This is a genomic window from Chryseobacterium amylolyticum (assembly GCF_051011775.1).
Lineage (GTDB): Bacteria > Bacteroidota > Bacteroidia > Flavobacteriales > Weeksellaceae > Chryseobacterium.
Map to the genome: position 1 here is coordinate 576,717 of NZ_JBPCHX010000002.1, position 57,671 is coordinate 634,387.

Below are 57,671 nucleotides of genomic sequence, written 5' to 3' on the forward strand. Positions count from 1 at the left end.
GGTTATTAGTTTTTTAATATGCATATGGATGTATTTTGTTATGCAAAGATATGATATTTTTATATTACTATGTTATACAATATAGTTATTTATATTTATGCTTTGATGTCTAAAAAAGAATATTAATTATTGTATTTTTCTGGTATTGAATTTAACACCTGTTGAAATAATCATTAAGTGGTATTGATTATTTTCTCCAATTAAAAACTGATAGCCGTCTTCAGATCCCGGGTTATCAAAAAAAGAGGTCGGGGATTCCGGGTAGATTTTTGTTTTCTCTCCGTCTTTATCAAGGATATACAGAAAATGATTTTCCAGGATGACTGTGAAAACCTGTGACAAATCAGCTTCAAGAGCAAATTTTCCGGTGTATTGTTTGAGAACTTCATCAGAAACTTCAATTGCTTTCCTGTTTATTTTTTGAGGAATACGATAGGGCTGGCCATTCAAAAGATTAATGATATCTTCAGTCACTTTCTGGAAAGGGATATCTGTGAAATTTGAAGTAAAAATAAAGGTGATTCCTGATTTTAAATCCTGATAGTAATAGGCTCTGTAACCCGGTCTTCCTCCTGCCTGGATCAATTGGCTGTCTTTTCCGAACATGGTAAGGACGAGGTCTTTTCTGAGATTCTTTCCGGAAATGAGCTGCTGACTAAAGCTGTATAAATCGTCAATCGTCGAAAAATAATTTCCGGTTTCAAACCGGTTGATGCTGCTATGGGAAACAGGAATAATTTTACCGTTTTCAGCTGAAAATCCATAAGCAAAATCAGACAATGATCGGGAAGAATTAAACTCACCTGTGTTTTTCAGCTGGTATTTTTTGATGATCTCTTCCTGGATAAAATGCCAGTATCCTTTATCAGACAATTGGTCAATAAGATAATGCAAGATAAAATATCCCACATTGGAATATAAGGTCTGGGTTCCGGGTTCGAACTGTAAAGACTCCTGCTTTGCCAGTTCTATAGTCTTTTCAAGGCTGAGGTGATCATATTTTTCGTAATCTTTAATTTCCCTTGGAAGGCCGGACTGATGAAATAATAGATTTTCAATAGAAATTTTTCCTCCGTTTGGAAAATCAGAAATGTATTGATTAAGGTGGTCTGACAGTTTAAGTTTTCCTTGCTCAACCAGTTTCAGTATCCCATATTTGACAAATATTTTTGAAACTGAAGCAATAATGAATTTACTGTTCTTATTGACCAGTAAAGCCTTGTCTTCACCAGAAATAGTATAGGTCTTGTCAAGAAGAACTTTATTGTCTTTGGCAATTTTTACATTTCCGTTAAAATTTTTCAGATCCGTGAGTGCTGTAAAGTATTGATCAAGCTCCTTGCTGTATTGCTGCGCAGAAAGTTTTACTGAAAATATAAGAATGAAGAAAAAGTTTAAAAGCTTCATAACCTGTTATTTGTGATATTTGCAAATATACATTTTAATCGCTGATATTTTTTTAAGGTTATTTCCCTACACTTTTTCAATTATTTTTCAATGGAGATCAATAGCATCATAGGCCTGCGGAGCTCTTCCTTCATTTCCGGAATTTCTTTGATCATTTCCCGGCTGGGCTCAGGTTCTGTGACTTCTCTGATGGTGAAGCCATGTTTTAATAAAGTATTTAAATATGACGTTAAAGTGCGGTGGTATTTGATAACATTTTCTCCCAGAAAAGTGGTATTTCTTTTTCCTTCCAGAAAGTAGCGGTCCACAGGCCAGCTGATTTTTTCTCCGTTTTTATCATATATCCAGTCCTGGCCTCCTTCTGCTGTAAAAACAGGATGTTCTACTGAGAAAACAAATGACCCGCCGGGAGTAAGCCATTGGTAAATATTATGGATCAAAGCATCAAATGACTCTACATAATGCAAAGTAAGTGAACTGAGTATCACATCAAATTTTTCAGCAGGATAATCAACATCTTCAAGGGCTTTTCTTTCATATTGAATCCCTTCCAGATTGTTGATTTCTTTTGCTTTGGATAACATTCTTTCCGAAAGATCAATTCCAATCACGGATTTTGCTCCGTTTTCCATAGCATAACGGCAATGCCACCCGAAACCGCATCCAAGGTCCAGCACATTCTTCCCATGGAAGTCAGGAAGCATATTTTTTAAAGTATGCCATTCTCCGGCTCCTTCCAGCCCGATTTGAGAGCGGAGCATCTTTTCATACTGGTCAAAAAATGACGGGTTGTCGTATTTATTTTCTTTCATAGTGGCAGAGAATTTATCATGACATTATTTCTTACTGAAAATAAGAGCTGAGTAAATTTACAACAATTATATCGGAATTCTGAGAGAGTCTGACTGAAAAGCAAAAGCTGAATGCTCTGCATCCAGCTTTATATTATTGTTCCCGATCAGAAATTTTTTAGTTTGTTTCCGTATACTTTTTGAAATTATCAAGAATTGCCTGCCAGCCTCCTTTCTGCATTTCTTCAGGATTTTGGTTTTCAGGATCGAAAGCTACATTCAGCTGGGTTTGTCCGTTATTTTCTTTAAAATCAACATGAACCTCTCTTCCGTCAGGCATAGTATATGTAAAGTTTTTACCCTCATTTATTTCATTATAAACAGCTTCAAAGTCGAAACCGAAACTTCCGTCTTTTGCTTCCATTCTGGCTGCATATTTCCCTCCGACTTTCATATCATTGGAAGCGGAAGGACATTGCCATGAAGGATCTGCGAAATTCCACCGGGTGATATGCTCAGGATTGGTGTAGTAATTCCATACTTTTTGTGCATCTGCATTGATGGTGGCAGAAACTGTGATTTTGCGGGTCATGTTTATTGAGTTAATGTTAATAGTAATTCATCAAGTTTTTCAAGCGTCGCGATCATGCCCTGTTCCATTCCCATTTCGATAATGGTTTCCAGATCAGTTAAGGATTCATAGCTTACAACGGTTTCTACAAGGGTATTTTCATTCTTATCTGTGAAAGTTACTGTCCATTCTGCCTGAGGGAGGTGGGTGTTGATCTCTCCTTTTTCATTACAGAAGGCATCGCTTGAAGTATAGGAGTCAATCGGATTGATCTTATGGTAGCTTACCCAGCCCCAGTACTCTGTCCCGTTAGGCTCCACCATGGCATAATGCCAATGTCCTCCTTCACGGAATTCCATTGATTTTGTCTTGGTGGTCAGAGGTTTCGGAGCAAACCAGCGGTCAAGAAGCTCACTTTTTGTATAACAGTCCCAGACCATTTGTCTGTTGGCCATAAATTCACGTCTGATAGTAAGGGTGTTCTTTTCTTTGTCTGCAAGAAAATCGAACTGAAGATGATGTTTCATAATAGTATTTTTATAGTTTGTTTTGGTTTTACTTTGTCGAGTTTTATTTCTGCTGGCTTTTCAATGTAGCCAGTAAAGTGTCAAGCTGTTCGAAGCGGTTTTCCCAGATCTTTCTGAACTGTTCCAGCCAATGATCTATTTCTTTCATTTTATCAATTTCTAACAGGTAATAAATTTCTCTTCCCTGGTGATTTTGAGTTACCAGTTCGCACTCCGTCAGGATTTTCAGGTGTTTTGAAACCGCCTGTCTTGTGGTATCAAAATGCTCTGCTATGGCATTCGGTGTCATGGCCTGTACTGCGATCAGTGCAATAATGGCCCGGCGTGTAGGATCAGCTATAGCCTGGAAAATATCTCTTCTCATCAATAACAATTTTTAAATGAAACCATATGGTTGCAAATATATGTGCAACTTTTCGGTTTCGCAAGTTTTTTCTGGAAAATTTACTTATCAGAAATTAAAAATGATGAAATAAACTGTGTAATTATTTTATAATCAGCGTTTTGGTTGTCGGTGAAAAATTATTTTTTGTTTTGTCTAAGGGCTCTAATTAATTTTTCATTCCGTTTATCTGCTCTTTCATTTTGTAAAGAAAGTGCAGCCCAAATGGCAGCAGGGAGCCAGCCGATCAGGGTGATCTGTAAAATCAGACAGATAATTCCTGTGAAAATTTTTCCACGGACAATAAAGGATAAGAAGGGAAGTAAGATAGCCAGTAACATGATTTTGACTTTTAATTGAACCGATTTTTTTAACGCGATTGAGGCTCAAAATGAGCTTTAAAAGTAAGAGGATCTTCTGTTTTGTCCTCAGCTTCTTCAAGGTATTCAAGATATTCTTCCTGATGTTTTCCCATATAAACAAGCACAATGGAAAGGTTGATAAACAGGTTTTTGTCTTTAGAACCCAGATTTAATGCCGTCTTTAAATACTCCAAAGCTTTTTCATTCTCCCCCATATCAGAATAAACAGCGCCTATATTTATTAAAGCAGAAGTATTTTCAGGCTCAATAAGCAGAATTTCTTCCAGCTCTCTGACCAGCAGATCGTTTATGGTATCCCAATGATCTTCATTTTCCCATCTTTTAGCCTGAAGTTTTTTTACGTTTTCTAGTCTTAGTGTTATGCTGCTCATTATTTAAAATTAAAGGATGCATGTTTTGTTATGCTGTACAAATTTAGCTTTATTAAATATAGATGTCATTAAGAGGTAAGAATAATTACCCTTTAATCCCGTCCAATATTGCGGCTTTCAGTATTTCAGTATTGATATCTTTCAACGCTTTGAATTTAATGCAATACCCTGTTATACTGGCTTTACCTATTTTTTCTCCGTAAGTTTCAGGTAAATAGGTTTTATCATTGATATTCATAATGTATATTGAAATCCCGGTAGTATTGGCACTCAACCCAATCTGATAGAAATCTCTGGTTTTTCCTCCGGCGTATTGCATGGTATACGATCCGTAGCCGATATTGGGATTGGACACAGTTTTATTTTCACTGTCTTTACCATCAAGAAACCACAGCCGGCATTCCGGCATAAGTTCGAGGATAATGCGGTGAAGCTCCCGCATATCATTGCATTTCTTTTCAGAATGACTGTTGATATAATCTTTGATTTGTTCCTGAATGTCCATATTAAATTTAACGTTGCTAAAAACGACTAATTTATCAATTTTTAAGGTAGGGTAATATGATTATCAACAAAAAAAGAACAGCAATTGCTGTTCTGTTGTACTTTATCATTTTTGATTTACTGAATCAGTTCTTCCATTGTTTTTTCTGTTTTCATCAGCTCACCCTGAGGGATCTGATGATGAAGATAAGTGAAAAGCAAATTGGTTACCCAATTGTTTTCAATCTGATGAACAGAGTAAGAGCAGATCAGGCCAAAATCATCAGAAATATAAGCCGGAAGGTCAGAGGAACCTGTAGTTTTGAAGACAGATACAAAAATTTCCTTTCGGATATCACTGATTCTGTCTTCAGTCTCCTCATCAGTAACCTTCTCTTCAACGGTGCGATATGCTTTCATCCATGCATCAGAAAATTCTGCAGAATCTCTGTTATCAAGAATCTCATCTATCTTTTCGGGAGTAATACCGGTAAGAGCCGTTTTCAAAGCATCATTAAAAATGGCTTCCAGCTTATTGATTTTTTCTGTCATAATTTGAATTTATATTCTATCCGAATGCTCTTTTCAATAAACTTTCTACTTTTGGCTCGCTGCCTCTGAAGGCTTTATATAATTCCATTGGATCTTTGGTTCCTCCTGAAGAAAGCAATACTTTATATTTCGCTGCAATTTCAGGATTGAAGATTCCGTTTTCTTTGAAATACTGGAAAGCATCAGCATCCAGAACTTCCGCCCATTTGTAGGAATAATATCCTGCAGAATATCCTCCCTGGAAAATGTGTGAAAAACTTGGGCTCATGGCGGTTTCTGAATTGGAAGGATAAAGACTTGTCGCTTTTGTATATTTATCTTCAAACTCTTTTACACTTTCATTTTCCAATTCTCCGGCTTTTGTATGGTAATTCATATCCAGAAGTCCGAAACCTAGCTGTCTTAAAGTTTGGTAACCTTCCATAAAGTTTTTGGACTGCTCGATTTTTTCAATTTTTTCGTCCGGAAGTACTTCTCCTGTTTTATAGTGTTTTGCAAATGTTTTCAGGAACTCAGGCTCATAGCAGAAATTTTCCAGAAACTGAGACGGAAGTTCCACAAAATCCCATTTTACTGAAGTTCCTGATAGGGTAGGATATTGGGTATCTGCCATCATCCCGTGAAGTGCGTGGCCGAATTCATGAAATAAGGTAGTCACTTCCTGGAAGGTCAGTAAGCTAGGCGTGTCTTTTGTCGGTTTACTGAAGTTGCAGACAATTGAGATATGCGGTCGCGAGTTCTCACCGTTTTGTTTATACTGATTTTTATAGCTCGTCATCCATGCACCGGCTCTTTTCCCTTTTCTCGGAAAATAATCCACATATAACAAGGATTTATAGGTCCCGTTCTCTTTTACTTCATATACTTTTACATCTTCATGATATTTCGGAATGTCGTTTCTTTCTTCGAAAGTCAGGCCGAATAATTTACCTGCCAGCCCGAATACAGCATCCTGTACCTGATTTAACGGGAAATAAGGTTTCAGTTCCTCATCATTCAGATCAAATTTTGCCTTACGAAGTTTTTCAGCATAGTAGGCGTGGTCATAGCTTTGCATATCCTCTATTCCGTCAGCTTTTGCCAAAGATCTCAATTCTTCAATTTCTTTGTCAGCATAAGGTTTTGCTTTGGTCAGAAGTTCATTTAAAAAATCGAAAACTTTCACCGGAGACTTAGCCATCCTTTCTTCCAGAACGAAATCAGCATAGTTTTTATATCCTAAAAGTTCAGCTTTCTGTTGTTTTAAATTCAGAAGTTCTTTAATCAGATTCTGATTGTCAAATTCTCCACCGTCGAAAGATTTTTTACCATTGGCCAAAGCCAGTTCCTTTCTCAGTTCACGGTTTTGTGCATAGGTCATGAAGGGAATATAACTTGGGTACTGTAAAGTTACCACCCAGCCTTCAAGATTTCTTTCCTTAGCTTCCTCTGCATATTGATCGGTAATGGCCTCCGGGATGCCTGCAAGATCTTCTTTATGGGTGATATGTTTAAAATAAGCATTCGTAGATGCCAGTACATTCTGTCCAAATTGTAAAGACTTTAAAGAAAGATCCATGCTGATTTTCTTTAATTTTTCTTTGTCTTCCTCATTCAGTAAAGCTCCGCTTCTTACAAAACCTTTGTAGGTCTCATTCAAAAGCATTTCCTGCTCTTCATTGAGATTATATTTTTCCTTTTCATCGTATACCTTTTTGATTTTGTTGAAAAGGGCTTCATTTTGAGATATTTTTGAAGAATATTCCGTTAAGATCGGCGAAACTTCCTGGGCGATCTGTTGAATTTCGTCATTCGTTTCCGCTGAATTCAAGTTGAAAAAAATATTTGAAACCACATCCAGCTGTTCTCCGGAATAAGCTAATGCTTCAATAACATTTTCAAAAGTGGGTGCCTCAGGATTGTTGACTATAGCATCAATTTCTGCTTCAGATTTTTGGATCAATTCTTTAAATGCCGGAAGATAATCTTCATTTTTAATGTCACTGAACGGAGCCGAATGATATGGAGTGTTAAATTTTTCTGTTAAAATATTCATTTTTCGATTTTTATTATAAGGTAAATTTAATGATTCACCGGGAATCACAGCTGAACTGCTCAAAAATAATGCCTTACTGGTGTGGTATGACAAAAATACCTTATCTTTAATTAATCTTGTCATATGGAAAGAAGGAGTGATGTGGGAATATTTAATTTTGGGAACAGATGTAAAATCATCAGTAATAATATAACCTTAAATATATAGACTATGAAAACACTCTTAAAAATTATTGGTATCATCATCGTGCTGGTACTTATATATGCTGTAATTGCCGTGCTGGCTTTCAGTAAAGATTATCACTATGAAAAATCTGTTGTCATTAATGCTCCAAAGGAAAAAGTATGGCAACATACCAACTCTTTACAAGCATACAATACCTGGGATCCTTTTTCTAAAGAAATCAAAAACTTTTCTGTCACTTATTCAGGTCCAGGTAATCAGCCTGGCAGTTCTTATCACTGGAAGGGTGATGGCAGTGAAGGAGAACAGTCTATCACAGAAATTATCCCGAATGAAAAACTGGGAACCCGGCTTCATTTCATACAACCTTTTGAAGGGACTGCTAAAAGTAATATCATACTGACTCCTGAAGGCAGCGGCACCAAAGTAACATGGATGATTGATAACGAGCTGACTCCAATGATGAAGATCATGAAACCGCTGATGAACGGTAACATGGACAAAATGTTCAGCCAGGGACTCGGAGATCTAAAAAAGCTTGCAGAAAAATAAAATGAAAGCCTTGTAAAATTTACAGGGCTTTTTTATAATTCTTTTTACTGATTCCGGTGATTGAGAAGAAGTTTTATTTTATGGAAGGTCATTGAAAATTATTTTAAAAATATTATCTTTATATAAAGAATCGATTGTATGGAGAAGATTGTATTTGAAAAAAGTGACATCAGAGACTTTGTGAAAATGACTATCGCAGAGAAAATAGAAAAGCTTAAAAACTTTATCGAATTTACCCTGGAAGCAAGCCGTGACATCAAAAAAACTCCTAAATATGACAGTATGAGAGAAGAAATGCAGGAGGAGATCTACCAGATGCAACGACAGCTGGGTGCTTTGAATGATCTTAAAAGAAATATGGCAAAAGTACTGAATACGGCTACACAAAGAGTTCAGCTTGGCTCGTTGGTGATCACCAACAAAGCCCGGTTCTATATTTCCGTGTCATTGGGTGAGTTTTTTTTTGAAGGCGACAGATTCTACGCCATTTCTCCGGAAAGCCCGATGGCCAAAAGAATGATGGGGATGAAACCAGGCGATGAGTTTACCCTCAATAAAATCCATCAGAAGATTGTAGAGGTACTTTAAACAAGATTAAGCAGTATTTCTTTTCAACGTATAGTTATTCATCATTATAAGGATTAACTTCAGATTTATGTTTGAAGTTTTATTTTTATTTAGTACCTTGCTATGCAAAATACTATACTATGGAATTTGAAAAATTAAGAACGGGCAGAATGAATCAGTGGATCATTATTCATCTTCGTTATCTCGTGGGATCCGCTTTTTTTCCATCAGGTTTAATAAAGCTTATGGGAGAAAGATTTACCAGAATTTCAACCGATAACCCGGTCGGATATTTTTTTGAGGCCTTATATCAGTCCGGTTTTTATTGGAATTTTTTAGGACTGGCACAGGTGACAGCCGGAATTTTACTGATGACACAACGCTTTGCAACACTTGGAGCATTGATGTTTCTGGCTATATTGAGTAATATCTGGGTGATTACCCTCAGCCTTTCCTTTACAGGGACCTGGATAATCACCTCCTTAATGATGATTGCTGTACTGATATTGGTTATTTGGGATCAACATAAACTGCTCCCTCTGTTTAATTACAATAAAGCAAGTATGGTGAAGGAATATCCTGATCCGGATAACAGATGGGTCATTGCCGGGGTAGTATATTCCATAAGTTTTATTGCATTGTTTATGCTGAATCCTGCAAAAGGCGAGGTCTATGAAAAATGGCTGAGTATTCCGATTGCTTTGATCATTGCAGCAACATTTATCATAAGCAATTATCAGGCGTATAAAAATCGTAAACTGGCTGTAAATCCTTAACGTTTTAAATGAGATAGATTGAATTCCATGTTGTAAATTTGCAGGTATGAATAAAGCAACCATTTTAAAAGAAATTATACAGGAGAGGAGAAGTATTTTCCCGAAAGATTATACTGATGCGGAAATTCCTCAGGAAGTGCTGGAGGAAATTTTACACGCGGCAACACTAGCTCCGAACCATAAACGTACAAAGCCATGGCGTTTTAAAATATTCAAAGGAGAAGAAAAAGCTAAACTGGCATCAGAAATGCAGGCCATCTATAAAGCCACCCAGCCTGAACAGCTATTTCTGGAAAAAAAATACAATGACATCGGTTTCAAAATCAATAAAGCTGACGTAGTGGTTTCCATTATTGTCAATTTCAGCGGCATGGTTCCTGAATGGGAAGAAATAGCAGCTACTTCAATGGCTGTTCAGAACATGTATCTTACCTGTACCGCCAACAATATCGGGTGCTACTGGAGTTCTCCCAAAATTGTAGATCATTTGAAAGATTCCCTGACTATTGAAGAAAACCAGAAATGTCTGGGGCTTTTCTATATGGGGAAGGTATAATATTTTTAATGTAACAATCTGAAAATTTACCAATGTAACAATGGTTAAAAAAACAAATCAAATATTGTTACACTGTTAGATTGATAAATTGTTATATTTATTAATTGTTCAAATAGAATTTTTTACTATCTTTGCACTCTTAAATATTTAACTGGGACGAGTTCCCATAAAATTCAAACATTATGTCAGTAAAAATCAGATTACAAAGACACGGTAAAAAAGGAAAGCCTTTTTTCCACATCGTGGTTGCAGATTCTAGAGCTAGAAGAGATGGTAGATTCATCGAGAAACTAGGAACTTACAACCCAATTACTAATCCGGCAACTATCGAATTGAACGTTGATTCTGCTGTAAAGTGGTTAAACAACGGTGCTCAGCCTACTGATACTGCTAGAGCTATTCTATCTTACAAAGGTGCTCTTTACAAAAAACACTTACAAGGTGGTGTAGCTAAAGGTGCTTTTGATGAAGCTGAAGCTGAAAAAAGATTCAATGCTTGGGTAGAAGCTAAAGATGCTAAAGTTCAAGGTAAAGTAGATGGTTTAGCTACTGCTAAAGCTGATGCTAAGAAAGCTGCTTTAGAAGCTGAAGTAAAAGTAAACGAAGCTAGAGTAGCTGCTGCTGCACAAGCTGAAGCTGATGCTAAAGCTGCTGAAGAAGCTGCAAACGCACCTGCTGAAGAAGTTGCTGAAGCTACAGAAGGAGAAGCTCCTGCTGCTGAAACTGAAGAAAACACTGAAGCTTAAGAACAAACCCTGTTATGCGTAAAGAAGATTGCTATTTTTTAGGAAAAATCACACGCAGACATGGACTTGCGGGGAACGTAATCCTTAAACTGGATACCGATCAACCCGAGCTTTACAATAAATTGGGATCAATATTCGTTGAAATCAACGGATTATTGGTTCCATTTTTTATTGAAAAATCATCATGGAGCAAGCTTGATGCTTTGAATATTGCATTCAAGAACTCTTCTGAGGCACTGGTAGATCAGGTTTTAGGTAAAAGCGTCTACCTTCCTCTTTCCACACTACCCAAACTTTCAGGAAAACAATTCTACTACCACGAAATCATTGGATTTGAAATTTTTGATCAGGATGATCACAACTGTGGAGTAATCAGATCTGTAAACGATCAGACAGCACAGGTATATTTCATTACAAATCTGGATGGGAAAGAAGTGGTTATTCCTATGATCAAAGACTGGATTCTTGAAGTTGACAGAGAAGAAAGAACCATTAAAATGGAACTTCCCGAAGGTCTTATCGATGTTTTTCTGATTCCTTCTAAGAAAGACGAATAGTTTTGCAATAAGCAACAGCTATTACTATTCTTTCTCATTTTCCACATTACTCATTACTCAATTTTAAGGCTGGTAAAAGATAGTTCTGTACTATTTTTTCAGATTGCTGATGGGCATATGGTTTGTTGTAAGCTTGTGCTGTAATCACGATAACAACTGGAATCTGAGTAAACATAATGATTTTATTTCCTCCGTTTCCGCTGGATTGAAATGCTTCATAGCTACGATCTCCAACCGTGTAAACTTTTCTCCAGAATAAATATCCGTATCCTTCAAAATCAGAATGATCTGTAAAATAATTGGTGAACGACTTCTTCACCCAATCTTTATCTAAAATAGTTTTTCCATTCCAGACCCCGTTATTTTTATACAGCTGCCCGAATTTTGCAAAATCAAGAGCTCTCATCCGTAATCCTCCTGCCAGAGAAGGCTTTTGCTGGGGAGTGAACTGCCATTGATAACGGGTGATTCCAAGAGGCTGAAACAGTTTTTTGTCCGCATAGTTTTCCAATCCTTCAGGAACTGTTTTATCCAGAATATCTCCGGTTACTACCACGCCTGCAGTGAAATAACTCCATTTTTTTCCTGTTTCATTCCCGGACATTGGCAGATCCAATGCAAATTTTACCCAGTTTTGTGTTGGATACATATTTTCCTCATTGCCGGGAGATTCGGAATCATCGTCATTTCCTTCAAAACCGGAGCTCATCGTCAGTAAGCTTTTTATAGTGACATTGCCTTTTTGAACAGAATAATTTTTAAATTGTTTTACATCATAAAATTCCTTTAAATACTGATTTTCGCTCTTTAAATACCCTTCTCTGATCGCAATTCCCGTCAAAGCTGAAGAAAAAGATTTGCCTACGGATCTTGTATCCTGCAGAGAATCTCTTGCTGAACCGTTAAAATATTCTTCCAGAAGCAGTTTTCCGTCTTTTACCATTACAATTCCGGTCAGTTCTTTAAATCTTTTTTCTGCAATTTTCCTGTTCAATGTTCTGATAACTTCGGTATTGATTTTTTCTTTGGAAATCTTCCAGCCACTGTTGGGCAGGATGGGCTGAACAGCAATCTGTTTTTCAGGAATATTTTGGGAAGGAACAGTAAGGCTAATCTGCCCTTCTGCAATAACAGATCCTGTTTTGATGGTGGCAGCCTTCAGATAAGGACGGATTTCAAGTTTTAAAATGTGATTTCCTGCAGCCAGCGCATCAATTCCGTCATGAGCCATGTAAAAACGCATCCATAAATATCTTCCCCATGAGTCTTCATTCCTGCTGCTGATAAGAGGGATCCGCAATGCAGTTTTGAATTTTTTATTTTCCGGGGTACCGGCTCCTGTGCTGAGATTTTCTGTGTAGATCAGTTTTCCGTCAACATAGAATGAAAACTGGTAATTTCCGTTTTTCAACAACTCATCTGCAGTCCATTTAGGTTCAAGCTGATGAAGATAATTAACAAGCGAATTGTCGAAAAAAGCGTAAATACCCAGGTCACCATTTTCCTGAAATACGGAGGAAGTAAGAATATCCGGATCTTTCAGGTTTTCCAGGGAGACGGTTTTGTTGAGAAAAACAATTTTCCCGGAATATTTTTTCTGGAGGAGATTCTCAATTTTTTCAGGATTGACAATATTGCTGTTTTGCCCTTGGTAAAGACAAAATATAAAATTAAAGATCAATAACAGAAATGGTTTCATCTCAAAGAAGTATTTAAACAAAAATAAAAAACTTCTACAGGGTAAAATAGAATGAAATTAACATTACTGTTTAAAAACCCAATCTTTAATTGAAAAGCTTTCTGAATTCTCCCGGTGACTGATTTGTTTTTTGTTTAAAAAGTTTACTGAAAGACTGCGGATGTTCAAATCCCAGCTCGTAAGCAATTTCACTTACAGAAAGATTCGTTGTACTCAGACGTTCTTTAGCCAGGTCAATTAATTTATTCTGAATATGCTGCTGTGTGTTTTGCCGGGTATGCAGACGAAGCAAAGTTCCCAAATAGTTGGGAGAAATATTCATTTGTTCAGCAATACATTTTACCGATGGAATCCCGTTTTCAAGAAGGTTGCCGTTTTCAAAGTATCGGGAAAGAATATCTTCAAACTTATACAGCAGTTCATGGCTTGATTTCTTTCGGGTAAAAAACTGCCTTTCATAAAAGCGGTCTGAATAAATCAGTAACAATTCAATCTGGGCAATAATCAGATCCTGCGTGAATTTATCGATATTGGCCATATATTCCCTTTCGATATTTTTAAGGATATCAACAATCACTTTCTCCTCTTTATCAGAAAGAAAAAGAGCTTCCTTCACCTGATAACTGAAAAAATCATAGGATTTTATTTTCTTGGTCAATGAGGTATTCCACAGAAAATCAGGATGAATTAACAGTAAAAAACCAGTCGGTTCCACTTCAACATCAGGATCAATCTCCAGGCTTAAGTACTGTTGGGGGGAAACAAAGCACAATACACCCGAATCAAAATCGTATTGCTGCTGTCCATAATTGAATTTCGGGCTGACATTTTTTTTCAGGCCGATAGAATAAAAATCCTGGATCCATCTCAACTCTTTATTATCCACAGCATAGCGGACCTTGCTGTAATCTATCAGGCTGATCAGCGGGTGTTCAGGATTCGGAAGACTGCAGAAAGCATGAAAATCTGAAATGGTATTAAAACGAACGGGCTGTTTCATAATAGCTAATGTAGTTGTTTTTGTAAAAAGTTTAATGAAAGACTTCGGCTCTGTTTTGATTAAGCAGAGCCGAAAAATATCATAGTAAAGTTAAATGGCGGTTGAAACTGTCAGATTTTCCCATTTCTCAGCATCTTTTTTTAAAATATCAATCTTATTGTTCAGAAACTCCATGGTTCCTACCCCTAATAATAAATGTACTGGGGGATTTTTCTCTTTGCTGATCCGGATCAGAACATCAGCGGCTTTCACCGGATCATTCGGCTGGTTTCCATTGATTTCATTAAGGTGTGCCTGTTCGGAGCTTCTTGCTGCTTCATAGGCCTGGATAGGATTTGAAGGGGTTCTCACAGAATCTTTATTTAAGAAATCTGTACGGAAATAGCCGGGATAAACAACGGTAGCATGAACTCCGAAGTCTTTTACCTCTTCCGCCAGCGCTTCCGTAAATCCGGCAACGGCAAATTTTGTAGAGCAGTAAATTCCCCAGCCCGGAAAATTTCCTGAATATCCGCCGACCGATGAAATGTTGAAGATGTTTCCTGATCTTTGCTCACGGAGGTAAGGCATCGCGTTTCTGATCACGTTTAATGTTCCGAAAACATTCACTGCATAATTTTCTCTGGCTTCTTCGTCGGTAAGCTCCTCAAGAGTTCCGATCTGTCCGTAGCCTGCATTGTTAACCACTACATCAAGTCTTCCAAAATGAGAAACTGTTTTTTCAATAGCAGATTTGATATCGTTGTTGTCTGTAATATTGACGCTGAGAGGAAGGAAGTTTTCTGAAGTTTCTCCGATTGAAGAGACCAGGGATTCAACGGTACGGCTGGTTGCAGCAACCTGAAACCCTTCGGATAATAATTTCTTTACCAACTCGAATCCTAAACCTTTTGAAGCTCCTGTCACGAACCATACTTTTTTTGTTTCCATTTTAAATATTTTTTTGTTTAAATGATGGTACAAAGATGGAAAGTCAGAAAGAGGAAAATGTAGCCGAATCGGGGAATGATGTATCCAAATCGTGAATGATGATTTGATCCGGCAGGATCTTATGGTTTTTCAGAAGATTCCTGTATTTCAAAGGGGTGATTCCGAGGTTTTCTTTAAAGCACCGGATAAAATGACTCTGGTCCGAAAAACCACATTCCAGCGCAATATCCGTTAAAGAAGAAGGAGAATGGAGAAGCTTGACCGATTTATTGACCTTTAATTTCCGGAGATACTCTCCAAGATTGCAATGGAAATATTTATGAAAATCTCTGCTTAAATGAACAGGATGGATATTCAGGGTTTCTGAAATTCCGGTAAGGGTAAGCTTTTCAGCAGCGTTCTCATGTAAAATCTCATTGATCTGATTTACCCAGACAGGTTTTCTTTCTTTGCTTTCTTTTTCTTGGGTCAGTTCGCTGAAAAGATGTAATAGAAGCTGATTGGCGGAGGATTCAAAAGAAGTATCATTTATTTTGGTTTCTTTGAATAACTGCCAGACCAATAGCTTTAAGCCCGGGTTTTTTATAGTAAAGCTGCCTTCGGCTTTATTTTTCTTAATGTCAAACCGGTCAAACCAATCCTGGGTGATCTCTATGTGAAAGCCTCTTGTAAAGATATCCGGTTTACTATTAAAGTGTGGATCTTCCCATTGGTGATACAGTAAAGTTCCCGCAGAACAGCAATAAGTTTCTTTTCTGTTCCCTTCCGTCATATTGCCCTGAAGCAGGAAGGTAAAGTAAGCGTTCTCATGATAATGCCAGTCTACATAGGGATGGGTATATTCCGTATCAGTAATTGTCCATCCATCTGAACTGACCATTTGATTGGTTTCCCCAAAATATTCGCCGTTCCGAAGAGTATTCATGATATATTCTGTTTTAACCGGTCAATCTGTTCATACATTTTATTAAAAAATATTTTCCTTTCCCGGTTTCCGGATTCATTCAGAGATTTTGAGTTTTTGATCTGATGCTCAAAATAGCTCAGTGAATCTTCACAGGTTATTTTGTCATTGGTCATCATATATCCGAACATACTGAAAGGGACAAAAAAAGAACACTGTTCTTCATTTTTGAATAAAATACTGTTGTTTAAAATGACCAAATCATTCACATAAATCTGAAAGTTAGCTTTTTCCAGCGTTTTAATTTCCAGGCTTTCTAATAATTTTTTCAGATCATCCAGGATAAGATCTGCTTCATTTTTCTTCAGTAATCCCATTTCATTATAAAACAAAATCTGCCTCAGGGCGCTCATAATGGTAGTGTCATTCCAGATTTCCGTTACGTTTTGTTTCTCGTAAAGATCTTTCAGCATCTCGTTTTTTACAGAATGATATTCCATGGTAAATTCATGGAACGGATTTAAAAACTTATCCTGATTCAGCAGATTCATCCAGACATAAAACTTGAAACGGGAGAGGATGGAATCTGAAATGGTATAGAAAAAAGGGATGTCTTTTGCAGAGTAAAATACTTTGGAATCAGCGATATTCTGAAAAACATTCAGAATCTTTAAAGAGTTTTCAAAGTAATTCAAAAGGTCTTCTGTGGTTTTTACAGGCTGTGTTCTTTTGACAACCAACTGGTTTTCTGTTCCCAAAAACTGATCCAGTGAGATCTGATAATATCCGGCAAGCTCCAATGCTTCCTCAAAGCTGAATTTTGCTTTCAGTGAAGTTCTTCTGTGGGCTGCATCATAGCTGATATTAAGAATGTTGGCAATCTCATCATTTAAAGATTTCTCACCGATTTTTCTTCGGATTTCCTTCAATAGAGCTTCCTGATGCATAGTTTTGTGATTTTCACAAATGTAGCATTTTTTGTGGAGAAAGTTTTGATTTTCTATTTTAAAGGCTGGAAGATGGAAGTTGGGAGAAGGGAAGTATTTGAAAGCCGAAAAAATAAATAGCCGTTTACAACATCAATAGGATTTATATCATTATTACTGTTTATCATGTAAAATAACTTCCAGCCTCTTTCTTCCCGCTTCCAGCCCGCTTATATTAGTTAACACTTCATTTCGTCATCTGCATATTTGTGATTTTCGCAAACTGGACATTTTTTTTTAATTTTTTTTCACATTCGGAACTGTACCTTCTGCCGATAATTTTGAACTGTAATTTTAAAATAACGAATTATGAAAACACGAATTTTAGTAACAGCAGTTCTTTTAGTCCATGGTCTGACATACGCATCAGACAGTCTGAAGGTTGATTCTTTGAAGCCAAGATTAATTGCAGCTTCACCCTCAAAGAATGTCCGGAATGTCAACGGGATTTTATTTAAATATTTTGATGAGGAAGATCATTTTAAACCTAAGAAAGTAAACGGATTGGGAATGGGATTCAATTGTATGGGGATTTTTCTTCCACCGCTGATGCTTGTCACCCTCCAGCCGGGTAATTGGAATCTTAATGGTGGTTATGTAATTGTTCCCCGTGAGAAAATGAATACGATTAACGGGTTGCAATTATCCCTGATCAATATGGAACCTACAGTAACCAATGGCCTGGAAATCAATGTTTCCAGTAATGTAAATACTTACGCTGTTACGAACGGGGTGTCTGTTTCTCCGTTTTTTAATCTGCATCATGAGATGAAAGGTGTTTCTGTAGCGCCACTGGCAAATATTGGTCAGAAATGCCGGGGAATTCAGATCGGGTTGTATAATCAATGTAAGGATTTCAGAGGAATACAGATTGGCGGATGGAATGAGAACGGGAAAAGAAAGCTTCCTCTCATCAACTGGAATTTTAAAAAGCAGAAAGTAAATAAGACCCTGCAGGAGAGTAACCAAAATCAGTTTAACCCTTAAATAGCCAACCATGAAAAGTTATAAACTGATCTTATTTTTACTGATGTTATCAGCACGCATTTTTTCACAAAATACAATGAATGATACCTTAAAAACAAATATTGAAGAACCTTTCGATTATAAAAAATATTATGACTGTGATTTTGGAGAAGGGAATGTTTTGATTGTCATTAAAAAGGGAAAAGAATTTACAGACCTGACAGATTTAAGAAAATCCGGGAAAGGTTTTGCCATTAAAATGGAAGCAATCTATAGTATGGAATTTGCGGATGGGCAGAGATATGAATCAAGTGTGGTGAAAAGTATTACCCAGGACAGTATTTCAATCACTAATTTTTTCAATGAGAATGCTGCTAAGCTCGCAGGGCAGTCCTTTAAGTTGATTACTTATCCTCTGTCATCTTTGAAATATGTCCGTTTTATTGATGACAGAATGCTGTCCTTGTATAGCAAAAAAAATATCCGGAAGAACTTCAATCTGATGGTGAAGAAAATGGACCGCGCTAAAATGTGCCCTGCAGTGATTCAATTCAGCGATAGAAACAATGAAATGAAAGTCTGTCATTTCTATCTGACCTCTCAGGGCTATGATCTTCTCTATGAGAACAACGGAAGAGTATATTATATGGAAGGTAAAATAGAATGGAAATAATTTTTGAAGAGCGTGCATTTTCAGCCTGAACTCTCTTTTTTTATTTATCGAAAATAATTTAATGGAAATATTGATGAATACGTTGAAAAAAGCGAAAGCAATGGCACTTGCACTGAAGAAAAAATAATATTTTTGTAATATAGCTCGGATGAATGATGAAAATAAAATGTTTAATACTGTTTTTTATTATTGGAAATCTGTTTTTTCATGCACAAACCAATAATTTAGAAAAAAATACTCCTGAAAAGCGGTCTTATAAAGAATTGGAAAAAGAATTCTATAGCAGCCATGTAGGGGATCTGAACGGTAAAAGTATTGCAGAAAGTTATCTTAAAAAAGCAAAATCTGAAAAAAACATTACTCAGATTGCTGAAGGATACGTTATGCTTCATTTTGATGAGACCCTGCCCAATGCATTAAAATATCTTGACAGCTTACAGTATATCACCAAAAATTCCAAAGAAAATACGTATCCGGCCAGAATCTATCTTCTTAAAGGGAATCTGTATTTCAGAACAGATAATCTTCAGGCTGCCCTGAACAATTATATTTTAGGACTGAAATATGCCAAAGAAAAAGGAAATAAAAGGCAGATTGCTATGGCACATATCAGTATTGCCTATCTTAATAATTATATTGGAAAACATGCGGAGACAGCCAAGGTTTTAAGACATTATGCGTATGATGCCGATTATATGAATCAGAATGAGAAGAATGCCCTTAAGTTGAATCTGGCGGACGCATATATAGAAATCAATAAGATGGATTCTGCCTATATCCTTATAAAAGAAGGCTTGCTGGATTCTAAAAAGAATAAGGATGTCTACCGCTATCACCAGAACCTTGGAATGTTAGGATATTATCATCTGCATTCAAAAAAATACCAGAAAGCGATCGACGGTTTATTGGAGTGTGAAAAATATTTCTTTACAAACAATAACGGTTCTGAAAGAAACCATCATTATACCTTTTTATATTTAGGGAAATCCTATGCTGGCCTCAACAAAAAAGAGAAAGCGGTAGAGTATTTCCGGAAGATTGATTCTATGGTTCTTAAAACCAATTACATTTATCCCGAGCTGAGAGATGTATATACTTACCTGATCGATTATTATAAAGAAAACAATGATAAAGAAAAGCAGCTGTATTATGTAGATCGGTTTTTAAATGTAGATCATGTTCTGGATACCCAGTTCAGGTATATTTCCAGAGAACTCCCCAGAAGATATGATACTCCGGAACTGCAGCAGGAGAAAGAAAGCATTACCAATGAGCTTACAAAAAGAAAAAGTTTATTTTATATTGTACTGAGTCTTCTGTTGATATCACACCTGTTGTTTATCAATGTTTATTTTAAATATAAAAAATCCGAAAAGAACTATAAAAAGATTGCCCAGGACCTTATTCAGTCTGTTAATGAAAACAAGGTAGGAAAAAACAGGATGCCGGAAGCCAAAGAAATTCTTCCTGAAGCCACTAAGTTACAAAATACAGAACATGCTGAGGACAAAACACCAAGAACGATTTCCGAAGATATTGCCCAGACCATTTTAAAAGAACTTGAAATATTTGAAAACAAAGATCAGTTTTTGAATAAGGGAATTACGCTTGGAAGTCTTGCCAAAAAAATAAAAACAAACTCAAAATATCTGTCGGAAATTATCAATACCTACAAAGGAAAAAACTTTGCCACTTATCTTAATGATCTCCGTATTGATTATGCCATCAACAGATTGGCCAATGATAAAAAATTCAGGTCTTATAAGATTCCATTTATCGCCGAAGAACTAGGATATAATAACGAGCAGGCCTTCACTTTAGCATTCAAAAAACGAACCGGTACCCCTCTTTCTATCTATCTGAAAGAAATTGAAAACATGGCGGAATAATTATTTAATTTGCTGATTTTTATTTGTTTGTATTTATAAATTCATGATTTTAAATATATAGATTTATGAATCTATATATCATTCACTTGTATCATTCTTCCTCTTTTCTGCATCTTTGCTTCAGGTAAAAACACAACGTTTTATTTTGTATGTGCACATTACAAAATATCAGTTCCGGAATGCCGGTTAATTAAAGAATCAGGTCAGGAACTGTATAACAAAAATTATTAACGAACTGGTAAAAGTGAGAAAAGATAACCAGTAAAAAAACAATAGGAAAAGAATGAGGTAATTGTTCAGAATTCAGAGATGTAAAAGAGTGGTGATCATTTGAAAAATCATTAAAGTAATTAAAAACAAAATCCGCAGAATCCATCCAAAAGTGTTTAAAAGTGTAGTATAGTTTAATTTGGATTCGCTGACCTGTAGTTGATCATGAAATTATTGCTTAAAAACTAATAACCATTTCAATAAATAAAAACTAATTCCATGAAAACTCAGAATAAATTAAAATTTATTCTTTCTAAAAGTGATAATGTAGAGTGGTTCACTCCGGTCAGATGCGGATTTATCTTGAAGTTCAGGACAATATTGAGTGGAAATGTATCCTTACAATGAAAAAGATTGAGCAGCAGAAAAAGGTAAATTTCCTGAACTGAAAGTTTAAATGCTTGTTAAATGATTTTTAAAGACGGCGCAATCATTAAGTTGCGCTGTTTTTTTGTAACTTTGCAGACATTAATTTTTATATAAAAAATTTATCATCAACAAATGAAAAAGCAAACGATCAAAGAAATCCTGAAGGATTACAAGAAAGTATTACATCATGACATTACAGTTTACGGATGGGTAAGATCATTCCGTGCTAATCGCTTTATTGCGCTTAATGATGGTTCTACGATTAATAATTTGCAGATAGTTGTTGATTTCGAAAATTTTGATGAAGCGATCATCAAGAATATCAGTACGGCTTCATCCCTGAAAGTAGTAGGTGAAGTGGTGGAAAGCCAGGGAGCAGGACAGTCTGTGGAAATTATCGCTAAAAAGATTATTATTTTAGGGGATAACTTTACGGAAGAACTTCAGAGTACAATTCTTCAGCCTAAGAAGCACAGTCTGGAGAAACTTCGTGAGCAGGCACACTTAAGATTCCGAACAAACCTTTTCGGAGCAGTGTTCAGAGTGCGTCACGCAGTAAGCTTTGCTGTTCACTCGTTCTTCAACCAGAACCAGTTTTTCTATATTAACACACCGGTTATTACAGGTGCTGATGCGGAAGGAGCAGGAGAAATGTTTGGGGTAACCAACTTTGATCTGAACAATATGCCGAGAACTGAAGAAGGAGAAATAGATTTTGCACAGGATTTCTTCGGCAGAAAAACAAACCTTACCGTTTCAGGACAGCTTGAAGGAGAAACTGCAGCTATGGGATTGGGAAGAATTTATACCTTCGGACCTACTTTCCGTGCAGAAAATTCCAACACCACAAGACACCTTGCTGAATTCTGGATGATTGAGCCGGAAGTAGCTTTCAACAACCTTGAAGATAATATCGACCTTGCGGAAGATTTTTTAAAATATGTGATCCAGTATGTATTGGATAACTGTAAAGATGATCTTGAATTCTTAGACAAGCGTTTTGAAGAAGAACAAAAGTCAAAACCTGAAAAAGAAAGAGCAAAAGAAGGTCTTATTGAAAAACTTCAGAACGTAGTGGCAAAACGTTTCAAGCGTGTAAGCTATACAGAAGCTATTGAAATCTTACTGAACTCTAAAGAGAATAAAAAAGGAAAATTTGCTTACCCGGTTGAAAAATGGGGAACTGATCTTCAGTCTGAGCATGAAAGATACCTTGTTGAAAAACATTTTGAAAGCCCGGTAGTATTATTTGACTATCCGAAAGAAATTAAAGCTTTCTACATGAAACTGAACGATGACAATAAAACCGTTGCAGCTATGGACGTTCTTTTCCCTGGTATCGGTGAAATCATCGGTGGATCAGAGAGAGAGGCAAGATTAGATGTTTTAAAACAGAAAATGGCAGATATGCATGTAGATGAGCACGAGCTTTGGTGGTATCTTGATACCAGAAAATTCGGTTCTGTACCGCATGCCGGATTTGGTTTAGGACTGGAAAGATTGGTTCTTTTCGTAACAGGAATGACAAATATCAGAGATGTAATTCCTTTCCCTAGAACGCCGAAAAGTGCTGAATTCTAGAACCATAAAAAAAGCCTTAATCACAAGTTAAGGCTTTTTTTATTCTTTAATAGTTTATTATGTTAAGACAAGTAATGCAAAAATCATGCTAAATGTGTTTTTTATCAAATAAATTTATTAAATTCGTAGAATATGTTATGTTAAAACGTAAATAAGAATATGCTTAAACAACACTTACAACTCAAATTAGGACAAAAGCTGGCCCCTCAGCAGATCCAGTTGATGAAGCTTATTCAGCTTCATACTCTTGAATTTGAAGAGGAGTTGGAAAGAGAGTTAGAAGAAAACCCAGCTTTGGAAATTGCGAAAGAAGATTCTAAGGAAGATGATTATTCTTCCCTTGAAGACGCTTATCAGGATGAGGGTACAGAAAGCATTGAAACAGATTTCGACGTCAATGAATATATCTATGATGACGAACCAAGCTATAAAACCGCATCCAGCAACTACTCTCCGGATGATGAAGAATTTGATAACGAGAGTCTTTTAACGGAAGGCCAGTCCTTATATGATTATCTTACAGAGCAGATTCATCTGGTGAATATCAGTGATGAAGATCTGAAGATTGCAGAATATCTTATCGGGAATTTAGATACGGACGGATATCTGAGAAGAGAGATCAAGTCTATTGTTGATGATCTGGCTTTCTCACAGGGAATTTACACGACTAAAGAAAGAGTGGAGGATATCCTGGAAAATTATGTTCAGAAACTTGATCCGCCAGGAGTGGGAGCAAGAGGACTGCAGGAATGTCTTTTATTACAGATTGAAAAGAAAGTCAGTTCAGATAAGGCAGTTTCTTTGGCTGCCAACATCCTGAGACATCAGTTTGAAGCTTTGACAAACAAGCATTATAACAAAATCATCCAGAAATACGATATTGAAGAAGATGATCTGAAAGATGCTTTGGATGAAATATCAAAACTATCCCCTAAAGTAGGAGGAAACTTTGATACACAGACGATTACCATCAATCAGGAAATTATCCCGGATTTTGTTATCCAGGTAAAAGACGGCCAGGTAATTCCTATGCTGAACAGTAAAAATGCACCTACTTTAAGAGTTTCTGAAGAATACAAGGACATCCTTACAACGTATTCCCATGATAAAAACTCATCGGAACACAAACAGGCCGCTTTATTTATCAAACAGAAACTGGATGCTGCAAAATGGTATATTGATGCCATTAATCAGCGTCAGAATACATTGCTGCAAACGATTACAGCCATTGTGAAATTCCAGAAAGATTATTTCATCACAGGAGATGAAAAATCTCTGAAACCAATGATCTTAAAAGATGTTGCTGATATTACAGGATTTGATATTTCTACGATTTCAAGGGTAGTAAAAAGTAAATATGCAGATACGCCTAACGGTATTGTATATCTTAAAGATCTGTTCTCAGACAGTTTAACGAATGATGATGGGGAAGAAGTTTCCACCAAAGAGATCAAAACCCACCTTCAGGAAGTTATTGATAAAGAAAATAAGAGAAAGCCGCTTACAGATGATGCATTAGTGGTCATTCTGAAAGAACAGGGGTATAATATAGCAAGAAGAACGATTGCAAAATATCGTGAACAGCTTAATATTCCGGTAGCAAGGTTAAGAAAAGAACTTTAATATAAAAAACAAAAAAGCATTTCATCTGAAATGCTTTTTTGTTGTCTGTTATAATGAAGATGATGCAAGTTTTTGTTTTTCAACTTTCCTTTGCCTCTTCGCCTTTCTGCTGAGATCAGTTCTGTTTTATATTTTCAAGTCCTAGTTCCCTCATCGAAATCTCCCGCATTTCCACCTTTCTTATTTTTCCGGAAATAGTCATGGGGAATTCATCTACAAATTTCCAGTATTTGGGTACTTTATAATGGGCTATTCTGCCTTTGCAGTATTCCTGGAGCTCTTCTGCAGTGATGGTAAATCCTTTTCTCACTTTCACCCAGGCCATTACTTCTTCCCCGAATTTTTCACTGGGAACACCAATAATCTGGACATCAAGAATGTTGGTATAAGTATATAAAAAATCTTCAATTTCTTTTGGGGAAATATTTTCTCCGCCACGAATGATGAGGTCTTTTATCCTTCCTGAAATAGTAATATAACCGTCTTTATCCATTACGGCCATATCTCCGGTATGCATCCAGCGGGCGTCGTCCAGTACTTTTTTAGTATTTTCAGGATCATTCCAGTATTTCAGCATGACAGAGTAACCTCTTGTGCAAAGCTCACCATGTTCACCACGCTTTAATATTCTGCCGTTTTCATCGATAATTTTTATTTCAAGGTGATCCTGAACTGTTCCTACAGTACTGACCTGCTTCTCCAGCGGTGTTCCTATTAAAGTCTGGGTAGATACAGGCGATGTTTCCGTCATTCCGTAGCAGATGCTCATTTCTTTAATATTCATCAGATTTTCCACCTTTTTCATAATTTCAGGAGGACATACGGAACCTGCCATAACACCGGTTCTTAAACTTGAAAAATCATAACTGTCAAAATCTTTTACAGCCAATTCTGCAATAAACATAGTTGGCACACCATACAGAGAAGTACATTTCTCATCCGAAACAGCTTTTAAAGTAATTTCCGGATCAAAACTGTCATTGGGGATTACCATACAGGCTCCGTGGGCAGTACAGCATATATTTCCGATCACCATGCCGAAGCAATGGTAAAAAGGAACGGGAATACAGACACGGTCCTTCTCCGTGTATTTTAATCTGATACCGATAAAATAGCCGTTGTTGAGAATATTATGATGGGAAAGTGTAACGCCTTTCGGGAAACCGGTAGTTCCGGAGGTATACTGAATATTGACAGGATCATCAAACTGTACGTGCTCTTCAAAACTGTGAAGCACTTCATCAGAAATTTCCTGTCCGTTATTGACAAAATGTTCCCAGTTTTCATCAAAGAATATTTCGTGTTCCAGGGTTGGGCATACTTCTTTTGCGTACTCAACCATTTCTTTATAATGGCTGGTTTTAAAACTTAAAGAAGAGAAAATAAAACGAACTTCGGACTGGTTAAGCACATAAGTTAATTCATGAGTCCGGTAGGCCGGATTGATATTCACTAAAATAGTTCCTATTCTTGCAGTGGCATACTGCAAAAGTACCCATTCATAGCGGTTGGAAGACCAGATCCCGATTCTGTCGCCTGCCTTTGCTCCTAAAAACAATAAAGCTTTTGCAACAGCTGTTGTCTGATTGTAAAATTCCTGGTAAGTAGCTCTGTAATTCTGATGAACGCAGACTAAAGCTTCCTGATGGGGATGTTTTTCGACAGTACTTTTAAGATTGGCTCCGATGGTCTGTCCTAATAATGGAACCTCAGATGTTCCATACACATAAGATAAGGGCATAGTTTAAGATTTGGTGGAATAAAATTAATAATTATATCCCGAACTATGCCTATGGATATTAATTTTCCTGAGAATCTATTTCTTTAAGCTGTTTTAGATTTTTATCAAGCTTTTTGATAATGGTACCATAAACCAGTCTGTAATAAAGCCAGATCATAGAGACTGCGAGCAATGTGCTTACGGCAATTCCAACAATAATAATGGTAAGGTTGGAGCCGCTGGGCTGTATATTCTGGGAATCCAATATATAAAATATAAAAGCGACCAGTACAAACGTGAATATTAACAGCAATACAATACTGATCAGAATAAAGGCATTGACAGTTGTTTTGAATTTAATGATCCGGGTAATAAGTCCTTTCAGATTTTCCTCAATCTTTATTTTCCGGTAATTCTGATAAAATTTCAGCACGAAATAGGCTGTGATCAGTAAGCTTAAGATTTTTATAGCCAGATAAACATGACCAAAGTTATTTTCTGCTTCAGGAGCTTCCTGTGCCCCTAATCTTTCCAGCATTTTACGGAAACTGTCCGATTCCTCTTCAGGGAAAAAGTAAAACAGTCCCAGTACTGAAAAGAAAAGTAATTCTACGACGCTGATCCAGAAAATGTATTTCACGTAGTTGCGTGACTTTCTGTTCAACATCTGAAGAATCTCAGTGTTGTCATATTTATGCTGTACAGGTTGTTCCTGCCATGTTTTCTTAAAGCTGTCTAAATCAAATTCAGGCATATTTTTCCATCTGTTCTTTAAGGGTTTTCTTTAATCTGTTCATTTTCACGCGTGCATTGACTTCAGTGATTCCGAGGTTCTCTGCAATATCCTTGTAAGGCAGATCGTCAAGATACATCATGACAATGGCTCTTTCTACATTAGGAAGAGTCTTGATTACAGTATACAAAAGTGATACCTGCTGCTGTTTTTCATCATCATCTTCCACAAAATCCCTGTGGTTGATGTCCAGCTCATTCGTAGGTAGGCTTTTGCTTTTTTTTCTAAAGAGGGTAATGGCTGTATTGAGCGCTACACGGTACATCCATGTGGAAATTTTAGAATTCCCTTTAAAAGAATCGTAACTTCTCCAGAGCTGTAACACAATTTCCTGGAAAAGATCCTCTTCATCTTCCAGAGAATTGGTATACAGGCGCGATACTTTGATAATCAGTCCCTGATTATCCTTGATAAGCTGCGCAAATTCTTTTTCTCTGGAATCCATAGATATATAATGGCACGAAGATAATAATAAACTGGTAATTAGGGAAAATTATCATGTAAAATAGTAAAAAGGTAAAAAAAACGGAAAAAAATATTGATCAATCAATATCGTTTGCACGGAACTAAGATCTTTAGGTGTTTTACCATTTGCTTTTTTACCACAAAATTTGTGTACCTTTGCCTCTGCGAGAAAATCGGCCTGTTGATTTCCCGTTTTACGGGAGGTAGGAAAGTCCGGACACCACAGAGCAGCAAAGCGGATAACATCCGTCACCCGTGAGGGTAGGACAAGTGCAACAGAAAGCAGGTACAGTTCGGCTGTAGTGAAACCAGGTAAACTCTTTGCGGTGCAATGGTAAGTATATCGGTTCTTTTCAGTAATGAAAATAGGGGCGGCTCGTCCTGAAAACCGAGGGGTAATCAGCTCAAGTGTTGCAGCAATGTAACACGCAGATAAATAACAGGCGCTTCTCAGGAAGTACAGAATCCGGCTTATAGATTTTCTCGTGATTTTTTTAAAGCTGGAAGTCAGAGGCTGAAAGAGTGAAGTTTTTTAAACGTATGATTTTAAATCTTCATTTTCATGCTTCCATCTTCCAACCTAATTTATTCGTTTTCCAATTGTTTTTTAGAATCCTGCAATGCCTGTCTGTCCTTATCAGAAAGCGTAGGATATTTAAGATTCATCTTTTCAAGGGTATCAATAATGATTTGAATGGCAGCAACTCTTGCAAACCATTTGTTGTCAGCAGGAAGCACATACCATGGAGCATGTTCTTTTGCGGTTTCGTTAATAGCTGTTTCATAGGCTTCCATATACTGATCAAATAATGCTCTTTCCGGAAGATCTCCTGCAGAGAATTTCCAGTTTTTTTCCTGCTCGTCAATTCTGTCTAAAAGCCTTTTTTTCTGTTCGTCTTTGGATACGTTCAAAAAGATTTTTACCACAGTTGTTCCGTTTTGCGAAAGGTGTTTTTCAAAATTCCGGATGCTTTCATATCTGTTTTCCCAGAATTTGCTGTCAAAATCTTTTACAGAAGACCATGTTTTTTCACTCAGGTTATATTCAGGATGTACTTTGCATACAAGAACGCTTTCATAATGTGAGCGGTTAAATATTCCGATCATGCCTTTCTGCGGCAGTGCCAGGTAATGCCTCCATAGAAAATCATGGGAATATTCTTTCGGGCTTGGTGTTTTAAAGCTCGTGACATTGCATCCCTGCGGATTCACTCCTCCGAAAACATGCTCTATCATACTGTCTTTTCCTGCTGCATCCATAGCCTGTAGCACGACCAGCAGAGACTGGCTTCCGTCAGCATATAATTTTTCCTGCAGCTCACGGAGCTTTTCTTTCTCCTGAATCAGCATCTGTTCTCCTTCTTCTTTAGTGAGTTTCCCTTTATAGGACGTTGAAGTTTTTTTTATTGAAAATTTTCCGTTTACTTTAAAGTCATCTGAGAAATTGGTGTCCATATATTTTTAAGATTAAAAGATTATGTTATTAAAATTCAATAGAGGTGGGCTTTAGCCCAGCCATTTAAGTAATCCCGGGATTTCAGCCAAAACCTAAACAATTGATCAATGCTAATACATTTACTGCCGACTATTCCTATCATCTGTGATCTAATCCAACATAAATGTAATAAAAAAACCGCCTCAATAGAGACGGTTCCTTTATTTTTTGAGTAGAGCTTACTTTGCAGCAGCCTTTTTAGCTAGTTTTGCAGCTTTTTTCTCAGCTTTAGCAGCTTCTTTCTGCTCAGCAGGAGTCAATACTTTTGGCTCAGGAGCGTTAGCATCTACGTTACCTTTGATATAGATTACGCTTCTGTTGTTTGCAGGGTCATTAGAGAAAACCTCAATCATTTTGTTGAAAGGTCCAGGGATCGCTGTATTGTATCCAACCTTAATCTTAGCGGATTTACCCGGCATGATAGGATCCTGGCTGAATTCAGGAGTTGTACATCCACAAGAAGGCTTTACATTTGAAAGGATCAAAGGCTTATCACCTGAATTCGTTACTGTAAAGAATCTTGTACCATCAGCGTTAGGCTTGATCGTTCCGTAATCGAAAGTCGTTTTATCAAATGTAATTGTTTGTGCAGATGCAAGAGCAAATGTCCCGAATAGTGCAATTCCTGCAATTAGTTTTTTCATATTCTTGAATGTTAATATGTTTGTTAGATAAATTTTGTGAAACAAAGTTAAAAATTATTTTAATTCATGCTTAAAAATTTTTTTCTTTAGACTATTTTTGCAAATTGCAAGCCAAAGAAATAGAATTTATGCAGATTTCAGAAAAGTACAATCCACAGGAAACAGAACAGAAATGGTACAATTACTGGCTGGAAAATAAGTTTTTCCATTCAGAGCCTAATGATAAACCACCATATACCGTGGTCATTCCTCCGCCAAACGTGACGGGGATATTACACATGGGGCATATGTTGAATAATACCCTTCAGGATGTTCTGGTCCGTCGTGCAAGAATGCGCGGGTTTAATGCTTGTTGGATTCCGGGGACGGATCACGCTTCAATTGCTACTGAAGCTAAAGTTGTTGCTAAATTGAAATCTGAAGGAGTCAATAAATCAGATATTACCCGTGAAGAATTTTTAACTCATGCCTGGGACTGGACCAATAAATACGGCGGAACCATTCTTGAGCAGCTGAAGAAACTGGGATGTTCATGTGACTGGGACAGAACCCGCTTCACTATGGAAGACAAGCTTTCACAGCAGGTTATTAAAAGTTTCGTAGACCTTTATAATAAAGGGCTGATCTACAGAGGATACAGAATGGTCAACTGGGACCCGGAAGCCAAAACCAATATTTCTGACGAAGAAGTAATATTTAAAGAACAGAACGGAAAACTATACTTCCTAAAATATAAGATTGAAGGTTCGGAAGAGTTTCTTTCAGTAGCTACTACACGTCCTGAAACTATTTTTGGGGATACAGCCGTATGTATCAATCCGAATGATGAAAGATATGCACATTTAAAAGGTAAAAATGTAATTGTACCGATCGTTGACAGAGTAATCCCGATTATTGAGGATGAGTATGTTGATATTGAGTTCGGAACAGGAGCTTTGAAAATTACTCCTGCACACGATATCAATGACTATGAGATAGGACAGAAGCATCAGCTGAAAATGATTGATGCTCTTGACGACGACGGAAATCTTAACGAGCATGGTTTACATTATGCAGGGAAAAACAGATTTGATGTAAGAAAACAGATCGCTAAAGAACTTGAAGAAAAAGATCTTTTGCTTAAAGCTGAGGATTATGTCAATAAAGTAGGAACTTCTGAAAGAACAGGCGCCGTTATCGAACCTAAAGTTTCAGTACAGTGGTTCCTTAAGATGTCTGAAATTGCCAAGCCGGCTTTGGATGTCGTAATGGATGATGAGGTAAAGTTCTATCCGGAGAAGTTTAAGAATACTTATAAACACTGGATGGAAAACATCCGTGACTGGAATATTTCCCGTCAGCTTTGGTGGGGACAGCAGATTCCTGCTTATTACTATGGAGAAGGAGATGAAGATTTTGTGGTAGCAGAAACCAAAGAAGAAGCTTTGGAACTGGCGAGACAAAAAACAGGAAATTCAGGTTTTACGGCAGAAAATCTCAGACAGGATGATGATGCATTAGATACATGGTTCTCATCATGGCTGTGGCCGATGTCTGTATTTGATGGCCTGCTTGACCCGGAAAATAAAGATATTAATTATTATTATCCTACTTCTGATCTTGTAACCGGACCGGATATTATTTTCTTCTGGGTAGCCAGAATGATTATGGCAGGGCTGGAATACAGAAAAGAAGTTCCGTTTAAGAATGTATATTTTACAGGAATTGTAAGAGATAAGCAGAGAAGAAAGATGTCAAAATCTTTAGGAAACTCTCCCGACCCTCTTGAATTAATGGATAAATATGGAGCTGATGGTGTACGTGTAGGTATTCTATTGAGTTCTGCTGCCGGAAATGACCTTCTTTTTGATGAAGATTTAATGCTTCAGGGGAGAAATTTCATGACGAAGATCTGGAATGCTTTCCGTCTGATCAATATGTGGAATCATGAAGACAAACCGGCTGCTGCTACCGATAACCAGGCTATTGAATGGTTTGAAAATAAGCTGAACAAAACCATCTTTGAAATTAATGATCAGTTTGAGAAGTTCAGAATTTCCGATGCACTGCATTTGATCTATAAATTAATTTGGGATGATTTTTGCGGTTGGTATCTTGAAGCGATTAAGCCTAATTACGGAGAAGGAATTTCAAAAGAAGTTTATAACAAAACCATCCATTTCTTTGAAGAGCTGATGAAGTTGCTTCATCCGTTCATGCCTTTCTTAACGGAAGAATTATGGCAGATGATCTCAGAAAGGAAGGTTGATGAGGCTTTGGTGATTGCTCAGCAGAAAGAGGCAGGACAGTTTGATGAAAACATTATTAAAAATTTTGAAACTGCTGCAGAATTGATTTCAGGGGTTAGGAATTACCGTCAGACAAAAGGAATTTCGCCGAGAGAAGCTGCTGAAATTTATACCAATGCTTCTGAATTTGCCAATGAAGCTGTAGTAAGAAAACTGGCTAATGTTTCTGAAATCCACTTCGGACAGAAAACAGATAAACCAAGCTTTACATTCCTGGTAGGAGCAACTGAAGTTTCTATTCCGCTAAGTGAAAACCTGGATTTGGGAGAGGAAAAAGCGAAGACTGAAGAAGAGCTTAAATATTTGAAAGGATTCCTGGTTTCTGTAGAGAAGAAGCTTTCCAATGAAAAATTTGTTGCGAATGCAAAACCGGAAATCGTAGAAGTAGAGCGTCAAAAACAAAAAGATGCTCAGGATAAGATTGCGATCCTTGAAGAGAAACTGAAAAGTTTGTAAAATACAGACAATCTAAATTTGTCAAAATCTCAGGCTGGATACAGATGAAAATTGTATCCAGCCTGATGGTTTAAAAGAATAAATACAATGACACATATAGAAAACATAAAAAAACTATTCTCGAAAGACTTTGTGGAAAGTCCGTTACTGGAAAGTTTTGAAGTAGGAAAGATTTATCTTTCGAGCGGAAAGCTGGTAGCCTGTGATCCTTTGATCACCAATGATATGCTTCCTTTTACTACAGAATTTCCGAAGGGAGATTTCTCTGTAATGCTGCACAAAGAAAGAGAAAGCAACTGTGTGGCTTATGCCGAAATTATATTCAGCAATTCTGAAGTTAAAGAATGGAAACTGGCCACTACAGCAGGGCAGCAAATAAAAGACCTTGAAGAAGGAGAGGTGTTTGGATATCCTGTAGAAAGCGGCATGGGATGTTTCATGGATGTTGATACCCAAAACAGTCTCAATGAACTTGAACAAAGGCTGTATCAAAATAAAGGAGGTGATTTTATGGGAATCTACGAAGAGTTTTTCCATGATTATTTCTTTGATGAAAACGGAGCCATAGATCAGTATGCCTTTCTGAAACCGGCAAAGGAACATCCCGGAACTATATTTGCTTTTGAAACAGGATATGGAGAAGGATTTTATGCAAGTTATATAGCTTATGACAAAGATCAATTGCCGGTGAAAATAATTACTGAATTTATAGAAATAAGTTAAATTAAAATTAGTTATTTTAGAGACTTAATTTTATAAGGTATAAATTTTAAAGCTAATACAAAACACAATGAATTTCTCATCAGAACAACCCCGTATTATTGTTGTGGGCAGCTCATCCATAGATTTGGTTCTCGAAACCGAAAAACTCCCTTTGCCTAACGAGACGGTTCTGGCCGTAAAGTCAGACAGCTATTTTGGAGGTAAAGGAGCCAATCAGGCGGTAGGGACTTCCAGACTGGGGGCCAGTGTATACTTTATCGGATGTGTTGGAATGGATCCTCTTGGCCAGCAGATCATGAGAAATCTGGTAAGCGAAAATGTGAATGTAGGATTTGTTCATGAAACAGATAAAGAAGCTACAGGAACTGCTTATGTGACAACTTCCCACGGGAATGCAGCCATTGTGGTGGTACCGGCAGCCAATAAATATCTCAGCAAATCACATATAGATGAAGCTGACAAATATTTTCACACCGCAGATCTTATATTGGTACAGCTTGAGGTTTCTATGGATGTAGTGGAACATACCGTTAAAAAAGCTAAACAGTACGGGAAAAAAGTAGGATTGTATGCTTCTCCTGCAATGAGAGTCAGTGAAGAAATTTTAGAAAAGGTCGACTTTATTGTGGCTAAAAGCAATGAGTTATACATTATCTTTGGGGAAGAAAAAAGAGAAGACATCCTTAAAAAATATTTCAATAAAGTTTTCGTGAGAGATGATACCAATTCCACTATTTATTTTGATGGTACTGAGATGAAGTATTACAGAAACGATAAGGATGAAACCGTTTATAAAATGGGAATGGGAGATGCATTTACCTCAGGATTTGCTATCGCACTTTGCCATGGGAATTCTATTGAGGAGTGTGTGAAATTCGGGAATGAAGTTTCTTCAAGAGTCTCCGGAGGGAAAGGTTCTCAGACCGGACTGCCGAGAATCTCAGATTTCTTTTCATAAAGCTATTTACGACATATCAAAAGTCTGAAACTTAACATAAAAAGATAAGTAAAATGTCCACTTTTATAGTGGATTTTTTCTTTTATACTATGGAAAAACTAATACTGACCACGGAAGACGATATTATGCTGGCTGCCCACCTCTTTAAACCGCAGAAAGATAATGGGAAATTATTGCTGATCAATTCGGCAACAGGAGTAAAACAGCAGGTGTACTTTTCATTTGCCAGCTACTTCGCTGAACAGGGGTTCACGGTGATTACTTATGATTACAGGGGAATAGGACTTTCCAAACCAAAAAATATGAGAGGGTTTCATGGTTCCATGAGAATCTGGGGCTCAAAAGATTATAAAGCCGTCACTCAATATATCAAGACGAATTTTAAAGAATACAAAAAATACTGCCTTGGGCATTCTGTGGGAGCATTGATTCTGGGCATGAATAAAGATTCTGAAATATTTGAAGAACTTGTTTTTGTAGGAACCCAAAATGCTTTTGTCGGAAACCTTAGAGGAATAACAAAAGTGGAAGCCTATTTAGGGTTTGGAATTGCACAGCCAGTAACTACTTCATTGTTAGGCTATTTTCCGGCACATTGGTTCGGGCTTGGAGAAAGTCTCCCCAAAAATTGCGCATATGACTGGAGAACCTTAATTTTAAACAGAAAATCAACCAACAGGCTGTTGGAAAAAATTGATAACTTCTCAAAAAATTTGACACAAAAGGTATTTGTAATCCGTGCCGAAGATGACATATGGCTCACAGAAAAAGGAGTATTAAGCTTATTGAATAATACCTATCCTAATCTTAAACCCACTTACAGGCTGATAGCTGTTTCAGAATCTGATAAAAAGGAAATAGGGCATATCAATTTTTTTAGAAGTTACAACAGTAAACTCTGGGATATTATTTTAAATGAACTGACAGATAAATGAAAAGTACGATAAACAACACTGTAGCATTTGTAAAAGAAAAATTAGAAGGTGCAGAAGCCGGTCATGACTGGTTCCATATTGAAAGGGTCTGGAAGCTGGCTGCCCAAATAGCAGAAACAGAAGACTGTGATAAAGAGGTCGTAGAATTATCTGCACTTCTTCATGATATTGCAGATCCTAAATTCCATAATGGAGATGAAACCATTGCTCCTAAAATATCCAGAACGTTTCTTGAAGAGCAGAATGTTCCTGAGGAAACAATTCAGAAGGTATTGTTTGTCATTGAAAATATTTCTTTTAAAAACAGGGATCAGGCTCCGGTAAATCCGCCTATTGAACTTCAGATTGTACAGGATGCTGACCGCATTGATGCCATTGGAGCTATCGGAATTGCCAGAACATTCAACTTTGGAGGTTTTAAAAATAATCTGATGTATCATCCGGATATAAAACCCAAACTGGGAATGTCGAAAGAAGAATATAAAAAATCTGACGGAACAACCATTAATCATTTCTATGAAAAGCTGTTGCTTCTGAAAGATATGATGAATACTGAAAAAGGGAAAAAAATGGCCGAAGAAAGACATGATTACATGCTGAATTTCCTCGACCAGTTTTATAAAGAATGGAATGTAGATTAGAAAATTGGGCACAACTATAGATAAAATATAGAGAAGAAGTATCTTTGTACAATATGACACTCATTATTTTTATAATATTCCTGGCTTGTGTTTTTTCTTTGGTCCTGTTTAAGGTCAGATCAGGAAGTATGGCCAGGTGGGCAAAGCTGTTTCGTATTGTAACAGTCGTTTTTTCAATTTCTGTTTTTACCTATTGGTTTATTAAGAAAAGTGCTGTGGCATTTGTGGATAATTCCGTAGGGCTGCAGGTGGTCAACAAACTTCCCCAGACATTGGATTTTTACCTGATCAATGTGAACAAAACGGATCAAAGTACGGCTCTTGAACCGAAACATATCGGAAAAATACGTCCGGAATATTACAGAATAGAGTACCTGAAAATGGATAAATCCGATGAATACTGGATTGCAGGATATCTCGGAAAGAAAAATCTTGTGTATTTTTCCCAACATTCTGTACCGAATAAAAATATAGATCAGATTGTTGAAGTGCAGAATTATATTAATCAGAGTATGAAACTTTCTGATGCAGCGAAAAAACAGGTAGATGCCTACAATTATGAGAATACAAAACTGGGAATCTGGATTACACTGGATTTCCTGCTTCTGTTCCTCAATCTGGTACTGCTTCTCAGAAAGAATAAATAAAAAGGTAATGAGTTCTTATTCTCATTACCTTTTGCCTTTTTGTTAAGGATAATCCAGAATCTGCATGATCTGTTCTTTAAATTCTTCGGGACATGATTTGATAAGTTTGTCCTTATTCTGTTTACTGATTTCTTTAGGGTTGAGCCACTCGCTTTTATTGGAGTTCAAACTATGGTTGTCATATACTCTTTTTATGGTATGATTTTCATAAAAAATATATTCATCACCCAGCCAGTTATTGGCAATACTGATTGTACAAATTTCTTTTTCCATGATTTATGTTTTAAATTATAATGTTTAGTGAAATACATTATACTCTAATATACGAAATTTTTGTTAAGAAAAAGGAATTTTGTTTTTGTGAAATAAATTGAAATCAGCCTGTTTAAATTTTTATTTTTACAATAACCCTTTATATTAAAAAAGTGTTCCGGTACTTTCAGTTGCCATTTGTGGAATATGAATATCAGTTCCCCATTCCTCATTTACTTTCCTGATGAAATAAGCGGATAATAACGGAGAGGCTTTCTCAATATTCTGATGAACAAAAAAGTAAAGATTCTGCAGGCCTTCTTTTTTCCATTTTGTAAGGTGTTTCAACCAATCATCCAGTCTTTCGTAGTCACTTTCTGCATTGGCTCCTACATAACGGATAAATGCATTGGGAGTAGTAAGGCGCATATGAAGCATATCTCTTCTTCCGGCAGTATCTACAATAATATTGGTAATGTTATGGGCTTCAAAAAGTTCACATGTTGTATTAAGAATTTCCTCATCAGTAAACCATTCCGTATTGCGGAGTTCTATAGCCAGAGGAACCTCTTTTGGCCATTCTTTTACGAATTTTTCCAGTCTGTCATAATCTTTAGGCTTAAAATTATCATGGAGCTGAAGGAAAGCCATTCCCAGCTTCTGATCAAAATTGATGACAGCAGAAGCAAAATGGGTCACCGGATCGGTAACATCAATCAGTCTTCTGAAATGGGAAACCGTATTGGTGATCTTAGGAAAAAATTTAAAATTTGCCGGAGTTTTTTCTTTCCAGGTTTTTACCTGATCCGGTGTTGGCATTCCGTAGAAAGTGGCATTCAGTTCTATAGAATTAAATTGAGTAGCATAATAGGTCAGTTCATCCTTAGTTCCCTTGGGATAAAACCCTTTGAGATCCGTTTTATTCCACTTGGCACATCCGATAGAGATATTTTCCAGTCCTTTTTTATTAAGAGCCAGTATCTCTTTCGTTCTGGGATGATCTTTAGGTAATGTGAAATCTATTTTTGAAGGGTCTTCTACTTGTCCGAATTTCATATCTGTAGTTTTGGTATTAAACAATTAACACAAATATAAACCAAAAAACCCAGAGCATTTGACGATTTCCATGGAAAGTAATTAAACATGAAAAATTATTGATTGTAAAATTTTAAGAAACTGAACCCCTTTGAAATACTCCAGGAATAGTTTTTTTTACATTGTATGTAGAAAATTTTTTAACACTTTTACTAAGTTTCTATTAAGTTTTTTTTAAGGAAATATTAAACATTCTGTTACGTAATGTTAATTCTGTGTTACCACACTTCGTTTTTACTAGGTCTAATTTTACACCAAGTTTATAGCGAATAAAAATATGAAGAAAAAAATCATCTGTGCTTTTGCTCTGTTATCGTTCGGGTTTGCATTTTCACAGGAAACCAGCTCTAAAATTTTTGGAAGATTAAAGGGAATTTCTTCCGAAGTTACAGTAAAGGTAGTGCACATTCCTACCAATAGTACCTTTGAAACGAAAAGTAACAGCAAAGGTCAGTTCAGCTTAGATAATCTTCAGCCGGGAGGCCCTTATAAAATTGAAATATCTGACGGATCACAGGTAATCTATGAAAATCCGAATCTGCAGCTTTCTTTAGGGAATAACGACTTACCTGTAGTAGATGTAGGAAGTAAAGAGAAAACAATTGATGAGGTAAAAATCACTTCTAAAAAGAGCACAGCAAAATATGGAGTCGGAATAAGCCAGGCCCAGATTTCCGGTCTTCCGAATATCAACCGCGGCATTCAGGATGTTACCAAGCTGATTCCCCAGAGTGCCAACAACTCTTTCAACGGAACCAATTTCCGTTATAATAACGTGACTATTGATGGTTCTATCAATAATGACGCTATTGGATTCAGTCCTTCATTAGGAGGGCAGACAGGTACTTCAGGAATGCCCGGAAGCAGTACCCGTTCCAATTCTATAAGTCTGGATGCTATTCAGGATGTGCAGGTGTATATTGCGCCTTATGATGTGAAACTGGGGAATTTCCTTGGAGGAAGTATTAATGCGGTTACCCGAAGCGGAAGCAACGATGTGACAGGTTCAATGTATGCATACGGAAGAAATGCTGCAATTACCGGTAGAAACAGGGTTGGGGATAATGCTAAGATGCCTAAGGATTTTGAAGACTTTATCTACGGAGGAAGAGTAGGGTTGCCGGTTGTAAGAGATAAAGTATTCCTGTTTACAAACCTGGAATATACCAAAAGGACAGATCCTGTCTTCTATAATGCCAATGATCCGGGAGCACTGGTGAATGAACAGGTTGCCCAGCAAATTTCAGACTTTGTACACAATAAGTACGGATTCAATGTTGGAAGTTATAACCAATACAATAACTTCTCTGAAAGCTCTAAACTTTTCAATAAGTTGGATTGGAAAATTAATGACAAACATACTTTATCCATTAAAAACAATACTGTATTTTCACAGGCGTCCAATCTGGAAAGAGACGGAGCTAACTTCAGATTCTCCAGCATGGATTTCGTTCAGAAAAATACAGCATCTACCACTACACTCGAACTGAAAAGCCGTTTTAATGATCAATGGAGCAACAATTTAGTCTTAGGCTATTCTTCCATTCATGATTACAGGGATCCTACTTCGGGAAATGCAATGTTTCCACAGGTAGAAATTGCGTACAATGGCGGAACAATCTTGCTGGGTAATGACAGGGAAGCTACTGTTTTCAATATGAAGCAGAAAACTTTTGAAATTACAGACAACCTTACTTATAAAAAGGGAAACCATACCTTCCTGTTGGGAACTCACAATGAATTATACAATATTAACTACGGTTTTGTAAATGCTCTGAACGGAAGAATCTCCTATAAAAGCCTGAATGATTTTTATAACGGAACTCCCGCCAGGATAAGAGGAACATATCCTTTTAACGGAGACAGCAGACAAACGCTTTTTGATAATCCGTATGCCCAATATAAGGTGAATCTGCTTTCCCTATATCTTCAGGATGAGATCAATTGGGGAAGGGTGAGACTTTCACCGGGAGTAAGAGTAGATTATACAGATTTACCGAATAAGCCACAATTAAGCCCGTTGGTAACCCATTCGCCTCAGGACCCGAACTATGGAAATACCTATAATTACACTCCACTAAGCCAGCTTACCAACAACTATCTGAATAAGCCTACGTTCTCTCCAAGACTTGGATTTACCATTGATCTTACAGAAAACAGATCGATGGTATTAAGAGGAGGTTCAGGTATTTTCGTGGGAAGAATTCCTTTTGCATGGTTAGGATATGCTTATTACAATGACGGGGTAGGTTTCGGAAGTTATGATTACAATGCACCAACACCTGCACAGCTCGCTTCCAACGGAGATCCGCTGAACAATGCCAATTTTCCGAAATGGCAGAATTCTTCAAAAGTACAGGTAGACCTTATTGACAATAACTTTAAAATGCCAAGAGTGTGGAGAAGCTCTTTAGCTTTCGATTATACCTTTGCCGGATATAAATTAACCTTAGAAGGTATTTATACGAAAGTGCTTTATGATCTGAAATTCCAGCAGGTGAACAAAACGGATAATGTGACGTATTACAGCTATGATGTGAATCATGAAATGCCGGTCTATACCACCAATATCAACAGTAATTTTTCCAATGCCTATCTTTTATCCAATACAAAAGAAGGATATCGTTACAATTTGACAGCACAGCTTTCAAAGTCTTATGATTTCGGATTTAATTTCTTTGTAGCCTACACTTACGGAGATGCTAAAGACATTACCAACGGTATCCGAAACTCGATGGAAAGTAACTGGCAGATGAACCAGTCTCTTACCCCTAACGATCCGAAGCTCACAACATCTAACTTCGCCATCAAAAACAGAGTGGTGGCCAATCTTGGATATGCTTTTAATATTTCTGATATGAACAGATTATACACCAATGTATATTTTAATGCTCAATCAGGAAATCCTTTTTCATGGGGATTTGTGAACAGTACAATTGCCAATACAGGACAGGCTGCCGGACTTGCGTATATCTTTAAAGATGCTGCAGAGGCTTCCAAATATATAGCCCCTATAAAAGATGCCTCAGGAAATGTTGTGGTAACGGCTCAGCAGCAGATTGCAGATTACGAAAACTTTATTAACAGTAACGACTATCTGAAATCCAGACGAGGTAAATTCACGGAAAGAAACGGAGATGTTACTCCATGGAATATTCAGGCGGATATCAGAATCATGGATGAAATCAGGTTGAGTAAGAAATCTAAGAATAATATTCAGATCTCATTGAGTATCATTAATTTCACTAATCTGCTGAACAAAGATTGGGGTAAAGTATATTTTGTTCCTAATACTTTCAACTCTACAGCAAGTGTCGGGTTAACAAAAGTAGGAAATGTAGCAGCAGGACAGCCTTCTGCAGGAGATCCTACCTACAACTTCAAAACACCGGGATTACCTTATACCATTGATCAGTTTGCATCAAGATTTCAGGCACAGCTTGGGGTGAGATATAATTTTTAATAACGCTTTTACATTTTACTTCATAAATTCTTTTCAAAGGTCCGGATTTTCTTTCCGGACCTTTTTATAGATGATAAATCATAGATCGCCGATACAGAAATTACAGTTTATCTTTACTGTCAATTAGGTAAATTAACGTAATCATCTGCGGAAATCTGCGTAATCTATGGTGAATTAAAACTCATACAAATTATAACTATTCCATAGGAACGGGCTTAACCCGTTTTCATAAAATAAGCCATAGTATGCATCGGATCGGCTTTAGCCAAAACTTATTAATGCCATAGGAAAGATCTGTGAAAATCTGTGTAATCCGCGGGCGAATAAAATTAAATTGGCTTCATCCCAACCTATTATATAATAAAAAACGACAAAAGCACACCATTCGGTATGCTTTTGTAAATATAGCGTGTTTATTACTTGATCTATGCCTCGCAGCTTGAGCATGATACGAAGTTAACCATCATTTCTTTTGAAACTGATGAACTTCTCTGGTAGTAAAGTGTTTTTACTCCTTTTTTCCAGGCTTCAATATAAAGGTAGTTAACATCTTTTACAGGCATTGTAGAAGGAATCTGAAGATTCAGTGATTGTGCCTGGTCAATATATTGTTGTCTCTGTGCAGCCTGAGAAATAATTTCCATCGGAGAAATTTCTTTGAATGTTTTGAATACTGCCTTTTCTTCAGGAGTAAGTTCATTCAGGTGCTGTACAGATCCATGGTTGAGCATGATTGTTCTCCATGTTTCCTCGTTATCCAGTCCTTTTTCTTCCAGTAATTTTGCAAGGTATTTATTCTTACGCATAAAGTTTCCTTTAGCAAGACCTGCTTTATAGTAGTTAGAAGCAAAAGGTTCAATTCCCGGGGAAGTTTGTCCCAAAATTGCAGAACTTGAAGTGGTAGGAGCAATAGCCATTGTTGTGGTATTTCTCAGCCCATATCCTTTCAAAACTTCCGGTTCACCATAGATGTTGGCAAGCTCTCTTGAGGCCTGTTCAGCCTGTTCTTTGATATGTCTGAATGCTCTTGCGTTGAACTGAGTTGCCTCAAAGCTTTCAAACGGAATCATATTTTTCTGTAAATAAGAGTGGTATCCTAGCACTCCTAACCCAAGGGCTCTGTGACGCATTGCGAAGTTTCTTGCTCCCTGTAAGTAATAGTTACCCTCAGTTTTATCAATGAATTCAGATAAAACGGCATCAAGGAAATATATAGCAAGCTTTACAGCATCTGTATCCTTCCATTCATCATATAGTTCAAGGTTCATGGAAGACAGACAGCAGATGAAAGATTCTTCCATGGTGGATGGAAGCATAATTTCGGAACAAAGGTTACTTGCATTCACCGTCATTCCTAAATCTTTATAAACTTGTGGCTTGTTTCTATTAACGTTGTCTGTGAAGAAAATATACGGAAGACCTTTTTGCTGGCGGCTTTCCAGTACTCTTGCCCAGACTTTACGTTTTTCCATATCACCGTCAATCATATCCTGCATCCAGTAATCCGGAACACATACTCCGGTGAATAGGTTCTGAATCGGGCTGCCGATATCTTTAATAGATAAAAATTCTTCAATATCTCCGTGGTCAATATCTAAATACGCAGCAAAAGCTCCTCTTCTTACTCCTCCCTGGGAAACAACATCCATAGCCGTATCGAAAAGCTTCATGAATGAAACTGCTCCGGAAGACTTTCCGTTATCCGTTACCGCTGTTCCTCTGTTTCTCAATTCTCCGAAATACCCTGAAGTACCTCCTCCAATCTTTGTCTGCATGATCACTTCACCCATTTTGTGGGTAATCCCTTCAATGCTGTCCGGGATGTGAACGTTGAAACATGAGATTGGAAGACCTCTCTGAGTTCCCATATTAGCCCATACAGGAGAAGAGAAACTGATCCATCCTTTCGTGATCATTTCTTTGAATGCCGGTTGAAGTTCAGGTTTGTATAACCTTTTTGCAGCGGCGGTGGTAATTCTGTCGATTGCTCCGTCTACTGTTTCACCTTTCAACAGATATCCTCTGTTAAGCATCTGCTCAGACTCTTCATTGAGCCACCATATATTTGAATTTTGCTCTTCCATAGATGTTATATTTTCGAATTCCGGAATGAAGGAATCACTCCGGAATTTTGTTTTTTATTGTATTGATTGTAAAATTTCTACTTTGTGGGAACCGTTCAGCCCGCTTTCATCTCTTAATCTCTGAAATTCTTTAAAAGACGGAACATTCAAGACCTCATGCTGAACTTCTTCATTGATGTAGTTTGAATAATGTACAAAAGTAACACCATCTTCCTTTACAAAAACTTTATACTCAAAGGTGGAAGGATCTAAATTTTTGAAATCTTCCAGAAACTTTTGGATATTAGCTTTATTGTTTGGAACAAAGTCGGGGTTTACCGTATAAGTTACTATTACATTAATCATTCCCTTGATATTTGTGCTTTATTAATGAATTGCCTTCCTGATACTGACTGCATTGACGCTCGATGCGCTCGCGCCCGGATATTAAAACAAGTCGTTTGCTGTAATACTCTTGTCGTGTTTCGTATAGTCTACAGGTCTTTTGGCAAAGAAATCATCTAATGAATTGGCGAAAACTTCCTCCTCGAACCATACCATTGGCCTGTATTGCTCAGGGGTAATGTTGTATCTTGTTTTCATGTTGATTTTCTTCAAGCTGTCATCTACACGGTATTTCATGAAGTTTAACAGATCTTCTTTGGAAACGTTGTCGATTTCTCCCAATTCAAAGATCCAGCTAAGGATATCACCTTCTCTTGCGATAGACTCATCTACAAGGGTATAGATATCTTCAATATCGCTGTCCGTTAATAAGTCCGGTTGTTCTTCACGGATTTTGTTGATCAGGTAGATTCCTGCATTGGCGTGAATCTGCTCATCTACTGAAGTCCATGCGATGATATTGGAAACATTTTTCATGAATCCTTTGAATCTTGTGAAAGAAAGGATGATGGCAAACTGCGAGAAAAGAGAAACGTTTTCCACTAAAATACTGAATAATAATAAAGCGGAAACATATTCTTTCGGTGTAGCAGAATTAGCGTGCTTTAAGGCATTTCCAAGAAACTCGATTCTTCCTTTTACAGCAGGAATTTCGATTACGTTAAGGAATTCATCGTTATATCCTAAAACCTCTAATAAACGGGAATATGCTTCAGAATGACGGAACTCGCATTCTGCAAAAGTAGATCCTAATCCATTGAATTCCGGCTTTGGTAAGTGGTTGTATAAATTCCCCCAGAATGTCTTTACAGACACCTCGATCTGTGCAATGGCTAACAGCGCATTCTTCACAGCATGCTTTTCGTGTGGTTCCAACTGCGAATGAAAATCCTGAACATCTGCAGTAAAGTCCACTTCCGAATGTACCCAGAACGATTTGTTGATGGCTTCTACAAATTGAAGAACCTCCGGGTATTCAAATGGCTTATAGCTTACTCTTTTATCAAAAATTCCCATATTAAATATCTTTATAATTAAATAATTTAGATCCTTGTGGATAACGTTCCGGAAATACTTAAGTTTTTGTTTTTCTGCAGGTTGTGAATTAAAGTTATCCACTTTTGCAAATCCATATTTCTTGTAAAGAACTAATAGCAAAGTTCGAAAAAAAGAACTGATTTTGAAAGGGGTAAATACTAATCGGCTGACTTTTAGCCTGAAAAGTTTTCCACATTTACATGAAACAGCCTCGTATAATAGGCTAAACAGCAATCTTGAGGATAAATAGATCGAAATGTGAAGTTACAGTTAAACAATATTTTGTAAAGTATTATTAATAAAGGGTTATTTTATTAAACGAAAAATATTTTGAATAAATTTTTATTCTTGTAACAATTTGAAAATATCATCTACTTATTGGGTATAAAACATACATCACTTAATGTTAGTAATTCAGGATTTAAATAAGTCATACGATACAGGGAAAAGCAAACTTCATGTTCTTAAAGGAATTAATCTGAATATTTCTGAAGGGGAGTTTGTTTCTATTATGGGAAGTTCCGGTTCCGGAAAATCTACACTTCTTAATATTATTGGGATTCTGGATGAAAAAGATTCAGGAACCTATGAATTGGATGGAGTTCCCATCGAACATTTATCTGAGGTAAAAGCTGCGGAATACAGAAGCAGATTTTTAGGATTTATTTTTCAGTCTTTCAACCTTATCAATTACAAAACAGCTTTGGAGAATGTAGCGCTTCCGTTATATTATCAGAATGTACCGCGAAAAGAGCGAAACCAGAAAGCTATGGAATATCTGGAAAAAGTTGGGCTTGCCCAATGGGCAAACCACCTTCCAAGTGAACTTTCCGGAGGGCAGAAACAGAGAGTGGCCATTGCAAGAGCTTTGATTACCAATCCGAAAGTGGTGCTGGCGGATGAACCTACCGGAGCACTCGATTCCAAAACCACCCATGACATTATGAAACTTCTTCAGGATATCAATAATGAAGGGAAAACAATCATTGTGGTAACCCATGAACCAGATGTCGCTGCACAGACCAAAAGGAATGTAGTCCTAAAGGACGGAATTATTGAAAGTGATGAGTTTATTAAGCAGATTATACTATAAGTGAATACTGAACGGTCAATTTTGCTTCACAAGTGAATTTTATAATGAGGAGGACAAATAATTGATATCACAGACACAAATGAATATGAATAAAAATGTTTTTACATCTGAACCATTATAAGCTTGACGTATATCAATCAGCGGGAGAATTAAAAATAGAATGTTATAAGGCTTTATCTAAAATTCCTGATCATGAAAAGTTTAATATAATTGACCAGATATTAAATATTACCGAGGGATGCTAGAAGAATTATGAAGAACAAATTGACAACAAAGTTAATTGACTTCGAAGAAAATTGAGAGCGCAGCTAATTGACTTTTTTACACAGTAAAAAAATAAAAAATATGTTTGACCTAGATCGTTGGCAGGAAATATTCAGTTCTATCCGGAGTAATGTACTCCGGACAGTGCTTTCGGGGTTTACGGTAGCTTTGGGACTGTTTATTTTCATTGTACTTTTCGGAATTGGAAAAGGACTTCAGAATGCTTTCTCTGAAGGATTTTCGGGAGATGCCAAAAACCTGATTACCATTACTACAGGAAAAACGACATTGGCTTATAAAGGATTACAGTCTGACCGTACGGTTACGTTGAATAATGATGACTACGATTTCCTTATCAATGCTGATAAAAAGAATGTAGGAGCTTCCAGCCCGCGATATAATGCCAGCTTAATGGTAAAATATGGCAAAGAAAGCGGGATTTATCAGGTACATGGCGCAGAACCGGGTGAACAGGTGATCGAAAACCGAAAAATGATTGATGGGCGATACATTACCCCAAGAGATCTGGAAGGGAAACAAAACGTGGCTGTTATCGGAAGAATGGTACAGAGGGATTTGATTAAAAACGGAAGCCCGGTAGGAAAAGAACTCGATATCAATGGAACCATGTTTAAGGTGGTAGGCGTGTTCTCTGATGACGGTGGAGACTGGGACGAAAGACATATCACAGTACCCATTACCACTTTACAGCAGATGAAAAAAGGATCGGATACGGTGAACATTGCCTATATCTCCTATAGTGATAAACTGACCCCTCAGGAAGCCATTAAATATGGTGATGAGCTTAAAGATAAACTGAAATCAAGAAAAAATGTCTCTCCTGATGATGAAAACGGTGTCCGTGTCTGGAACAATGCCAAAAATATGAATGACACTTTTACATTTATGGCGGTACTTACTGCAATTGTAGGATTTATCGGATTAGGAACATTGCTTGCCGGAATTATCGGGATCAGTAACATTATGGTGTATATCGTAAAAGAAAGAACCAAAGAAATCGGGGTACGAAAAGCTATTGGAGCAAAACCGAGTGGAATTGTGGGGCTGATTGTTCAGGAAAGTGTTGTAATTACAGTAGTGTCCGGACTTGTTGGAGTAGGAATAGGGGTTTTAACGTTAAATCTTATCGGGAACAGTCTTGAAGAATTCTTCATTAAAAGCCCGAGCGTAGGATGGGGAGCTATTGTGATGGCATTTATTGCCCTGATTTTCTCAGGACTGATTGCAGGATTTGTTCCCGCATACAGAGCCTCAAGAATCAAACCGATAGAAGCATTGAGAACAGAATAATTTGCTATAATACGTGAGTTTAAAAAAAGCAAAAGAAGATAAACAGATTAACGGGATTCATTATTTATAACTTATAACTCGGAAAGGTGAATATCATATTTAAAAAAGACACTTGGCAGGAAATTTATTATTCATTGAGGAATAATAAACTCCGGACATTTCTTACCATGATCGGTGTAGGGTGGGGAATGTTTTTGTATGTGAGCCTTCTTGGAGCTGCAAAAGGAATGGAAAATGGTTTTGATAAATTATTTTCCGGTTTTGCGACCAATTCCATCTTCCTGTGGGCACAGAAAACGTCTATCCCATACGAAGGGTTTCCTAAAGGAAGAGAAGTTCACCTGAACCTGAATGATATGGAAATGCTGAAAAGAAAAGTAACAGCCATAGATTATATATCGCCGCAGAATGCCAGAGGAAGCTTTACCGGAACGCCGGGAGAAGCCATGTCAAGAAACGGGAAGAACGGAACCTATTCGCTTACCGGAGATTATTCTGTAGGAAATAAAATTTCAGAAAAGAAACTGATCTTCGGACGCTACATCAATGATGCCGATGTTTCCGGGAATAAAAATGTAGTGGTGATAGGAGAAGAAATTTATAAAAACTTCTTTGATTCCAAGAAAAAAGAAAATCCAATAGGAAAGTCTATTAATATCAAAGGGCTGTTTTTTAATGTAATCGGAGTTTTCCGTGTAAAAAAAGGAGGCGGATTTGAAAATGACCAGACTGCTTTTATCCCACTTTCCACGTATACGAAGATGTATAATGCAGGAGACCAGATCGATATGTTTGCTATTGTAAGCAAGCCTAATGCAAATGTTAACTCGGTAGAAGAAGATGTAAAGCAGGCTTTAAAAGCCAAGAATAAAGTATCTCCTGAAGATACCAACGCTTTCGGTAGTTTCAACCTTGGAAAAGAATTTAAAAAACTGACAGGCTTTCTTACGGGAATGCAGCTGCTGACCATTATCGTGGGTACACTGACCATTCTTGCAGGAGTAATTGCTATTTCAAATATCCTGTTGATCACCGTAAAAGAAAGAACCAAAGAAATAGGGATCAGAAGGGCATTGGGAGCCAAGCCTGCTGAGGTAAGAAATCAGATTTTGCTGGAAAGTGTTGTTATTACCCTCTCTTCAGGATTAATAGGTTTTATGTCCGGGATTTTTGTCCTCATGATTCTCAATGCTGTTACTCAGGGCCAGGACTCATTCCCATTCTATAATCCGACGGTCAACTACGGAAACGTATTTGCGGCAATGGCGGTAATGGTGGTTTTAGGACTGGTTATCGGGATGATTCCCGCACAGAGAGCTGTGAAAATTAAACCTATTGAAGCGTTAAGAACAGAGTAATTAATTTGAAAAATGAAGCAATTTGAAAATAAAGAAGAACGATTGATAAATGAACGAAATCAATCTTTCAATCTTTTAATTTTTCAATCTATTTAATAAAAAATAAACTATATACATATGAAAAAGAAATTCACTTGGAAAAAAGCCATTTATATAGTGTTGGGGCTTTTATTTGCAGTGGCATTATTCTCAGGGATTGGCTATCTTATAAAATCTAACTCTAAGGAAGGTGAAGCTTTCCTTACCCGCAAGCCTACCGTTCAGAATATGGATGATAAGGTAATGGCTACAGGGAAAATTGTTCCGAAAGAAGAAATTGAGATCAAACCCAATATTGCAGGGATTATAGATAAAATCTTAGTAAAAGAAGGAGATAAGGTAGAAGTAGGACAGCTGATTGCTACCGTAAAAATTGTTCCAAGTATTTCTGAAGTAAACGCTGCTCAGCAGGAAGTTCAGAATGCGCAGATCCAGATCAGTAACGCCCAGATGAATGTAGGAAATATGCAGAAGCAGTTTGATATGCAGGAAAAGCTTTACAAGCAGGGCGTGGCTTCAAAACAGGAGTTTCTTAATTCTCAGCAGCAGCTATTCTCTCAGCAGCAGGCTTTGAAAAATGCCCAGCAGCAATTGAACACCGCTCAAAAAAGACTACAAATCGCTAAAACAGGGGCAACTCCGGAACTTAAAGGGCAGGGTCTGGCGACTACCGAGATCCGTTCCAAAGCTTCAGGTACCGTACTTGAAGTACCTGTTAAAGCAGGAAGCCAGGTGATTGAAGCCAATAACTTCAATGCGGGAACTACAATCTGCTCGGTTGCAGATTTAAATGTGCTGATCTTTAAAGGTGAAATCGATGAAGCACAGGCAGGAAAACTAAGCGAAGGGATGGATATGAATATCGTAATCGGAGCATTACAAAACAAAACTTTCCCTGGAAAACTGACCATGATTGCCCCTAAAGGAAAAGATAATGCAGGAACTATTAAATTTCCGGTAGAAGGTAATGTAAGTAATCCTAATAATGAGTATATTAGAGCAGGTTTTTCTGCGAATGGTGAAATTGTTTTGAGTTCTCAGAAAAACGCATTATTATTGGATGAATCTTTGGTGCAGTATGAAAAGAAACAAGGAAAAGATGTTCCTTTTGTAGAAACCAAACAAAAAGACGGCAAATTCAAGAAAGTATATGTGAAACTGGGTGCAAGTGACGGGATCAATGTTCAGATTCTTCCGGGATCAAATATTACAAAAGATACTGAAGTGAAAGTTTGGAACCCGTCAGATAAAGACAAAGAAGAGCTGAAAGAAAAGGCTAATAAAAAATAATAAACTACACTATACACTTTTAAACTGTAATCCTGGAGGAATTCTTTTTCTCCGGGATTTTTTATATCTTGAAAACCTATCAGGAATATTTAGCTGCCTGCCAGAAAACTCCTATAGAGGAATGCTCCGGAAAGAAAGACGAAATTGAATATTGGTCTGACAATATTCAGAAAATAAAAACTGAAATTATTGATAACAGGTTTGAAATAACAGTGTAACGGAAAAGAAGTTTAAACTGTCTTATCTTTAAATCCAAACTATTATACCCATGAAAAAAGACTACTGGATTCTCGTTCTTTTTATCATTGCAAAGTTTGCCCTTCAATATTCATTGATAAGTCCTGAATATGAACTTCACAGGGATGAATACCTGCATCTTGATCAGGCGAATCATCTTGCATGGGGATATCTTTCTGTTCCACCCGTCAATTCCTGGATAGCCTGGATCATTAAAATATTGGGCAACTCCGTATACTGGGTTAAATTCTTTCCTGCTTTATTTGGAGCAATGACAATAGCCCTTGCCTGGAAAGTTGTTGAAGAACTGAACGGAAGCCTTTTTGCTAAAATACTTACTGCGTCAGGTATTTTATTGTCTGTACTTCTTCGGGTAAATATGTTATTCCAGCCGACATCACTGGAAATTTTCCTGTGGTTATGTCTTTATTATAGCCTCATCAAATATTTTAATTCCCAAAAAGTTAAGTGGATTTACACAGGAGCAGTCATTTTCGGAATAGGAATATTGAATAAGTATAATATTGCTTTTGCAGTCCTTGGACTTATTCCTGCATTTCTGCTAACAGAGCAGAGGAGAATCTTTATGCAGTCTCATGTATACTGGGCAGCGCTTTTGGTTTTAATTATTGTTTTTCCCAATCTTTTATGGCAGTATCAGAATCATTTTCCGGTAATTCATCATATGAAAGAACTTTCAGAAAAACAGCTTGTACATGTGGACCGGATGGACTTTATGAAATCTCAGATTCTCTTTTTTATAGGTGTCTTTTTTGTTATTCTAGCAGGCTGGGGGGCGTTATTGTTGTATAAGCCTTTTGAGAAATTCCGGTTTTTCTTCTGGAGCTATATTATTACAATGACTCTGTTCTTGTTTTTTAAAGCAAAAGACTACTATGCTATAGGACTCTATCCCGTTTATATTGCCTTTGGTGGAGTTTACCTGGGGCATTTATTTGAAAAAGGATGGAAAAGATTTTTGAAGCCGGTCAGCATTCTCATTCCGATACTTTTATTTCTTCCCTTATATAATGTAGCCTTTCCGAATAAAAGTCCTGAATATATAATCTCTCACCCGGATCGGTATAAAAAATTCGGACTGCTTCGCTGGGAAGATGGAAAAGATCATCCTTTACCACAGGATTTTGCTGACATGCAGGGCTGGAAAGAGCTGGCTCAAAAAGTGGATAAGGAATATTCCAAACTGGCAAAAACCGGAAATACAATGGTGTTGTGCGACAATTACGGACAGACCGGAGCAATTAATTATTATTCAAAAGCGGGTGTTGTAGCCATGTCATTTCATGCAGATTATATCAATTGGATAGATTTAAGCAGAAAATACAAAAATGTAATCCGGGTTAAAGATGCCCCCGAAGCAGGAAAAGAACTTAATGAATCCGGTTCCTTTTTTGAAGTTGCGGAACTAAAGGATTCTATTACCAATCCGTATGCGAGAGAAAAAGGAACAGCTGTTTTCAGTCTTCAGGGAGCGAAAATAAATATCAATAAAAGAATTCAGGACGAAATTACCGAAGTTAAAAATGAATGGAAATAGTTTTTCAGTAGAAGTGGTAAATGACCATTTGTTTATGGAATAAAGAAAATAGATAAAAAACATTATTGCAACTATATTGCGTTAGTTGATTTTGCTTTACCTTTGTATTATCAATTATCAACTGAACTATGGAAAATAAAAATTTTGATGTTATCATAATAGGAGGAAGCTATTCGGGATTATCTGCGGGAATGTCTTTGGGAAGATCTTTAAGGAATGTTTTGATCATTGATAATGGAAAACCTTGTAACAGACAGACTCCGCATTCTCATAACTTTGTTACCCATGATGGAAAAACACCATCAGAAATTTCACAACTGGCAAAAAACGATGTTGAAAAATACAATACTGTCAGTTTCTGTAAAGGAACCGCTGTGAAAATACAAAAGACCAATGAAGGTTTTAAAATTGAAACTTTATCTGGTGAAAAATTCAATTCTAAAAAGCTAATTATTGCTTCCGGGGTGAAGGATGTAATGCCTGATATTCCCGGATTTGCAGAATGTTGGGGGATTTCTGTTATACACTGCCCATACTGCCATGGATATGAAGTAAAAAATGAAGTCACAGGAATTCTTTCCAATGGAGATATGGCTTACGAATTTTCAAAGCTGATTTTTAATCTGACCAAAAGCCTTACCCTGTTTACGAATGGAAAGGCTTCCCTTACTGATGAACAAATAAAGAAACTGGCTCAGAATAAAATTAATCTTATTGAAGATGAGATTGAAAAGATAGAGCATGACAACGGATCTATTCAGAAAATTATTTTCAAAAACGGGAAAGAGATTTCTTTAAAGGCTTTATATGCTAAAATTCCTTTTGAACAAAATATCAATGTATCTGCTGATCTGGGATGTGAATTGACAGAACAGGGGTTTATTAAAGTGGACATGATGCAGAAAACGAATGTTCCCGGAGTATTTGCATGTGGAGATAATGTAACCATGATGCGTTCCGTAGCCAATGCAGTTGCACAGGGAAATTTTGCAGGTGCCGCGGTTAATAAGGAGCTTTCAGATGAAGAATTTTAGAAACATTTTCATATCATTAAAACAATCATAATGTTGAATTTATTGATGAATGTTTTTATTTTTTAGTGTTTAAAAATCATTTTTACAATAGAGAAATCTCGACGAAAATTCCGTACATTTGGGGTGAAAATTTCAAAAACTAAAAGTAAAATGGATATTATTTTCGACCTGATTGAAAAGGAAAGACAAAGACAAACCCATGGATTAGAGCTTATCGCATCAGAAAATTTTGTTTCTGAAAATGTGATGAAAGCAATGGGAAGTGTACTGACAAATAAATATGCTGAAGGATATCCCGGAAAAAGATATTACGGAGGATGTGAAGTAGTAGATGAGGTTGAAACTTTAGCCATCAACAGAGCTAAAGAGCTTTTCGGAGTAGATTATGTGAATGTTCAGCCACATTCCGGTTCTCAGGCGAATGCAGCCATTTATCTTGCAGTTTTGAGACCTGGTGATAAAATTATGGGAATGGACCTTTCAATGGGGGGGCACCTTACCCACGGCTCTGCAGTGAATTTTTCAGGAATTCAATATAACGTGGTTTCTTATGGGGTTCAGCAGGAAACAGGTCTTATTGATTATGATCAAATGAGAGAAGTAGCGTTGAGAGAAAAACCAAAAATGCTTATTGCAGGTTTCTCAGCCTATTCAAGAGATTTAGATTATGCCAAATTCAGAGAGGTGGCAGATGAAGTGGGAGCTACCCTTTGGGCTGATATTGCTCACCCGGCAGGTTTAGTAGCAAAAGGATTATTAAATTCTCCATTCGAGCACTGTCATGTAGTAACAACTACAACTCACAAGACGCTTAGAGGTCCAAGAGGAGGAATGATCATGATGGGGAAAGACTTTGAAAATACATATGGCCACAAAACTCCAAAAGGAGAAATCAAAATGATGAGCCAGGTTCTGGACGGAGCTGTATTCCCGGGTATTCAGGGAGGGCCGCTTGAGCATGTGATCGCCGGTAAAGCAGTTGCTTTCGGGGAAGCTTTGGATGTTCAGTTCGAAACTTATGCAAAACAGGTTAAAGCAAATGCTCAGGCATTATCAAAAGCAATGATCAACAGAGGTTTTGATATCGTAAGCGGAGGTACAGACAATCACCTGATGCTGGTAGACCTTAGAAATAAAGGAGTAAACGGTAAGGAAACAGAGAAAGCACTTGTACTTGCCGATATTACCTGCAACAAAAACATGGTTCCTTTTGATGATAAGTCACCATTTACGACATCCGGTATCAGATTGGGAACTGCAGCTATCACAACAAGAGGATTGAAAGAAAATGATATGGATACTATTGCGGGACTGATTTCTGAAGTAGTAGACAATATCAAAAATGAAGAGGTGATTGGATCTGTAAGAAAGAAAGTTAACGAATTAATGGAAGGTAAAGCTCTGTTCAATTACTAACAGATATTGCTATATTATATAAAGAATGGGCAAATTGCTCATTCTTTTTTTATTCAAATGGAAAAGAAATCTTATACTTTCGAAGAAATAAAACAGAAGCTGGTCAATTACTGTGTTTACCAGGACCGTTGTCATGCTGAAGTGGAGCAGAAGATGAGAGAATTCCTGCTTATAGATGAAGCGAAGGAAGAAATTATTCTATACCTGCTGAAAGAAAATTATCTGAACGAAGAAAGATTTACCCGAAGCTATATCAGAGGTAAATTTTATATCAAACACTGGGGGAAAAACAAAATTAAAATGAATCTGAAGCAGAAACAGATTTCTGAGAAACTGATCAATTCATGTTTTGATGAGATTGATGACACTGATTATGAGAAAACTATCAGGAAAATTTTTGATGATTATTATTCCAGACAAACCGGTTTGAAAGAATATCAAAAAAAAACCAAGACTATAAAGCATTTGATGAGTAAAGGTTTTGAATATGAAAAAATAATTGATATTTTTGATTAAATATTAATAAATTAAAAAAACTTGACGTATGACTTTTAGGAAAAAAAATAAGCAGTTCATTGAAAAAGATTGATATATAACGATTTAATAATTCTTTTAAAGAAAAACAGCTTAAATGAAGAATTTTTATAGATAAATATCACCTTTATAAACAGCTTTTATGGTATGATTTTTGTCTGTGAGTTTAGCTGTACCGTAATGAAATTATTAGATTTCATAAACATAACATCAAATTTATTTTTGATTTCAACATATTGAAATAAATTTATTTATTTTTGTGTGATTGTGTCAAAATATATTTGATTGGATCATCAGATAATATACCTTAATTAAATATGAACACCAATACAGACAATGTACAATTCTCTTAGAAAAACAATATTTGGAGGGGATAATGTTGTCAATCTCTCAGACGTAAGATATCTTCCTCGATGGATAATTCTTGTAATAGACATTATTATTCTGATCATATCTTTATTTCTTTCCACTTACATTATCGCAAAGATTACCAAGCAGGAGTTTATATACCATGAAGATAAAAGTTTAATTTTTGCTTTTATTATTCTGGTGAATGCCATTTTTATGTACGTCTTCAAGACGTATGCCGGTATTATCCGCCACTCAACATTTATAGATTTATTTAAACTTCTGATATCATGCTTCTGCACAATGCTGACTATCGGAACTATAAATATTGCTTACTTCTGGACCACAGGAAGTAAGTTTATACTTACTCCTTATCTGATACTTTACTTTGTAATTTCTTTTATGGGATTATTCCTTTTCAGACTATATGTGAAAGAGTTTTTCCATATTGTAAGGGAATATAGAAGAAGTGCACTGAAAAAAAGAATTCTGGTATTGGGGATTGATGAACAATCTATTGCGATAGCTCGTGCTATTCTGGATAATCCGAGCCTGCCTTATCAGGTAGTTGGGTTTTTAACTCAGAGAACAGATTCTAAAAGAGCTTCTCTGTTAGGAAAACCAATTTATGAAAAGGAAAAGATAGAAGAACATTCAAAAGAAGATCTTATGGTTGACGGGGTTCTCATTGTTAAAGAGATGATGGCCAGAGATGAGATGAATGCCTGGGTGAATTTGTTTTTAGAAAAAGACCTGAATGTCTTTAAAGCACCATCGGTACAGAAGTTAAGAGACAGTGATCTTGGCGGGTCTATCAAAAACCTTCAAATTGAAGATTTGCTAAATAGAAAGCCTATCAAAATTCAGAATGAGAAAGTTAAAAGCAGACATTTTGATAAAACAGTATTGGTAACCGGTGGAGCAGGATCTATAGGAAGTGAGATTGTAAGACAGGTTGCTCTTTTTAATCCTTCTTTGATTGTAGTACTGGATCAGGCTGAAACACCACTTTACGAAATCGAACTTGAAATGAGAGAGAAATTCCCTCATATCACTTTCAAATTTGTTTTAGGAGATGTTTCTAACCATCACAGAATGGAATCTCTGTTCCAGACGTATAACTTCTCAATGGTATACCACGCTGCTGCCTATAAGCATGTTCCTTTAGTAGAAGAAAACCCTCATGAAGCCATTTTTGTCAATATATTAGGTTCAAAGATTGTTGCGAAATTATCCAGCAAGTATAAAGTAAACAGGTTTGTAATGGTATCTACAGATAAAGCTGTAAATCCAACGAACGTAATGGGAGCCTCCAAACGTGCTGCAGAGCTTTTTGTACAGTCACTTCAGAATGTAGAAGGTAATGTGACCAAGTTTATTACCACGAGATTTGGAAATGTATTAGGCTCCAATGGTTCTGTAATTCCTCATTTTAAAAAGCAGATTGAAGCTGGTGGTCCGGTAACTATTACCCACCCGGAAATTGTAAGATATTTCATGACAATTCCTGAGGCCTGTGAGCTTGTACTTCAGGCCGGAACAATGGGAGAAGGAGGTGAAATTTTTGTCTTTGATATGGGAGAACCTGTAAAAATTATTGATCTTGCGAAAAGAATGATCAAATTATCAGGATTCGAACCTAATATAGACATTAAGATCATCTATACAGGATTAAGACCCGGCGAAAAGCTGTACGAAGAACTTCTGAGTGACGATGCAAAAACACTTCCTACGCATAATGACAAAATTATGATTTCCAAAGATCCTTCAATGGGATTTGAAGATATAGACAGGCTTACTAAAGAAATTACCAAGGCTTCCCTGCGAAGAGATAAAGTGGAAGTGGTAAGGATTCTTAAAACAATAGTGCCAGAATTCCGAAGCAATAATTCAATTTATGAGGCTTTGGATAAATAGAAAAAATATAAATGTATATTTGCACAATTTAACAAGATAATGAAAGGAAAAATATTAGCATTAGTTTTGGCGTCCTCTTTAGTGATTTCCTGCAAAGTGAACCCCAAAGCTAAGAATGATTTAAATTATATGCAGAATATAGAACAGGTAGCAATCAATGCATCTGCTAAAAATTCAGCAAATACAATCCAGGTAGGAGATCAGTTGGTTATTCTGATCACTGCGAAAGATATGGATGTTGTAAAACCATTTAATCAGAATTATTCTTCCTCAGAACTTATCCAGACCAATGCCATAGCCGGCGGAAATACTCCTAATCAAGGAACAACTGTACTTTCAGGACCAACATATATTGTAGATGCAAATGGAGACATTGACTTTCCAATATTAGGAAAACTGAATACATCAGATAAAAGTCTGACCGCTTTTAAAGATGAGCTAAGGGAAAAAATGACAAAATATGTTATTAATCCTACCGTTAATATAAGGCTCTCGAATTTTAAAGTTACAATACTTGGAGAAGTCAACAGACAGGGAGACTATACTATAGCAAACGGGCAGGCAACTATTTTAAATGCATTAGGTATGGCTGGTGACTTGACGCAATATGGGAAAAGAGAAGATATATTGGTTATCAGAACAGAAAATGGTGTTGTTTCTCATGGTCGTATTAACCTCCAAGATGCTAATTTAATTAACTCTCCATATTATAATCTGAAACAGGGGGATGCCATTATTGTTTCTTCAAACAATACCAAAGATGTTATGGCAAAACAAAACCCCAATACAGGTCTTTACCTGACCGCTATTTCTATTGCGGTTACAGCAGTTGCTGTTGTAGTAAGTTTATTTAATAAGAAAT

At 36.8% G+C, this 57,671-nt stretch carries 55 protein-coding genes and 1 other RNA gene (2 of these 56 cut by a window edge); 30 read left to right on the forward strand and 26 right to left on the reverse strand.

Annotated features, from left to right (window positions below):
• The 11 genes from ACR1PO_RS07750 to ACR1PO_RS07800 form a co-directional block, all read right to left on the reverse strand.
• Positions 1-24 carry the beginning of a serine hydrolase domain-containing protein gene (locus ACR1PO_RS07750; protein WP_433986387.1) on the reverse strand. The gene continues 729 nt to the left of window position 1, outside the view, so the window shows 24 of its 753 coding nt (coding positions 1-24); it begins with the start codon at positions 22-24; its stop codon lies off the left edge, out of view.
• Positions 25-126: 102 nt separating this feature from the next.
• Positions 127-1,407 carry a serine hydrolase domain-containing protein gene (locus ACR1PO_RS07755; protein WP_433986388.1) on the reverse strand — a complete coding sequence of 427 codons (1,281 nt, stop codon included), beginning with the start codon at positions 1,405-1,407 and terminating at the stop codon, positions 127-129.
• 80 nt (positions 1,408-1,487) lie between these two features.
• Complete coding sequence (locus ACR1PO_RS07760; RefSeq protein ID WP_332385041.1) at positions 1,488-2,219, reverse strand: class I SAM-dependent methyltransferase; 732 nt, start codon at positions 2,217-2,219, stop codon at positions 1,488-1,490.
• Between the two features lie 157 nt (positions 2,220-2,376).
• Positions 2,377-2,790, reverse strand: coding sequence for an SRPBCC family protein (locus tag ACR1PO_RS07765; RefSeq protein WP_332385042.1), 414 nt, complete (start codon positions 2,788-2,790; stop codon positions 2,377-2,379).
• Between the two features lie 2 nt (positions 2,791-2,792).
• The gene (locus ACR1PO_RS07770) at positions 2,793-3,296 is read right to left on the reverse strand and encodes an SRPBCC family protein (RefSeq protein ID WP_332385043.1); all 504 of its coding nucleotides are present in this window, start codon (positions 3,294-3,296) and stop codon (positions 2,793-2,795) included.
• A gap of 43 nt (positions 3,297-3,339) precedes the next feature.
• Positions 3,340-3,660 (reverse strand): ArsR/SmtB family transcription factor, encoded by a 321-nt coding sequence (locus tag ACR1PO_RS07775; RefSeq protein WP_332385044.1) that lies wholly within the window; start codon positions 3,658-3,660, stop codon positions 3,340-3,342.
• A gap of 158 nt (positions 3,661-3,818) precedes the next feature.
• On the reverse strand, positions 3,819-4,019 hold the full coding sequence (locus ACR1PO_RS07780; protein WP_433986389.1) for a YqaE/Pmp3 family membrane protein: 201 nt from the start codon (positions 4,017-4,019) through the stop codon (positions 3,819-3,821).
• Positions 4,020-4,048: 29 nt separating this feature from the next.
• The gene (locus tag ACR1PO_RS07785; protein WP_433986390.1) at positions 4,049-4,432 is read right to left on the reverse strand and encodes a tetratricopeptide repeat protein; all 384 of its coding nucleotides are present in this window, start codon (positions 4,430-4,432) and stop codon (positions 4,049-4,051) included.
• A gap of 85 nt (positions 4,433-4,517) precedes the next feature.
• Entirely contained in the window at positions 4,518-4,937 is a 420-nt protein-coding gene (locus tag ACR1PO_RS07790) for a DUF1801 domain-containing protein (protein ID WP_433986391.1), read from the reverse strand.
• A gap of 116 nt (positions 4,938-5,053) precedes the next feature.
• Positions 5,054-5,467 carry an immunity protein PIM1 family protein gene (locus tag ACR1PO_RS07795; protein WP_332385047.1) on the reverse strand — a complete coding sequence of 138 codons (414 nt, stop codon included), beginning with the start codon at positions 5,465-5,467 and terminating at the stop codon, positions 5,054-5,056.
• Between the two features lie 16 nt (positions 5,468-5,483).
• Positions 5,484-7,502, reverse strand: a complete 2,019-nt coding sequence (locus ACR1PO_RS07800; protein WP_433986392.1) for a M3 family metallopeptidase — start codon at positions 7,500-7,502, stop codon at positions 5,484-5,486.
• Between the two features lie 210 nt (positions 7,503-7,712).
• Between ACR1PO_RS07800 and ACR1PO_RS07805 the strand changes: the two genes are divergently transcribed.
• From ACR1PO_RS07805 to rimM, 6 genes are all read left to right on the forward strand, one after another.
• Positions 7,713-8,237, forward strand: a complete 525-nt coding sequence (locus tag ACR1PO_RS07805; protein WP_332385048.1) for an SRPBCC family protein — start codon at positions 7,713-7,715, stop codon at positions 8,235-8,237.
• Positions 8,238-8,375: 138 nt separating this feature from the next.
• On the forward strand, positions 8,376-8,825 hold the full coding sequence (locus tag ACR1PO_RS07810; protein WP_433986393.1) for a hypothetical protein: 450 nt from the start codon (positions 8,376-8,378) through the stop codon (positions 8,823-8,825).
• Positions 8,826-8,944: 119 nt separating this feature from the next.
• A complete protein-coding gene (locus ACR1PO_RS07815; protein ID WP_433986394.1) occupies positions 8,945-9,580 on the forward strand; it encodes a DoxX family membrane protein in 636 nt (211 codons plus the stop codon).
• A gap of 46 nt (positions 9,581-9,626) precedes the next feature.
• On the forward strand, positions 9,627-10,136 hold the full coding sequence (locus ACR1PO_RS07820) for a nitroreductase family protein (protein WP_433986395.1): 510 nt from the start codon (positions 9,627-9,629) through the stop codon (positions 10,134-10,136).
• A 182-nt stretch (positions 10,137-10,318) separates the two neighbouring features.
• Positions 10,319-10,882: a 30S ribosomal protein S16 gene (locus tag ACR1PO_RS07825; RefSeq protein ID WP_332385051.1), complete on the forward strand. Its 564-nt coding sequence runs from the start codon at positions 10,319-10,321 to the stop codon at positions 10,880-10,882.
• Between the two features lie 14 nt (positions 10,883-10,896).
• Positions 10,897-11,439 (forward strand): ribosome maturation factor RimM, encoded by a 543-nt coding sequence (gene rimM / locus ACR1PO_RS07830; protein WP_433986396.1) that lies wholly within the window; start codon positions 10,897-10,899, stop codon positions 11,437-11,439.
• Between the two features lie 46 nt (positions 11,440-11,485).
• Here the strand turns inward: rimM and ACR1PO_RS07835 are convergent, their stop codons facing one another.
• The 5 genes from ACR1PO_RS07835 to ACR1PO_RS07855 all read right to left on the reverse strand — a co-directional run bounded on the left by ACR1PO_RS07835 (position 11,486) and on the right by ACR1PO_RS07855 (position 16,919).
• Positions 11,486-13,138, reverse strand: a complete 1,653-nt coding sequence (locus ACR1PO_RS07835; protein WP_433986397.1) for a serine hydrolase domain-containing protein — start codon at positions 13,136-13,138, stop codon at positions 11,486-11,488.
• An 85-nt stretch (positions 13,139-13,223) separates the two neighbouring features.
• Positions 13,224-14,138, reverse strand: a complete 915-nt coding sequence (locus ACR1PO_RS07840) for a helix-turn-helix domain-containing protein (RefSeq protein WP_433986398.1) — start codon at positions 14,136-14,138, stop codon at positions 13,224-13,226.
• Positions 14,139-14,228: 90 nt separating this feature from the next.
• Positions 14,229-15,068 carry an SDR family oxidoreductase gene (locus ACR1PO_RS07845; protein ID WP_433986399.1) on the reverse strand — a complete coding sequence of 280 codons (840 nt, stop codon included), beginning with the start codon at positions 15,066-15,068 and terminating at the stop codon, positions 14,229-14,231.
• 43 nt (positions 15,069-15,111) lie between these two features.
• Positions 15,112-15,993, reverse strand: a complete 882-nt coding sequence (locus ACR1PO_RS07850) for an AraC family transcriptional regulator (RefSeq protein ID WP_433986400.1) — start codon at positions 15,991-15,993, stop codon at positions 15,112-15,114.
• Entirely contained in the window at positions 15,990-16,919 is a 930-nt protein-coding gene (locus tag ACR1PO_RS07855) for a helix-turn-helix domain-containing protein (RefSeq protein WP_433986401.1), read from the reverse strand. Before ACR1PO_RS07855 ends, ACR1PO_RS07850 begins: the two co-directional genes overlap by 4 nt.
• Positions 16,920-17,267: 348 nt before the next feature.
• Here ACR1PO_RS07855 and ACR1PO_RS07860 point away from each other — a divergent pair, with 348 nt between their 5' ends.
• The 5 genes from ACR1PO_RS07860 to rpoN all read left to right on the forward strand — a co-directional run bounded on the left by ACR1PO_RS07860 (position 17,268) and on the right by rpoN (position 24,329).
• Positions 17,268-17,945, forward strand: coding sequence for a hypothetical protein (locus ACR1PO_RS07860; RefSeq protein ID WP_332385059.1), 678 nt, complete (start codon positions 17,268-17,270; stop codon positions 17,943-17,945).
• A gap of 10 nt (positions 17,946-17,955) precedes the next feature.
• Complete coding sequence (locus ACR1PO_RS07865; protein WP_433986402.1) at positions 17,956-18,597, forward strand: hypothetical protein; 642 nt, start codon at positions 17,956-17,958, stop codon at positions 18,595-18,597.
• Between the two features lie 152 nt (positions 18,598-18,749).
• The gene (locus tag ACR1PO_RS07870) at positions 18,750-20,486 is read left to right on the forward strand and encodes a helix-turn-helix domain-containing protein (protein ID WP_433986403.1); all 1,737 of its coding nucleotides are present in this window, start codon (positions 18,750-18,752) and stop codon (positions 20,484-20,486) included.
• Between the two features lie 771 nt (positions 20,487-21,257).
• Positions 21,258-22,706, forward strand: coding sequence for an asparagine--tRNA ligase (gene asnS, locus ACR1PO_RS07875; protein ID WP_232720879.1), 1,449 nt, complete (start codon positions 21,258-21,260; stop codon positions 22,704-22,706).
• A gap of 159 nt (positions 22,707-22,865) precedes the next feature.
• Positions 22,866-24,329: an RNA polymerase factor sigma-54 gene (gene rpoN / locus ACR1PO_RS07880; RefSeq protein WP_002976989.1), complete on the forward strand. Its 1,464-nt coding sequence runs from the start codon at positions 22,866-22,868 to the stop codon at positions 24,327-24,329.
• A gap of 115 nt (positions 24,330-24,444) precedes the next feature.
• Here the strand turns inward: rpoN and ACR1PO_RS07885 are convergent, their stop codons facing one another.
• The 3 genes from ACR1PO_RS07885 to ACR1PO_RS07895 are packed head-to-tail and all read right to left on the reverse strand — an operon-like array spanning position 24,445 to position 27,287.
• Complete coding sequence (locus ACR1PO_RS07885; RefSeq protein ID WP_433986404.1) at positions 24,445-26,070, reverse strand: AMP-binding protein; 1,626 nt, start codon at positions 26,068-26,070, stop codon at positions 24,445-24,447.
• A 58-nt stretch (positions 26,071-26,128) separates the two neighbouring features.
• Complete coding sequence (locus ACR1PO_RS07890; protein ID WP_002976996.1) at positions 26,129-26,803, reverse strand: DUF8845 family protein; 675 nt, start codon at positions 26,801-26,803, stop codon at positions 26,129-26,131.
• Positions 26,796-27,287, reverse strand: coding sequence for an RNA polymerase sigma factor (locus tag ACR1PO_RS07895; RefSeq protein ID WP_002976998.1), 492 nt, complete (start codon positions 27,285-27,287; stop codon positions 26,796-26,798). Before ACR1PO_RS07895 ends, ACR1PO_RS07890 begins: the two co-directional genes overlap by 8 nt.
• Positions 27,288-27,472: 185 nt before the next feature.
• Here ACR1PO_RS07895 and rnpB point away from each other — a divergent pair.
• An RNA gene (rnpB, locus tag ACR1PO_RS07900) (RNase P RNA component class A) lies at positions 27,473-27,797 on the forward strand.
• A 95-nt stretch (positions 27,798-27,892) separates the two neighbouring features.
• On the opposite strand, the gene ACR1PO_RS07905 is transcribed toward rnpB, so the two are convergent.
• Together ACR1PO_RS07905 and ACR1PO_RS07910 are read right to left on the reverse strand one after the other, a co-directional pair.
• Positions 27,893-28,762 carry a polyphosphate kinase 2 family protein gene (locus tag ACR1PO_RS07905; RefSeq protein WP_433986405.1) on the reverse strand — a complete coding sequence of 290 codons (870 nt, stop codon included), beginning with the start codon at positions 28,760-28,762 and terminating at the stop codon, positions 27,893-27,895.
• 219 nt (positions 28,763-28,981) lie between these two features.
• The gene (locus ACR1PO_RS07910; protein WP_002977002.1) at positions 28,982-29,446 is read right to left on the reverse strand and encodes a DUF1573 domain-containing protein; all 465 of its coding nucleotides are present in this window, start codon (positions 29,444-29,446) and stop codon (positions 28,982-28,984) included.
• Positions 29,447-29,574: 128 nt separating this feature from the next.
• Here ACR1PO_RS07910 and ACR1PO_RS07915 point away from each other — a divergent pair, with 128 nt between their 5' ends.
• The 6 genes from ACR1PO_RS07915 (at position 29,575) to ACR1PO_RS07940 (ending at position 36,094) form a co-directional block, all read left to right on the forward strand.
• Complete coding sequence (locus ACR1PO_RS07915) at positions 29,575-32,190, forward strand: valine--tRNA ligase (protein WP_332385065.1); 2,616 nt, start codon at positions 29,575-29,577, stop codon at positions 32,188-32,190.
• Between the two features lie 87 nt (positions 32,191-32,277).
• On the forward strand, positions 32,278-32,913 hold the full coding sequence (locus ACR1PO_RS07920; RefSeq protein WP_332385066.1) for a DUF4241 domain-containing protein: 636 nt from the start codon (positions 32,278-32,280) through the stop codon (positions 32,911-32,913).
• Between the two features lie 67 nt (positions 32,914-32,980).
• A complete protein-coding gene (locus ACR1PO_RS07925) occupies positions 32,981-33,871 on the forward strand; it encodes a ribokinase (RefSeq protein WP_433986406.1) in 891 nt (296 codons plus the stop codon).
• A gap of 89 nt (positions 33,872-33,960) precedes the next feature.
• Positions 33,961-34,806: an alpha/beta hydrolase family protein gene (locus tag ACR1PO_RS07930; RefSeq protein WP_433986407.1), complete on the forward strand. Its 846-nt coding sequence runs from the start codon at positions 33,961-33,963 to the stop codon at positions 34,804-34,806.
• A complete protein-coding gene (locus tag ACR1PO_RS07935; protein WP_433986408.1) occupies positions 34,803-35,447 on the forward strand; it encodes an HD domain-containing protein in 645 nt (214 codons plus the stop codon). Before ACR1PO_RS07930 ends, ACR1PO_RS07935 begins: the two co-directional genes overlap by 4 nt.
• 53 nt (positions 35,448-35,500) lie before the next feature.
• Positions 35,501-36,094 carry a hypothetical protein gene (locus tag ACR1PO_RS07940; RefSeq protein ID WP_433986409.1) on the forward strand — a complete coding sequence of 198 codons (594 nt, stop codon included), beginning with the start codon at positions 35,501-35,503 and terminating at the stop codon, positions 36,092-36,094.
• A 42-nt stretch (positions 36,095-36,136) separates the two neighbouring features.
• Here the strand turns inward: ACR1PO_RS07940 and ACR1PO_RS07945 are convergent, their stop codons facing one another.
• Together ACR1PO_RS07945 and ACR1PO_RS07950 are read right to left on the reverse strand one after the other, a co-directional pair.
• Positions 36,137-36,367: a hypothetical protein gene (locus ACR1PO_RS07945; protein WP_002977020.1), complete on the reverse strand. Its 231-nt coding sequence runs from the start codon at positions 36,365-36,367 to the stop codon at positions 36,137-36,139.
• Positions 36,368-36,511: 144 nt separating this feature from the next.
• Positions 36,512-37,402, reverse strand: a complete 891-nt coding sequence (locus ACR1PO_RS07950; RefSeq protein WP_433986410.1) for a DUF72 domain-containing protein — start codon at positions 37,400-37,402, stop codon at positions 36,512-36,514.
• 316 nt (positions 37,403-37,718) lie between these two features.
• Here ACR1PO_RS07950 and ACR1PO_RS07955 point away from each other — a divergent pair, with 316 nt between their 5' ends.
• Positions 37,719-40,904 (forward strand): TonB-dependent receptor, encoded by a 3,186-nt coding sequence (locus tag ACR1PO_RS07955; protein ID WP_433986411.1) that lies wholly within the window; start codon positions 37,719-37,721, stop codon positions 40,902-40,904.
• Between the two features lie 425 nt (positions 40,905-41,329).
• On the opposite strand, the gene ACR1PO_RS07960 is transcribed toward ACR1PO_RS07955, so the two are convergent.
• The 3 genes from ACR1PO_RS07960 to ACR1PO_RS07970 form a co-directional block, all read right to left on the reverse strand.
• Positions 41,330-42,988 carry a ribonucleoside-diphosphate reductase subunit alpha gene (locus ACR1PO_RS07960; protein ID WP_002977026.1) on the reverse strand — a complete coding sequence of 553 codons (1,659 nt, stop codon included), beginning with the start codon at positions 42,986-42,988 and terminating at the stop codon, positions 41,330-41,332.
• A 54-nt stretch (positions 42,989-43,042) separates the two neighbouring features.
• Positions 43,043-43,333: a hypothetical protein gene (locus tag ACR1PO_RS07965; protein WP_002977029.1), complete on the reverse strand. Its 291-nt coding sequence runs from the start codon at positions 43,331-43,333 to the stop codon at positions 43,043-43,045.
• Positions 43,334-43,414: 81 nt separating this feature from the next.
• Positions 43,415-44,389 (reverse strand): ribonucleotide-diphosphate reductase subunit beta, encoded by a 975-nt coding sequence (locus tag ACR1PO_RS07970; protein ID WP_041461620.1) that lies wholly within the window; start codon positions 44,387-44,389, stop codon positions 43,415-43,417.
• Between the two features lie 424 nt (positions 44,390-44,813).
• Here ACR1PO_RS07970 and ACR1PO_RS07975 point away from each other — a divergent pair, with 424 nt between their 5' ends.
• The 11 genes from ACR1PO_RS07975 to ACR1PO_RS08025 all read left to right on the forward strand — a co-directional run.
• Positions 44,814-45,503, forward strand: a complete 690-nt coding sequence (locus tag ACR1PO_RS07975; RefSeq protein ID WP_433986412.1) for an ABC transporter ATP-binding protein — start codon at positions 44,814-44,816, stop codon at positions 45,501-45,503.
• A 345-nt stretch (positions 45,504-45,848) separates the two neighbouring features.
• On the forward strand, positions 45,849-47,078 hold the full coding sequence (locus ACR1PO_RS07980; RefSeq protein WP_332385073.1) for an ABC transporter permease: 1,230 nt from the start codon (positions 45,849-45,851) through the stop codon (positions 47,076-47,078).
• Positions 47,079-47,164: 86 nt separating this feature from the next.
• Positions 47,165-48,436 carry an ABC transporter permease gene (locus tag ACR1PO_RS07985; protein WP_433986413.1) on the forward strand — a complete coding sequence of 424 codons (1,272 nt, stop codon included), beginning with the start codon at positions 47,165-47,167 and terminating at the stop codon, positions 48,434-48,436.
• A 117-nt stretch (positions 48,437-48,553) separates the two neighbouring features.
• Positions 48,554-49,765 (forward strand): efflux RND transporter periplasmic adaptor subunit, encoded by a 1,212-nt coding sequence (locus ACR1PO_RS07990; protein ID WP_374465464.1) that lies wholly within the window; start codon positions 48,554-48,556, stop codon positions 49,763-49,765.
• A 68-nt stretch (positions 49,766-49,833) separates the two neighbouring features.
• Positions 49,834-49,983, forward strand: a complete 150-nt coding sequence (locus tag ACR1PO_RS07995; protein ID WP_332385076.1) for a hypothetical protein — start codon at positions 49,834-49,836, stop codon at positions 49,981-49,983.
• Between the two features lie 50 nt (positions 49,984-50,033).
• Entirely contained in the window at positions 50,034-51,560 is a 1,527-nt protein-coding gene (locus ACR1PO_RS08000) for a glycosyltransferase family 39 protein (protein ID WP_433986414.1), read from the forward strand.
• A 128-nt stretch (positions 51,561-51,688) separates the two neighbouring features.
• The gene (locus ACR1PO_RS08005; protein ID WP_433986415.1) at positions 51,689-52,594 is read left to right on the forward strand and encodes an NAD(P)/FAD-dependent oxidoreductase; all 906 of its coding nucleotides are present in this window, start codon (positions 51,689-51,691) and stop codon (positions 52,592-52,594) included.
• Between the two features lie 150 nt (positions 52,595-52,744).
• Positions 52,745-54,010 (forward strand): serine hydroxymethyltransferase, encoded by a 1,266-nt coding sequence (glyA, locus tag ACR1PO_RS08010; RefSeq protein WP_433986416.1) that lies wholly within the window; start codon positions 52,745-52,747, stop codon positions 54,008-54,010.
• 57 nt (positions 54,011-54,067) lie between these two features.
• On the forward strand, positions 54,068-54,526 hold the full coding sequence (locus ACR1PO_RS08015; protein WP_433986417.1) for a regulatory protein RecX: 459 nt from the start codon (positions 54,068-54,070) through the stop codon (positions 54,524-54,526).
• A 354-nt stretch (positions 54,527-54,880) separates the two neighbouring features.
• The gene (locus ACR1PO_RS08020) at positions 54,881-56,809 is read left to right on the forward strand and encodes a polysaccharide biosynthesis protein (protein ID WP_433986418.1); all 1,929 of its coding nucleotides are present in this window, start codon (positions 54,881-54,883) and stop codon (positions 56,807-56,809) included.
• A 39-nt stretch (positions 56,810-56,848) separates the two neighbouring features.
• Positions 56,849-57,671: the 5' portion of a polysaccharide biosynthesis/export family protein gene (locus ACR1PO_RS08025; protein ID WP_433986419.1), read on the forward strand. It continues 2 nt past the right edge of the window; only the first 823 of its 825 coding nucleotides appear in the window; it begins with the start codon at positions 56,849-56,851; its stop codon straddles the right edge of the window (only 1 of its three bases is visible, at position 57,671).

Coding starts and splice junctions, on each gene's coding strand:
- ACR1PO_RS07755 (WP_433986388.1), bottom strand. CDS start 1,407: ATGAAGCTTTTAAACTTTTTCTTCATTCTTATATTTTCAGTAAAACTT.
- ACR1PO_RS07760 (WP_332385041.1), bottom strand. CDS start 2,219: ATGAAAGAAAATAAATACGACAACCCGTCATTTTTTGACCAGTATGAA.
- ACR1PO_RS07765 (WP_332385042.1), bottom strand. CDS start 2,790: ATGACCCGCAAAATCACAGTTTCTGCCACCATCAATGCAGATGCACAA.
- ACR1PO_RS07770 (WP_332385043.1), bottom strand. CDS start 3,296: ATGAAACATCATCTTCAGTTCGATTTTCTTGCAGACAAAGAAAAGAAC.
- ACR1PO_RS07775 (WP_332385044.1), bottom strand. CDS start 3,660: ATGAGAAGAGATATTTTCCAGGCTATAGCTGATCCTACACGCCGGGCC.
- ACR1PO_RS07780 (WP_433986389.1), bottom strand. CDS start 4,019: ATGTTACTGGCTATCTTACTTCCCTTCTTATCCTTTATTGTCCGTGGA.
- ACR1PO_RS07785 (WP_433986390.1), bottom strand. CDS start 4,432: ATGAGCAGCATAACACTAAGACTAGAAAACGTAAAAAAACTTCAGGCT.
- ACR1PO_RS07790 (WP_433986391.1), bottom strand. CDS start 4,937: ATGGACATTCAGGAACAAATCAAAGATTATATCAACAGTCATTCTGAA.
- ACR1PO_RS07795 (WP_332385047.1), bottom strand. CDS start 5,467: ATGACAGAAAAAATCAATAAGCTGGAAGCCATTTTTAATGATGCTTTG.
- ACR1PO_RS07800 (WP_433986392.1), bottom strand. CDS start 7,502: ATGAATATTTTAACAGAAAAATTTAACACTCCATATCATTCGGCTCCG.
- ACR1PO_RS07805 (WP_332385048.1), top strand. CDS start 7,713: ATGAAAACACTCTTAAAAATTATTGGTATCATCATCGTGCTGGTACTT.
- ACR1PO_RS07810 (WP_433986393.1), top strand. CDS start 8,376: ATGGAGAAGATTGTATTTGAAAAAAGTGACATCAGAGACTTTGTGAAA.
- ACR1PO_RS07815 (WP_433986394.1), top strand. CDS start 8,945: ATGGAATTTGAAAAATTAAGAACGGGCAGAATGAATCAGTGGATCATT.
- ACR1PO_RS07820 (WP_433986395.1), top strand. CDS start 9,627: ATGAATAAAGCAACCATTTTAAAAGAAATTATACAGGAGAGGAGAAGT.
- ACR1PO_RS07825 (WP_332385051.1), top strand. CDS start 10,319: ATGTCAGTAAAAATCAGATTACAAAGACACGGTAAAAAAGGAAAGCCT.
- rimM (WP_433986396.1), top strand. CDS start 10,897: ATGCGTAAAGAAGATTGCTATTTTTTAGGAAAAATCACACGCAGACAT.
- ACR1PO_RS07835 (WP_433986397.1), bottom strand. CDS start 13,138: ATGAAACCATTTCTGTTATTGATCTTTAATTTTATATTTTGTCTTTAC.
- ACR1PO_RS07840 (WP_433986398.1), bottom strand. CDS start 14,138: ATGAAACAGCCCGTTCGTTTTAATACCATTTCAGATTTTCATGCTTTC.
- ACR1PO_RS07845 (WP_433986399.1), bottom strand. CDS start 15,068: ATGGAAACAAAAAAAGTATGGTTCGTGACAGGAGCTTCAAAAGGTTTA.
- ACR1PO_RS07850 (WP_433986400.1), bottom strand. CDS start 15,993: ATGAATACTCTTCGGAACGGCGAATATTTTGGGGAAACCAATCAAATG.
- ACR1PO_RS07855 (WP_433986401.1), bottom strand. CDS start 16,919: ATGCATCAGGAAGCTCTATTGAAGGAAATCCGAAGAAAAATCGGTGAG.
- ACR1PO_RS07860 (WP_332385059.1), top strand. CDS start 17,268: ATGAAAACACGAATTTTAGTAACAGCAGTTCTTTTAGTCCATGGTCTG.
- ACR1PO_RS07865 (WP_433986402.1), top strand. CDS start 17,956: ATGAAAAGTTATAAACTGATCTTATTTTTACTGATGTTATCAGCACGC.
- ACR1PO_RS07870 (WP_433986403.1), top strand. CDS start 18,750: ATGATGAAAATAAAATGTTTAATACTGTTTTTTATTATTGGAAATCTG.
- asnS (WP_232720879.1), top strand. CDS start 21,258: ATGAAAAAGCAAACGATCAAAGAAATCCTGAAGGATTACAAGAAAGTA.
- rpoN (WP_002976989.1), top strand. CDS start 22,866: ATGCTTAAACAACACTTACAACTCAAATTAGGACAAAAGCTGGCCCCT.
- ACR1PO_RS07885 (WP_433986404.1), bottom strand. CDS start 26,070: ATGCCCTTATCTTATGTGTATGGAACATCTGAGGTTCCATTATTAGGA.
- ACR1PO_RS07890 (WP_002976996.1), bottom strand. CDS start 26,803: ATGCCTGAATTTGATTTAGACAGCTTTAAGAAAACATGGCAGGAACAA.
- ACR1PO_RS07895 (WP_002976998.1), bottom strand. CDS start 27,287: ATGGATTCCAGAGAAAAAGAATTTGCGCAGCTTATCAAGGATAATCAG.
- ACR1PO_RS07905 (WP_433986405.1), bottom strand. CDS start 28,762: ATGGACACCAATTTCTCAGATGACTTTAAAGTAAACGGAAAATTTTCA.
- ACR1PO_RS07910 (WP_002977002.1), bottom strand. CDS start 29,446: ATGAAAAAACTAATTGCAGGAATTGCACTATTCGGGACATTTGCTCTT.
- ACR1PO_RS07915 (WP_332385065.1), top strand. CDS start 29,575: ATGCAGATTTCAGAAAAGTACAATCCACAGGAAACAGAACAGAAATGG.
- ACR1PO_RS07920 (WP_332385066.1), top strand. CDS start 32,278: ATGACACATATAGAAAACATAAAAAAACTATTCTCGAAAGACTTTGTG.
- ACR1PO_RS07925 (WP_433986406.1), top strand. CDS start 32,981: ATGAATTTCTCATCAGAACAACCCCGTATTATTGTTGTGGGCAGCTCA.
- ACR1PO_RS07930 (WP_433986407.1), top strand. CDS start 33,961: ATGGAAAAACTAATACTGACCACGGAAGACGATATTATGCTGGCTGCC.
- ACR1PO_RS07935 (WP_433986408.1), top strand. CDS start 34,803: ATGAAAAGTACGATAAACAACACTGTAGCATTTGTAAAAGAAAAATTA.
- ACR1PO_RS07940 (WP_433986409.1), top strand. CDS start 35,501: ATGACACTCATTATTTTTATAATATTCCTGGCTTGTGTTTTTTCTTTG.
- ACR1PO_RS07945 (WP_002977020.1), bottom strand. CDS start 36,367: ATGGAAAAAGAAATTTGTACAATCAGTATTGCCAATAACTGGCTGGGT.
- ACR1PO_RS07950 (WP_433986410.1), bottom strand. CDS start 37,402: ATGAAATTCGGACAAGTAGAAGACCCTTCAAAAATAGATTTCACATTA.
- ACR1PO_RS07955 (WP_433986411.1), top strand. CDS start 37,719: ATGAAGAAAAAAATCATCTGTGCTTTTGCTCTGTTATCGTTCGGGTTT.
- ACR1PO_RS07960 (WP_002977026.1), bottom strand. CDS start 42,988: ATGGAAGAGCAAAATTCAAATATATGGTGGCTCAATGAAGAGTCTGAG.
- ACR1PO_RS07965 (WP_002977029.1), bottom strand. CDS start 43,333: ATGATTAATGTAATAGTAACTTATACGGTAAACCCCGACTTTGTTCCA.
- ACR1PO_RS07970 (WP_041461620.1), bottom strand. CDS start 44,389: ATGGGAATTTTTGATAAAAGAGTAAGCTATAAGCCATTTGAATACCCG.
- ACR1PO_RS07975 (WP_433986412.1), top strand. CDS start 44,814: ATGTTAGTAATTCAGGATTTAAATAAGTCATACGATACAGGGAAAAGC.
- ACR1PO_RS07980 (WP_332385073.1), top strand. CDS start 45,849: ATGTTTGACCTAGATCGTTGGCAGGAAATATTCAGTTCTATCCGGAGT.
- ACR1PO_RS07990 (WP_374465464.1), top strand. CDS start 48,554: ATGAAAAAGAAATTCACTTGGAAAAAAGCCATTTATATAGTGTTGGGG.
- ACR1PO_RS08000 (WP_433986414.1), top strand. CDS start 50,034: ATGAAAAAAGACTACTGGATTCTCGTTCTTTTTATCATTGCAAAGTTT.
- ACR1PO_RS08005 (WP_433986415.1), top strand. CDS start 51,689: ATGGAAAATAAAAATTTTGATGTTATCATAATAGGAGGAAGCTATTCG.
- glyA (WP_433986416.1), top strand. CDS start 52,745: ATGGATATTATTTTCGACCTGATTGAAAAGGAAAGACAAAGACAAACC.
- ACR1PO_RS08015 (WP_433986417.1), top strand. CDS start 54,068: ATGGAAAAGAAATCTTATACTTTCGAAGAAATAAAACAGAAGCTGGTC.
- ACR1PO_RS08020 (WP_433986418.1), top strand. CDS start 54,881: ATGTACAATTCTCTTAGAAAAACAATATTTGGAGGGGATAATGTTGTC.